Annotated in this window: 44 protein-coding genes; 37 read left to right on the top strand and 7 right to left on the bottom strand. The window is 46.3% G+C overall.

Annotated features, from left to right (window positions below; all coding sequences use genetic code 11):
- On the top strand, nucleotides 1–732 hold a 732-nt coding region (locus AB4Z17_RS09360), incomplete at its 5' end, for an ATP-binding protein (RefSeq protein WP_441959443.1).
- Between the two features lie 42 nt (nucleotides 733–774).
- On the opposite strand, the gene AB4Z17_RS09355 is transcribed toward AB4Z17_RS09360, so the two are convergent.
- Nucleotides 775–1,017 carry an NHLP leader peptide family RiPP precursor gene (locus AB4Z17_RS09355; RefSeq protein ID WP_441959442.1) on the bottom strand — a complete coding sequence of 81 codons (243 nt, stop codon included), beginning with the start codon at nucleotides 1,015–1,017 and terminating at the stop codon, nucleotides 775–777.
- 115 nt (nucleotides 1,018–1,132) lie between these two features.
- On the bottom strand, nucleotides 1,133–2,065 hold the full coding sequence (locus AB4Z17_RS09350; RefSeq protein ID WP_441959440.1) for a hypothetical protein: 933 nt from the start codon (nucleotides 2,063–2,065) through the stop codon (nucleotides 1,133–1,135).
- A gap of 374 nt (nucleotides 2,066–2,439) precedes the next feature.
- Here AB4Z17_RS09350 and AB4Z17_RS09345 point away from each other — a divergent pair, with 374 nt between their 5' ends.
- The 15 genes from AB4Z17_RS09345 to trhA all read left to right on the top strand — a co-directional run bounded on the left by AB4Z17_RS09345 (nucleotide 2,440) and on the right by trhA (nucleotide 19,527).
- Nucleotides 2,440–3,009, top strand: coding sequence for a hypothetical protein (locus tag AB4Z17_RS09345; RefSeq protein ID WP_076269627.1), 570 nt, complete (start codon nucleotides 2,440–2,442; stop codon nucleotides 3,007–3,009).
- An 85-nt stretch (nucleotides 3,010–3,094) separates the two neighbouring features.
- Nucleotides 3,095–4,177, top strand: a complete 1,083-nt coding sequence (locus AB4Z17_RS09340) for a Gfo/Idh/MocA family protein (RefSeq protein ID WP_441959439.1) — start codon at nucleotides 3,095–3,097, stop codon at nucleotides 4,175–4,177.
- 239 nt (nucleotides 4,178–4,416) lie between these two features.
- Nucleotides 4,417–5,868, top strand: coding sequence for a polysaccharide deacetylase family protein (locus AB4Z17_RS09335; RefSeq protein WP_441959437.1), 1,452 nt, complete (start codon nucleotides 4,417–4,419; stop codon nucleotides 5,866–5,868).
- Between the two features lie 27 nt (nucleotides 5,869–5,895).
- Nucleotides 5,896–7,209: a nucleotide sugar dehydrogenase gene (locus AB4Z17_RS09330; protein ID WP_441959435.1), complete on the top strand. Its 1,314-nt coding sequence runs from the start codon at nucleotides 5,896–5,898 to the stop codon at nucleotides 7,207–7,209.
- Between the two features lie 21 nt (nucleotides 7,210–7,230).
- Nucleotides 7,231–9,102: a glycosyltransferase family 2 protein gene (locus AB4Z17_RS09325; RefSeq protein ID WP_441959433.1), complete on the top strand. Its 1,872-nt coding sequence runs from the start codon at nucleotides 7,231–7,233 to the stop codon at nucleotides 9,100–9,102.
- A gap of 38 nt (nucleotides 9,103–9,140) precedes the next feature.
- A complete protein-coding gene (locus AB4Z17_RS09320; protein WP_441959431.1) occupies nucleotides 9,141–10,802 on the top strand; it encodes a polysaccharide deacetylase family protein in 1,662 nt (553 codons plus the stop codon).
- 37 nt (nucleotides 10,803–10,839) lie between these two features.
- The gene (locus AB4Z17_RS09315; protein ID WP_441959429.1) at nucleotides 10,840–11,934 is read left to right on the top strand and encodes a glycosyl hydrolase family 18 protein; all 1,095 of its coding nucleotides are present in this window, start codon (nucleotides 10,840–10,842) and stop codon (nucleotides 11,932–11,934) included.
- A gap of 153 nt (nucleotides 11,935–12,087) precedes the next feature.
- Nucleotides 12,088–12,951: an iron uptake system protein EfeO gene (gene efeO / locus AB4Z17_RS09310; RefSeq protein ID WP_441911775.1), complete on the top strand. Its 864-nt coding sequence runs from the start codon at nucleotides 12,088–12,090 to the stop codon at nucleotides 12,949–12,951.
- A gap of 4 nt (nucleotides 12,952–12,955) precedes the next feature.
- Nucleotides 12,956–14,263, top strand: a complete 1,308-nt coding sequence (gene efeB / locus AB4Z17_RS09305; RefSeq protein WP_441959427.1) for an iron uptake transporter deferrochelatase/peroxidase subunit — start codon at nucleotides 12,956–12,958, stop codon at nucleotides 14,261–14,263.
- 66 nt (nucleotides 14,264–14,329) lie between these two features.
- Complete coding sequence (locus AB4Z17_RS09300; protein WP_441959425.1) at nucleotides 14,330–16,141, top strand: FTR1 family iron permease; 1,812 nt, start codon at nucleotides 14,330–14,332, stop codon at nucleotides 16,139–16,141.
- Between the two features lie 187 nt (nucleotides 16,142–16,328).
- Complete coding sequence (locus AB4Z17_RS09295) at nucleotides 16,329–16,658, top strand: LapA family protein (RefSeq protein ID WP_441911709.1); 330 nt, start codon at nucleotides 16,329–16,331, stop codon at nucleotides 16,656–16,658.
- Nucleotides 16,659–16,685: 27 nt separating this feature from the next.
- Nucleotides 16,686–17,603, top strand: a complete 918-nt coding sequence (locus AB4Z17_RS09290) for a TRM11 family SAM-dependent methyltransferase (protein WP_441959424.1) — start codon at nucleotides 16,686–16,688, stop codon at nucleotides 17,601–17,603.
- Between the two features lie 32 nt (nucleotides 17,604–17,635).
- A complete protein-coding gene (locus AB4Z17_RS09285) occupies nucleotides 17,636–17,839 on the top strand; it encodes a hypothetical protein (RefSeq protein WP_179089865.1) in 204 nt (67 codons plus the stop codon).
- Nucleotides 17,840–18,110: 271 nt separating this feature from the next.
- Nucleotides 18,111–18,806, top strand: coding sequence for a lipase family protein (locus AB4Z17_RS09280; RefSeq protein WP_441911705.1), 696 nt, complete (start codon nucleotides 18,111–18,113; stop codon nucleotides 18,804–18,806).
- 73 nt (nucleotides 18,807–18,879) lie between these two features.
- A complete protein-coding gene (gene trhA / locus AB4Z17_RS09275) occupies nucleotides 18,880–19,527 on the top strand; it encodes a PAQR family membrane homeostasis protein TrhA (protein WP_441911703.1) in 648 nt (215 codons plus the stop codon).
- A gap of 100 nt (nucleotides 19,528–19,627) precedes the next feature.
- Here trhA and AB4Z17_RS09270 read toward each other — a convergent pair whose 3' ends face one another.
- Nucleotides 19,628–20,443 (bottom strand): lipase family protein, encoded by an 816-nt coding sequence (locus AB4Z17_RS09270; RefSeq protein ID WP_441911701.1) that lies wholly within the window; start codon nucleotides 20,441–20,443, stop codon nucleotides 19,628–19,630.
- A gap of 150 nt (nucleotides 20,444–20,593) precedes the next feature.
- Between AB4Z17_RS09270 and AB4Z17_RS09265 the strand changes: the two genes are divergently transcribed.
- Nucleotides 20,594–21,562, top strand: coding sequence for a Gfo/Idh/MocA family protein (locus AB4Z17_RS09265; RefSeq protein WP_441911699.1), 969 nt, complete (start codon nucleotides 20,594–20,596; stop codon nucleotides 21,560–21,562).
- 74 nt (nucleotides 21,563–21,636) lie between these two features.
- On the opposite strand, the gene AB4Z17_RS09260 is transcribed toward AB4Z17_RS09265, so the two are convergent.
- Nucleotides 21,637–22,824 (bottom strand): magnesium transporter CorA family protein, encoded by a 1,188-nt coding sequence (locus tag AB4Z17_RS09260; RefSeq protein WP_441959422.1) that lies wholly within the window; start codon nucleotides 22,822–22,824, stop codon nucleotides 21,637–21,639.
- A gap of 193 nt (nucleotides 22,825–23,017) precedes the next feature.
- On the opposite strand from AB4Z17_RS09260, the gene AB4Z17_RS09255 reads away from it, so the two are divergent.
- Nucleotides 23,018–23,572: a hypothetical protein gene (locus AB4Z17_RS09255; RefSeq protein WP_441959420.1), complete on the top strand. Its 555-nt coding sequence runs from the start codon at nucleotides 23,018–23,020 to the stop codon at nucleotides 23,570–23,572.
- A gap of 149 nt (nucleotides 23,573–23,721) precedes the next feature.
- Here AB4Z17_RS09255 and AB4Z17_RS09250 read toward each other — a convergent pair whose 3' ends face one another.
- Together AB4Z17_RS09250 and AB4Z17_RS09245 are read right to left on the bottom strand one after the other, a co-directional pair.
- Nucleotides 23,722–24,951: an NAD(P)/FAD-dependent oxidoreductase gene (locus tag AB4Z17_RS09250; RefSeq protein WP_441959419.1), complete on the bottom strand. Its 1,230-nt coding sequence runs from the start codon at nucleotides 24,949–24,951 to the stop codon at nucleotides 23,722–23,724.
- A 101-nt stretch (nucleotides 24,952–25,052) separates the two neighbouring features.
- The gene (locus AB4Z17_RS09245; RefSeq protein WP_441959417.1) at nucleotides 25,053–25,922 is read right to left on the bottom strand and encodes an AraC family ligand binding domain-containing protein; all 870 of its coding nucleotides are present in this window, start codon (nucleotides 25,920–25,922) and stop codon (nucleotides 25,053–25,055) included.
- Between the two features lie 205 nt (nucleotides 25,923–26,127).
- Here AB4Z17_RS09245 and AB4Z17_RS09240 point away from each other — a divergent pair, with 205 nt between their 5' ends.
- From AB4Z17_RS09240 to AB4Z17_RS09225, 4 genes are all read left to right on the top strand, one after another.
- Nucleotides 26,128–27,300 (top strand): galactokinase, encoded by a 1,173-nt coding sequence (locus AB4Z17_RS09240; protein ID WP_076269647.1) that lies wholly within the window; start codon nucleotides 26,128–26,130, stop codon nucleotides 27,298–27,300.
- 43 nt (nucleotides 27,301–27,343) lie between these two features.
- Nucleotides 27,344–28,330, top strand: coding sequence for a UDP-glucose 4-epimerase GalE (gene galE, locus AB4Z17_RS09235; protein ID WP_441959415.1), 987 nt, complete (start codon nucleotides 27,344–27,346; stop codon nucleotides 28,328–28,330).
- Between the two features lie 33 nt (nucleotides 28,331–28,363).
- Nucleotides 28,364–29,953: a UDP-glucose--hexose-1-phosphate uridylyltransferase gene (locus tag AB4Z17_RS09230; RefSeq protein ID WP_441959413.1), complete on the top strand. Its 1,590-nt coding sequence runs from the start codon at nucleotides 28,364–28,366 to the stop codon at nucleotides 29,951–29,953.
- 220 nt (nucleotides 29,954–30,173) lie between these two features.
- On the top strand, nucleotides 30,174–30,626 hold the full coding sequence (locus tag AB4Z17_RS09225; RefSeq protein ID WP_076269650.1) for a hypothetical protein: 453 nt from the start codon (nucleotides 30,174–30,176) through the stop codon (nucleotides 30,624–30,626).
- 101 nt (nucleotides 30,627–30,727) lie between these two features.
- On the opposite strand, the gene AB4Z17_RS09220 is transcribed toward AB4Z17_RS09225, so the two are convergent.
- Nucleotides 30,728–30,955 carry a DUF1128 domain-containing protein gene (locus AB4Z17_RS09220; protein ID WP_076269651.1) on the bottom strand — a complete coding sequence of 76 codons (228 nt, stop codon included), beginning with the start codon at nucleotides 30,953–30,955 and terminating at the stop codon, nucleotides 30,728–30,730.
- A 128-nt stretch (nucleotides 30,956–31,083) separates the two neighbouring features.
- On the opposite strand from AB4Z17_RS09220, the gene yyaC reads away from it, so the two are divergent.
- The 15 genes from yyaC to AB4Z17_RS09145 all read left to right on the top strand — a co-directional run.
- On the top strand, nucleotides 31,084–31,686 hold the full coding sequence (gene yyaC / locus AB4Z17_RS09215; protein WP_441959411.1) for a spore protease YyaC: 603 nt from the start codon (nucleotides 31,084–31,086) through the stop codon (nucleotides 31,684–31,686).
- A gap of 14 nt (nucleotides 31,687–31,700) precedes the next feature.
- Nucleotides 31,701–32,564 carry an alpha/beta fold hydrolase gene (locus AB4Z17_RS09210; protein ID WP_441959409.1) on the top strand — a complete coding sequence of 288 codons (864 nt, stop codon included), beginning with the start codon at nucleotides 31,701–31,703 and terminating at the stop codon, nucleotides 32,562–32,564.
- A 21-nt stretch (nucleotides 32,565–32,585) separates the two neighbouring features.
- On the top strand, nucleotides 32,586–33,248 hold the full coding sequence (locus tag AB4Z17_RS09205) for a DUF6483 family protein (protein WP_441911686.1): 663 nt from the start codon (nucleotides 32,586–32,588) through the stop codon (nucleotides 33,246–33,248).
- Between the two features lie 53 nt (nucleotides 33,249–33,301).
- The gene (locus AB4Z17_RS09200) at nucleotides 33,302–34,489 is read left to right on the top strand and encodes a class I SAM-dependent methyltransferase (RefSeq protein WP_441959407.1); all 1,188 of its coding nucleotides are present in this window, start codon (nucleotides 33,302–33,304) and stop codon (nucleotides 34,487–34,489) included.
- Nucleotides 34,490–34,613: 124 nt separating this feature from the next.
- The gene (locus AB4Z17_RS09195; RefSeq protein ID WP_256710986.1) at nucleotides 34,614–36,290 is read left to right on the top strand and encodes a histidine kinase N-terminal 7TM domain-containing diguanylate cyclase; all 1,677 of its coding nucleotides are present in this window, start codon (nucleotides 34,614–34,616) and stop codon (nucleotides 36,288–36,290) included.
- A 121-nt stretch (nucleotides 36,291–36,411) separates the two neighbouring features.
- Entirely contained in the window at nucleotides 36,412–37,494 is a 1,083-nt protein-coding gene (locus AB4Z17_RS09190; RefSeq protein ID WP_441959405.1) for an HD-GYP domain-containing protein, read from the top strand.
- Between the two features lie 201 nt (nucleotides 37,495–37,695).
- Nucleotides 37,696–38,565 carry a YitT family protein gene (locus tag AB4Z17_RS09185; RefSeq protein WP_076269656.1) on the top strand — a complete coding sequence of 290 codons (870 nt, stop codon included), beginning with the start codon at nucleotides 37,696–37,698 and terminating at the stop codon, nucleotides 38,563–38,565.
- A 231-nt stretch (nucleotides 38,566–38,796) separates the two neighbouring features.
- The gene (thiL, locus tag AB4Z17_RS09180) at nucleotides 38,797–39,900 is read left to right on the top strand and encodes a thiamine-phosphate kinase (protein ID WP_441959402.1); all 1,104 of its coding nucleotides are present in this window, start codon (nucleotides 38,797–38,799) and stop codon (nucleotides 39,898–39,900) included.
- Nucleotides 39,901–39,913: 13 nt separating this feature from the next.
- Entirely contained in the window at nucleotides 39,914–40,402 is a 489-nt protein-coding gene (gene tsaE, locus AB4Z17_RS09175) for a tRNA (adenosine(37)-N6)-threonylcarbamoyltransferase complex ATPase subunit type 1 TsaE (protein WP_441959401.1), read from the top strand.
- Complete coding sequence (tsaB, locus tag AB4Z17_RS09170; RefSeq protein WP_441959399.1) at nucleotides 40,399–41,217, top strand: tRNA (adenosine(37)-N6)-threonylcarbamoyltransferase complex dimerization subunit type 1 TsaB; 819 nt, start codon at nucleotides 40,399–40,401, stop codon at nucleotides 41,215–41,217. Before tsaE ends, tsaB begins: the two co-directional genes overlap by 4 nt.
- Entirely contained in the window at nucleotides 41,214–41,702 is a 489-nt protein-coding gene (gene rimI, locus AB4Z17_RS09165) for a ribosomal protein S18-alanine N-acetyltransferase (RefSeq protein ID WP_441959397.1), read from the top strand. Before tsaB ends, rimI begins: the two co-directional genes overlap by 4 nt.
- Before the next feature lie 2 nt (nucleotides 41,703–41,704).
- The gene (gene tsaD, locus AB4Z17_RS09160; protein WP_441959395.1) at nucleotides 41,705–42,784 is read left to right on the top strand and encodes a tRNA (adenosine(37)-N6)-threonylcarbamoyltransferase complex transferase subunit TsaD; all 1,080 of its coding nucleotides are present in this window, start codon (nucleotides 41,705–41,707) and stop codon (nucleotides 42,782–42,784) included.
- Between the two features lie 716 nt (nucleotides 42,785–43,500).
- The gene (locus AB4Z17_RS09155) at nucleotides 43,501–43,632 is read left to right on the top strand and encodes a hypothetical protein (protein ID WP_441959393.1); all 132 of its coding nucleotides are present in this window, start codon (nucleotides 43,501–43,503) and stop codon (nucleotides 43,630–43,632) included.
- Nucleotides 43,633–43,744: 112 nt separating this feature from the next.
- Entirely contained in the window at nucleotides 43,745–45,310 is a 1,566-nt protein-coding gene (locus AB4Z17_RS09150; protein WP_441959391.1) for a 2-isopropylmalate synthase, read from the top strand.
- 104 nt (nucleotides 45,311–45,414) lie between these two features.
- The coding region (locus AB4Z17_RS09145) for a class I SAM-dependent methyltransferase (RefSeq protein WP_441959390.1) at nucleotides 45,415–46,098 on the top strand (684 nt) is incomplete at its 3' end.

Below are 46,098 nucleotides of genomic sequence, written 5' to 3'. Positions count from 1 at the left end.
TTACAAAACTACGAACAGGTTGTTAGCTATTCGAAGCAGCTTGAGGTTTTTAATAATGAACTGCAACGATCAGAAAAAATGGAAATCATCAGTCAATTGGCTGCTTCAGTAGCACATGAGGTCCGTAATCCGCTGCAGGTGACAAGAGGGTTTCTTCAGTTGCTCGGAGAAAAATCGACAAACGATAAAGAAAAGGGTTATATGGTGCTAGCCATCGATGAGCTCGACCGAGCTTCAGACATTATAACGGATTTTTTAACGTTTGCTAAACCTCAGCTTGAAAATACGACACTGCTGAATATAGCCGAAGAAATCAAGAAAATAGAGGCAATACTAGTGCCACTAGCAACGATGCAGGGCGGGGTCATAAAGGTTGATTTAGGTTCTGATTTATATGTTCGTGGTAATTCATCTAAATTCAAACAAGCGCTTATCAACATTATTAAAAACAGCATTGAGGCATTACATACAGAAGGGATCATTATCATTCGAGCTTATCAGGATGAATCTCAAAACGTTGTCATCTGCATTAAAGACAATGGCGAGGGGATGAATGAAGCTGATTTGAAAAAGCTGGGGGAGCCTTATTATTCAAAGAAAACAAAAGGAACAGGCTTGGGTTTGATGGTGACCTTCCGAATTATTGAAATTATGCAAGGGAAGGTTGAGTTTATTAGTACGAAAGGAGTAGGAACTGAAGCTATTATTCATATTCCACTAGTAAAGAATTAGCGCTAGCTGCTCTCCAATGAGCAACTAGCGCTTTTTTTGAATTTATTCCCATGCTGCTGCGTTTAATTGATCCGCGTTTTTTAAAGCTTTAGGGTTTTCAGGAAGCACCAAGTAGTATTTATTAGCCGATTCTTCAACAACCTCTACATCGATTGTATCCGGAACATCGATTCCGAAAGCTTCTTTTATTGCATCTTTCGGATTGGCGATAAGTTGTTTCTTGAATTCGGCATCTTCCCAAGCTTTTTGAATGATTTGTTCTTTTAACGATTGTACATTGGACACAATAATCACCCTTCCGAATATGTATAAGTTTACCATACTCAGTCTATCATGCCCGTTCGACAAATTCTATATGAATTTTCAATTATTCGACAATTAATAGATTATATTGTACCTGTTAAACTGAAATTTTAGACAAAAAGTAGTTAAATCCGCCCTCTAGCAGCAACTTTTTGTTTGATTCTATCGTCTCATGGGTATGGTTCAAATGTTTTAGTATAAAACTATGGAATGCGACTAGCTCACTAGATCCCGCTTCCAATTCAATTAGTCGTTTTTCATTATCAATTGCAAGCTGAACATAAGGTCCGAGGCATCCTCGAATAAAGATTTCATTTTCAACCTTTTGCTCAGTTAAGGAATCTTCCGCAGTTCTATTTGCGGCGATCATCGCAAGCAGGCCATTATAGCTGCCTTCAGCCAGATCTTCTTTCCAATCCTGATAGTCGTCAGACATCTGAAGCGACATCAGCACAATATCGATGGCGAGCTCCATCTTGGCAATGAGCTCTGGCCGTCCTGCTAACAACAGTGCGCCAGTGCTGGCGATTTTGACGGGACCTGCTTTGCCAGCTGTGCGGATGGGGTCGTTTATAAAGTAATCATCGCGATCCTCGTTGGTTACACTTTCGGCCCAGTTTGTTACATAATGGTCGTAATACGCCCAAAATGGTGAAGCTGAAGGGAACAGCTCACGGAATACACGGAACATTTCGAGCATGAGCAGGTTGCCAAGAGCAAGCTGTTCCTTCCAATTGGATGCCGGCTTGCTGTCCATCACGTCATCCTGAATAAAAAAATAGAGCATTCCATATACATTAGCTAATGCGAGCGCTTCACATTGCGAATCATTAATTCCGCTCGGCTCTTTCATCCAGAAGGGGAGAAGGCTGCATATGTAATCCTTGTTACTGTCATGCTTCACCGGATTGAACTTATGCGCATAGGCTAGACCAAGGCTGCCGAGCGGTGCGGGGAAAGCTGCAATACGTTCTTCGGCTTTGGCATAAACAAGTTCCAGCTGTGTGGTATAGCGAGTAAACCATTCCATTTAAATGTCCTCCGCTGCAATAGAATGTAAGCCAAACGACCATACTAAATTAAGATTTGATGCATATAAATAGTATATGAACGGTGTCAATCTTTTCCTACTATATCATTTTTGGAAAAAGAAAATCTTAACATATTTTTAAGCATGAGGAAGAAAAAAACGAAGTCTGTATTGAGTAAAAGCAGGAAATCCAGTAAAATGGATTAAGGTTATAAAAATAGGTGAAGTTAGTAGATGATCCTCTGTCACGCTATGCTTACAGAACTGGACTTAGGTCGGGGATGAATCTATTACCTGAGCAGGTTTAGAATTTAGTTCTCCTGCATTAAAGTTAATACCTAGATGAGAGTTCTTTAATGTGGAGGTAGTATGGCATGAATAGAGATGTTGAAATTTATGTTCTCTTAACGAATACGGGAACCTTATTTTCCAAGACAATTAGATGGTACACTAAAAATATGCTGAATCACGCTTCAATYGCATTTGACAGAGACTTGAATGAGGTTTATAGCTTTGGCAGAAAAAATCCGAACAACCCATTTTTTGCGGGATTTGTGAAAGAGGATGTACGAGGCGAGTTTTTTGAGAACTCAACCTGCGCTTTGTATAGATGTACGATTAGTCATTGCGCCTATATAAACATACGAAATCAAATTCATTACATGGAGAAAAATCGCGATCAGTATAAATACAATTTGCTTGGCATGTTAGGCATCATGCTTAATATTGAGATGAAACGAGAGTACGCATACTTTTGCTCACAGTTTGTAGCCTCTGTTTTTGAGGAAAGCGGCGTGAATCTTGTTAATAAACCTTCCTTGTTCGTAACACCTGCTGATTTGGAGAATACAACGCTGCTGGAGCTCGTTTACCATGGCAAGCTGCAAGCTTATACAGGTGTTCAAGAGGAAATAAAGGCAACTGGAACCTTCCGCACTGCGTAAAGAAGATCTCACGTGTTGAGATCTTTTTCTTTTTTATAATGATCATTATGACGAAAACGGATTACATCCAGGAGGCTGGTTCACGATGTCTATTATTAGCTTTGGAATAGTTGGCGGAGGCTGGCGCGCAGAGTTTTACATACGTATCGCCAAAGCATTGCCGGAGAAATTCAACATTCATACGATACTTGTTCGTGACGAGGAGAAGGGGCGGCTGCTGGAGGCAAAATGGGGCATTCGTACGGTTCGCAATATGGATCAGTTTACGGCTGAGTCCAAGCAGTTCAGCTTTGCTGTCGTATCTGTCCCGCGAACAGCGGCTCCGGCTATTATCCAAGAGCTAGCTGAACGGCAAATTCCAGTGTTGGCAGAGACGCCTCCGGCTGCTGATTTGGAAGCACTAACAGACCTGTATCAATCGCTGCCTAAGGATGCAATGGTGCAAGTAGCCGAACAGTATTTATTTCAGCCGATGCATGCGGCTCGGATTCAGATTGCCCGCTCCGGGAAGCTGGGTGAAGTATCGCAAGCACAGGTATCTGCTGCCCATGACTATCACGGGATTAGCTTAATTAGACAGCTTCTTGGCGTCGGGTTCGAGCATGCCAGCATCATCGGACAGACCTTTGAATCTCAGATCATGCAAGGGCCGAGCAGACAAGGTGATCCGCTTGAAGAACGAATGGTACAATCTGTGCAGCGAATTGCAACGCTCCGATTTGGCGACAAGCTGGCTGTATATGATTTTACGGGAGATCAATACTTCTCTTGGATACGGCGCAGCCGCATGCTCGTAAGAGGCAGTAAAGGTGAGCTAGTAGACTCAGAAGTCAGTTATTTAAAAGATTACGCCACACCCATTCATACGGAGCTTCGCAGAGTCGATACCGGTCAGCACGGGAATTTGGAAGGTTATTATCATCGCGGGGTTATTGCGGATGGCGAATGGCTTTACCAGAATCCAGTTGCTCCCGCAAGGCTTAGTGATGACGAGATCGCAATTGCGACTTGTTTGCTCCGAATGGGGCTGCTCGCTTCCGGTAAAGGAGCTTCCTTCTATAGCCTGGCAGAAGCAGCACAAGATCACTATTTGGCGCTCCTTATGGGGGAAGCAATGGCTTCGGGACAGACGGTGCATACGGAGAAACAAGTTTGGATGCCAGAATAGTCATAATCACCAATTAGGACAATTAGCACTAAACAAAATTGGTACCAATTACATGCAGGTGTAAGTCTTCGGCTGTGCTAAAATTGTATGATAAGTTGAAGACTCGTAGTCACTATTTTTGTGATAGAGTCTTTTTTTGTATTGAATATTCGGAATTTTTTGGAAATTACTATTTTTATTTTGGAAAAACATATTCGAAATCTTAATTAATGGGTAATCAAGCTATAAAGGAGAAACAGATGCCATTTTTAACGAATAAAAAAAAGAATCCTGTCATTATATTCCTGATGTTCGTGTTGTTGGCTCTTTCGGTTACAGGGTGCGCTTTGTTTCAAAGCAGCGGCAATTCGGGCGAAGAGAATAAACCAATAGAGACGGAAAAGCCTGTCGCGCCTGCAAACGGTGAAAAGAGTAAAGTGATTCCATTTGTCTATACGACAAAAAAGGAATTGTCCCTTACTTTCAATGGTATGGGTGATGAGAGTCTGATGACCAAGCTGCTTGATGAACTTGATCGCTACGAGATTAAGGCGACCTTCTTTTTGCCGGGCATGAGGGTGGCTGAAGAGCCGGAAATCGCCAAGGAGATTTTGGCCAGAGGTCATGGCATTGAGAACAACACGCTTAGTCGGCTCGATCTAACTCATTTAAGCTATGAGCAAGTGTTTAAAGAGATCAATGTCAGCAACGAAGTGATCGAGAGGGAGCTGGGAGTAAAGCCTCAATATATGCGGACGAGATCCGGCGATTACAATGATACCGTTCAGCTGGCGGCAGCGCAGAGCGGGCTTTCGGCTGTTGTATCTTACAGTCTTAATTTGCATGAATGGCAGCAGGAATCGGAGCAAGAGAAAGCGGACTATATTCGAAAATATGTGACCCGGGGCGGCATTATTGCCTTGGATACGGAGCTGGATGGACAGGTTCTAGAATCGATACCGCTTATTGCGAAGGCAGCGGCCGAGGTCGGCTACAAGCTCGTTCCGCTTAAAGAGCTGGTAAGCAGTGGACAAGAGAGAAAACCGCTTGAGCAAATACCAGGATTTGACGCTGCTCGAAAAAATTTAAACGACAAACAATCGAGCTACAAGCTTATTTATAACTGGGAAAATAAAAAGAAGGTTGTGTCACTTACCTTTGATGATTGGGGTACCGACTACACGATTACAAAGCTGCTTGATATTTTGGAAAAGCATGACGTGAAGGCTACATTCTTCTTGCGTGCCAACGGGGTAGAGAAAAATCCGAATTTAGCTAAGGCGATAGCGGAAGCTGGACATGATGTTGCTAATCACACGTACAGTCATCCTGTCATTACTAAGTTAACGCCTGAGCAATTGCAAGAGGAAGTCGTCAAAGCTCATCAAGTGATAACCGAAGCCATTCAGCAGCAGCCTACCATGTTATTTAGACCCCCGACGGGTGAGATTGATGATGAGCGGGCGAGAATTGTAGCTGCAACAGGCTACACATCCATTGCGATGTATGACGTAACGGTGTTCGACTGGGACTCTGCCAATGACGCCGACCATATCGTGAAGGGTGTTTTGGATCAAACCGTTGATGGGAGTGTTATTCTTCTGCACATGCTGGATAACATTCATACGATTGAGGCGCTGCCAGATGTTATTGAGAAGCTGAAAAGCAAGGGCTATGCATTCGTTCCCATGTCGCAAATGTCTCTAAAATAACTTTTTCTTACTAGATGGAGATGACATATGACGTTATACGAGGAAATCGTTACAAGGCAGAAGAAAATAGCGGTCATTGGATTAGGTTATGTCGGATTGCCGATTGCAGTAGCTTTTGCGAAAAAAGTGGACGTGATCGGTTTTGATGTTAATAAAGATAAGATTGCACAATATTGCAGCGGGATCGATACAACCGGCGATATAGGCAGTGATGTGCTCAAAAATACTGAAGCGCATTTTACTTCAGATCTGAATGAGCTTAAAGATGTTTATTTCTTCATTGTGGCCGTGCCTACACCGATTCAAAGCGGTAATATACCGGATTTGAATTATGTGAAGAGTGCGTGTCAAATGGTGGGCAAGAAGCTCAAGCTTGGTGCAATGGTTGTGTTTGAATCGACCGTCTATCCGGGGGTGACGGAGGAAATATGTATTCCGATTTTGGAGGCAGAGTCGGGTCTTGTTTGCGGCGTCGATTTTAAGGTAGGATATTCGCCTGAACGGATCAATCCCGGTGACAAGGTTCATCGACTAGAGAACATTACGAAGATCGTGTCCGGTATGGACGAGGAGACGCTGGAAACTGTCGCGAGCATGTATGAGCTGATTATTGATGCAGGCGTATTTCGGGCGGAGAGCATCAAAGTAGCTGAGGCTGCAAAAGTCATTGAAAACGCACAGCGAGATGTAAATATTGCTTTTATGAATGAGTTGTCCATGCTGTTTAATGGCATGGGCATTGATACAAAAGCTGTGCTGCAAGCAGCAGGCACCAAATGGAATTTTCTTAACTTTAGCCCTGGGCTGGTTGGTGGTCATTGCATCGGAATTGATCCTTATTATTTGACCTATAAGGCTGAGGATACCGGCTATCATTCCAAAATTATTTTAGCGGGACGCCAAATTAACGATGGGATGGGCAAGTATGTCGCTCAGCAAATCATTAAGAGGCTTGTTAAGCAGAAGGTAAATATAAATACAGCCAAAATAGGCTTTCTTGGCTTTTCTTATAAAGAGGACAGCTCCGATATTCGCAATACGAAGGTGACAGACATTATCGAAGAGCTTCAAGAGTACGGGATAACAACACTTGTGGCAGATCCAAATGTGGACAAGCAGCAGGTTTATGGTGAGTATGGCATCGAGCTATGCGACATTGAGGAATTATGCGGGTTGAATGTTGTTATTGTAGCGGTTCCCCACAGTCAAATTACGAAGATGAATGTTGAGGATTTTGACAAGCTGTATGACGACAACAAAACGAAGTTTTTGGTTGATATAAAAGGCGTATTTGATAAGCGGTTATTCGAGCAAAACGGATACGACTATTGGAGCCTATAGTGCCGGATTGGAGACAGCAGCGTGTTTAGACGACAGAAAAAAAAGCCGATAGAAGTGCTGACTGTTCCAAGAGCGGACAGACGCACCCTTTGGAGCGTTCCCGATCCGGAGCATTTGCGGCAAAAGGTTGATCGAAGAGGTTATGCCGAAGGTCAAAGCAAGGACGGCCGTGATGATGCGGCAGCGATGCATAAGCTGCGTGAGCTTAGCCTGAGATATGAGGCAAGCTTTGACGTGCAGCTGCTTCGCAATGGCCGGAGGAAGCAGCAGGCAATAAAGGGAAAAGCGGTAGACATTTCTTCTACAGGCATTTTGATTGAACTGGATGCATCCGTTATTGGCGATACGTTCATGGAGGGGGCAAAGTACAAGCTGAGCTTCGAGATCCCGCCTGGTACGATGCCTGAAGGTTATGAGTCTGCCGTGAAAATAGAAGCTGTTATCAAAAGAACATTTACGCGAGATAGCGAAGAGGGAGCGAAGCAGCTTATCGCTTTCCAATTTGAGAGGCCATTATCCACGTATCTTCAGAAGAAGCGTTGGGGTTATTCTGTCTATGCGGCGAGCACCTTGCTGTTTGTAGCAGTTGCTATTATTATGCTTATGCGTGTGGAGAGCATCATTTATTTTAAATATAATTTCATCTTGTATTTATACAGTATTACGGCAGCGGCTTTCTTGYTCACTCGTTACTTCTTCGGCGCGCTGCACCGCGATGTGCCGGTTAATCCGCATTATACGCCAGGCGTATCGATTATTATTCCTTGCTTTAATGAAGAGGAATGGATTCATCGAACGATTTTGAGCTGCATGAATCAAGACTATCCGATCGACAAGCTGGAAGTGATTGTCGTAGATGATCGCTCTAAGGATCGTTCTGTTGAGCAAATTCAGAAGGTTATCGACCTTGTTCACAAAGAGGCGCAGAGGTACGAAACGAAGGATCGTCTGAAATTGCATGTATTGTCCGAAAATGGGGGCAAACGCGTAGCGCTTGTAAAGGGCGTGGAGATGGCAAAGCATCGTTTGGTTGTATTTGTGGACTCTGACAGCTTTCTAGAGCCAACGGCGATTAGAAATCTCGTACAGCCCTTTCAGGACCCGCGAATGGGCGGCGTCGCTGGACGCACGGATGTGGAAAATAAATATACGAACACAGTTACTAAGCTGCAGACGGTTCGTTACTATATTGCATTCCGAATTATGAAGGCTGCGGAATCTTGGTTTGACAGCGTAACCTGCCTGTCTGGGCCACTCTCTTGCTACCGCAAGGATTTAATTTTGAAGCATAAGGATGCTTGGCTGACTCAGAAGTTTTTGGGGCAGCCAGCGACCTTTGGCGATGACCGCAGCATGACTAATTTTATTTTGAAAACACATCGTACCGGCTATCAGGATACAGCGATTTGCTCCACAATCGTACCCTCAGAGATGAACGTGTTCTTAAAGCAGCAAATGCGCTGGAAGCGTTCATGGCTGCGTGAGTCGCTGCGAGCAGGGGGCTTTATTTGGCGGAAGGAGCCGTTTATGGCTTTGTTCTTCTACATCGGGCTTATTGTTCCAATAGCAGCACCGGTTGTGGTTTTGTACAACTTGGTTTATGTACCGATCATGTATCGTATATTCCCGAGCACCTTCCTGATGGGACTGCTGCTGATGGCGCTGTTGATGAGCTTTGCCCACCTGTTGTTTCGAAAGAGCAAGCTGTGGGTATTTGGATTCGTATTTTGTATCTTCTACGAGTTTGTGCTGCTCTGGCAAATGCCTGTTGCTTGGGTTACCTTCTGGAAATCAACGTGGGGAACGAGAGAAACGCCGCAGGACATTGAAGCTCGAAATAAGAAAGCAGCGAGAAAGAACAAAAACAACAAGAATATGGACATGCCGCTTTAAAGCGGCTATGGTCTATTTCATAGATAAGGATGACCGCTATGAATAAGTGGTATACGAATGGAGTTTTCGATTATAAGCGGAAAAACAAAAGAAAGGTGATCAGAACGACAGTACAGATGATCATCTTGCTTGTTTTGGGCTTCATTCTTTTCCATGCTGTATTTGATATCAAGCAATATGCGGAGCCGGATAAGGCGCAGTGGACCAATCAAGACGGGTTTATTGCGCTGTCTTATTTTGGCGTAGCAAGAAACGGCACATCGGAGCTGATTTCCAAAAAACGGCTGGATCAGCAGTTGAAAGCACTGCACGATCAAGGTTATGTAACCATTTCGCAGCAGGATGTTATGGACTATTACAAGCTTGGAAAACCTTTGCCGCCTAAAGCGCTGTTTCTATCCTTCGAGGATGGACGAAACGATTCCAGTTTATTTGCTCAGCCTCTGCTGGAGAAATACAATTATAAAGCGACCGTTTTGTCCTATGCGAATAAGGTTGGGAGCAATGAATCCAAATTCCTTCAGCCTAAGGACATGCTCAGTATGATGAAAAACGGCTTTTGGGAGCTGGGAAGCAACGGCTACCGCTTGTCTTATATTAATATTTTCGACAAGGAAGGCAAGCTCATTGGTGTGAAAGAAGAGAATGAGTTCAAAAATCGGGCTAACACGAGCTACTACACTCACTATCTGATGGACTTTATCCGGGATGAGAACCTAGTGCCTGCGGAGCATCGAGATGAAATGGAAGCGCGCATCAATGCAGACTACAAGTCGATGAAAGAAATTTACAACAAGACGCTTGGCTTTGTTCCGAACGTGTATATGATTATGCACGCGAACATTATGTACAACGGCATGAACCGGCTTGTTGAGAGTGTGAACGACCAAAATATTAAAGCGATGTTCGGCATGCATTTTAACCGTGAAGGACTTTCCTTGAATAAAAGCAGTGACAGCCTTTATAATTTAACGAGGGTGCAGCCTGCTTCCTATTGGTATACGAATCATTTGCTTATGAAAATTAGCAAGGATACCGGTCAGAAAGTCAGCTTTATTGCAGGGGATGAGCGGAGATCGGCAAAGTGGCAGCTTATCAGCGGTGCGGCTGAGTTTACGGATAACCGGATTGCTTTAACCTCTGTTCCAGCAGGAAGCGGCATGCTTTTGTTGAAAGATATTCATGCTGCCGACGTAAAACTTACTGCGGAGCTTGGCGGTCATGCTGTCGGCAGCCAATCGGTTTATGTTCGCTACGATCAGCATACGGATTCATTTGTTCGAGTGTCGATCGAGGATAATTCGGTTATTGTAGAGCAAAAGGCACCCGGAGGCAAGGTTGAACGGCTGCTAGCAAGCAAGCTTGGGGACAAGGCTGCTGAACGTGCGAAGCAGCTTGAAGTTAGCGTATCGGGCGATCAATTAACGGTGATTGTAGATGATGTACAGCTCTCTTTGCAGCAAATTAGCAGCTCGATCGTCGGCGGAAATATTGCGCTTGCTTCCAAAGCAAGCCTTAACTACGAAAAAGATGATATTTACGACGCTGTTTTTGATAATATAAAAGTAACGACCGTCAAAGAGGACGGTACAGAGCATGAGTCATTATACAAGAACGGTTATGTTGGGATTGAGGGGTTGATCAGTAGAGTGAAGAACGCGATAAATGCATCATTCGACTGGGCGATCGATACGTTTTAGCTTAATCAGAACCTAATAATTCGAGGAGTTTGAATCAATGCGGAAACGAAAAGGTCTTATTGCAGCATGTTTGCTTGTGGTGCTTGTAGGCGCAGCAATGTATTTTTCCAATCTTACAAATCGCGCAAAGAAAGCGGAGAAGTCGTCTATTGAAGACGTACAGCAGGCTGCAGCCAACGTACTGCCTGAATTGTCAGCTTGGATTGTGGACTGGCAGTGGAAGCAAGGAATTGAGGACCTGAGTATTATTAAAGGTGAATTAACGAGCTTGCAGTTGTTTGCAGCCTATTTTGATTATAAGGATAGTCTTTATTTTACGGATAAGTTCCAGCAGGCATTGCCTGAAATCATGAAGATTTATAAGAAGAACGAACAGATGCAGCTCTATCTGACGGTAGTAAATGACCAGTTTAAAGAAAATGGCGAGTCTGTTCAAAAGGATTCGAGTTTAATTAAGCGGCTAGTAGAGACGGAGAAAAGTCGCAAAAAACATGTTGATGAATTGATTGCAGCCGTTGATCAATTTGGCTTGAACGGAATTGAGATCGATTATGAGCGAGTCGAGGAAGAGGACTGGGAACGGATGCTGCTTTTCTACTCGGAGCTTCATACTCGTTTGCAGAAAAGCGGGAAGTCGCTTCGAATCATTTTGGAACCAAGAGCTCCTATTGAACAATTAAAGCTTCCGGAAGGCCCGGAATATGTCATGATGGCATATAACCTATATGGCTCCCACAGCGAACCAGGACCAAAAGCGGATGAAGCTTTTATTGAACAATTGGCAGCCAGAATGGAAGTACTGCCTGGCAGTCCGTATATGGCTTTCTCGGTTGGCGGGTTCGATTGGCATGAGGATGGCAAGGTTGAAGCTTTGACTGAGGAGCGAGCGGGGCTGCTGTTAAAGCAAACAGGCAGTAAAGCGCAGCGCGATCAAGCGAGCGGCAGCATGTTTTTTGAATATACAGATGCTGAGGCCAACAATATGAAGCACACCGTGTGGTATGCAGATGAAGTGACATTAACTCGTTGGATAAATACTGCAAAAGCGAACGAAATTAGCAAGGCGGCGATTTGGAGATTAGGCGAAATAGAGATGGAATCTCTGACAAATTTGAAGCTGTATATGCAATAAAATAGGGAATAACGAAGGGCTTCCGAAGCTTATGAGAATAGCTGAGGAAGCACTTTTCTTTAGTACTGAAATATTCCATTGACAATGATTATCAATAGCGAATATACTTCATTTTAGGACAAAAACAGATCCAGTTTATTGGAGTGGGGAGCAATTTTAATGAAGTATAAATTAATGACTTTTTTACTGGCTTGTACGGTAGTATTTACAGGCTGCGGCTCAAATGATGCAGATAAGAATGAGCCTAAACAAGCAGAAGGCAATTCCGCAAGCGGTGCTGTCGTCTCGGACGAGGTTTGGGCACCTATTCTGGAGAGCTATCGTCAGTTTACTATTGAGCAAGCCGATACTTTCATATTGGAAACAGAGAAGTTTGTAACAGCTGTGAAGAGCGGGGATGTTGAGGCGGCGAAAAAGCTGTATGCGCCGACACGCATGTACTTTGAACGTATTGAGCCGATAGCTGAAGCGATTGGCGACCTCGATCCAAATATTGATGCGCGTGAGAATGACGTAGAAGACAAGGACTGGCGCGGATTCCACCGCATTGAGCAGTCGCTGTGGGAGAAGAACTCAACCGAAGGTATGGGTGAATATGCAGACCGCTTGCTGGAGGATGTAAAGCTGCTTCGCGCTTTGATGGAAACCGTTGAAGTTGAGCCAAGTTTGCTTGTAACGGGAGCAGTAGAGCTGCTTAATGAGGTATCCGCTTCGAAGGTGACGGGCGAGGAAGAACGTTATTCACACACGGATCTGTACGACTTTGCAGCTAACGTGGAAGGTGCAGACAAAATCTATCAGCTGGTTAAAGCTGAATTGAACAAAAAGGATGCTGCGCTGGATGAGCAAATCGGCAAAGGCTTTGCTGATCTTGAGCAAGCCTTGTCAGCTTACAAATCAGGTGATGGCTATGTGTCCTATCTAGATTTGAAAGAGGAAGATACAAAGAAGCTAAGCCAGCTTATTGATGCGCTTGCCGAGCCGCTTTCTCAAATGGGTACAATATTGGAGGCTTAACAACATGACGGAACCTATTAATTCCAATCAAAATGAGGGCAAGCCCAACATAGATGCTAAAAAAATCAGCCGTAGAGATCTACTAAGGCTGGCAGGTGTTGGCGGAGCTGGACTGCTGCTCGGAGCAGCTGGTGTTGGAGGCTTGTTCCAAACGCAGGAACGCAGCACGGCTAAGCCTGCTTCCAAGTCAGTAAAAGCAGATAAAGACCAAATTGTCAGCTTTTATGGCAAGCATCAGGCCGGAATCACGACGCCGGCACAAGACTTTATTTTATTTGCTGCCTTTGATTTAACGGCGAGTACACTGGATGAGGTGCGCAAGTTATTTCAAGCATGGACGAGTGCGGCAGCATCCATGACAAATGGTGAAATGCTCGGCAAGACTAACGATAATTTAAATCTTCCTCCGTCAGATACGGGTGAAGCAGAAGGTTTGCTGCCATCTCGTACTACGATTACTTTCGGTGTGGGTTCGTCATTCTTTGATGCAAGATACGGATTAGCGGGCAAAAGGCCAGCTGCGCTTGCTGATATGCCTGCTTTTGGCGGTGACGAGCTGCGAGATGAATGGTCAGGCGGTGATATTGGCGTTCAAGTGAATGCTAATGATATGCAAATTGCATTCCATGCGATCCGCAATCTAGCTCGTATAGCTAGAGGGAAAGCGGTGCTCCGCTGGACGCAGGAAGGTTTCCAGCGTACGAGCGGTGCTGATCCAGCGAATGCAACGCCTCGCAACCTGATGGGCTTTAGGGATGGAACAGGCAATCCAGACGTTAACGATGATGGGGAAATGAACAAGGTCGTGTGGGCAGCCGCAGCGGATGRTACGCCGTGGATGGATAAGGGCAGTTATATGGTCGTAAGGCGTATTCGCATGCGCATTGAGGTGTGGGATCGTTCGACGCTCGGGGATCAGGAGTCAACCTTTGGGCGCCACCGAGACAGCGGTGCCCCGCTTGGCGGAGCGCATGAGTTCGACAAGCTTGATTTGGAGAAGAAGGACGAGAAGGGCAAACCGGTGATTCCGATGAATTCGCATGTGCGTCTAGCTCATGGCGATGGCACGGTAAAAATATTGCGCCGCTCCTACTCGTATTCAAGTGGAATGGATCACAAAACCGGGCAGCTGGATGCAGGCTTGTTGTTTATTTGTTTTAACCGCGACTCACGGAAACAATTTATTCCGATGCAGACTAAGCTTGGGCAAAGCGACCTAATGAATGAGTATGTCGTTCATACGGGGAGTGCGATGTTTGCTTGTTTTCCAGGTGTTCGTGAAGGCGGATATATCGGAGAAACGTTATTTTAAATCATGATGTTGCTCGATTAGTGCTTTGTAGAAAATAGCTCTTGATGATGAAAGGGGCGGACGTCTATGTTCGCACAAAATGGCGGAATGAAACAGTGGAGTATGCGTTTCATTTCTTTTTTTGTACTGATGATATTGATGTTAGGGAGCAGCGGATTATATACGTTTGCTGAAGGTGCGCAATCTGCCGAGATTGATCGTTTGCTTCCGCTCGTTGGCGGTGCTCTTGTTGAAGCAGGTCAAGGAAAGTGGAAGGAAGCGGCAGCTCATATAGAAGATGCTTCGGCTAAGTGGAAGCAGCTTGAGCCTGCGGCAACGAAGGAATCGGCAGCGGTGGATTCTGCGCTTGCGGGAGCTATAAAAGCTTTAGCAGCGCCGGAAAGCGATGCTGACGCTGCCAAAGCTACGTTATCCTTACTCGCGAAGGCACTTAATAAATACGTGAAGAGCGTTCAAGACGCACCGGCGACTCAGCTAACTGGTCAAGATGCGGCTGTCAGCATACTTCCTTTGGCAGAGAAGCTGCTTGCAAGCATTCAAGCAGGCGACTTGGACAAGGCAAATGCTGAATATAGGGAAATGAACAACAGCTGGCTGAAAGTGGAGCCTGCCATTCGAGCGGATCACTTCAACGTTTACAGCGGCTTGGAAACGAAGATGAGCATGCTTCGCATTGCTGTTCAAGCTGATCCTCCGCGAGTCGAGCAAGCAGAAACCGAAGCGCTAGCACTCATTCAGCTTATTCAAGATTATCGCGATGGGAAAATAGCGACTGTGGCTAAGGAGTCGGGCATAACGGTAGCCGATGCTGTGGACATCCTAAATCAGGCGTTAAATGATGTCCAGCAAGGGCATTATCCAGAAGCGGCTGGACAGATGGAAGCTTTTATCGTGCAGTGGCCTGCGATTGAGGGTGTGGTTGCCCTGCGATCGGCTGCTATCTATAGCAGTATGGAGATTGGAATGGCTGAGGCGGGCGGGTATTTGCTCTCCGATCCTCCAGCGGCAGATAAGGCAGAGCAGCTTATAGCCCAGATGCTGGAGCAGCTAGAGCCAATGATGCAGGATACCCGTTACACCGCTTGGGATGCGGGGATGATTTTGCTGCGCGAAGGTCTTGAAGCCATTCTTGTATTATCTGCTTTACTTGCGTACTTGCAGCGTACCGGCAATCACGATAAACGCAAGTGGGTATGGTCTGGCGTATGGGTAGGACTTCTGCTTAGCGGTATTATGGCTGTTGTGCTAACGTATGCCATTGCTCAGGTCGCAGCTGGAAGTGCGCGTGAGTCGATTGAAGGCATTGCTGGCTTACTATCCGTTATTCTAATGATTACAGTTGGCAATTGGCTGCACAATAAGTCTAATATGAACAATTGGAATCAATACATCGACAAACAAATGGGCAGTGCGCTCGCAAGAGGAAGCCTATGGTCACTATTTGCTGTTTCGGGTCTAGCGATCTTCCGCGAAGGTGCGGAGACGACGATATTTTATGTCGGGATGGCGCCGTCTATCGATCCGCTGCAGCTGGCTCTCGGATTTGGCGTTACGTTCATCCTGCTGATTGCACTTGGCTTTGCGATTATTAAATTTAGCGCGAAGCTTCCCATACGGCCATTTTTCCTTGTTGCATCCGCATTAATCTATTATCTCGTTGTTCGCTTCCTTGGCGAGAGCATACATTCCTTGCAGGTATCAGGGTGGGTTCCGTCACATACTGCTTCAGGCGTACCGACTATAGGGGCGTTAGGCGTATATCCGACTTGGGAAACTACACTGCCTCAGCTTGCAGTGCTAGTGTATATTATCGTAAAGATAAGTATAACGCAGCTGCGCAAAGCGGCATCACCCGGTAAAGCAGCAGAAGCCAAATAACGATGCAATGGAGCTGTTCCAAGAGCAGATAGAATCTGTTTTTGGGGCAGCTTATTTTTTTATTGATGCTTCATTATTATTAAATTGTGGTTAAGTTTAGTATGTAAGGCAAAATAATTACTCATAGCTTGCCAATAGGCGAATGGATTAGATTTGTGGTATGATTTTTGAAAAGGGAGGAATCGGTATGAAAGGTCCGGGAATTCTTATTTCCGCATTAGTATTCGCGCTTCTTATCGCAATATTTGCGGTTATCAATATCGATTCGGTACATGTAAACTTTTTGTTTACGAAGGCAACCCTTCCGCTCATTCTCGTCATATTGGGATCGACGCTGCTTGGCGGCTTAACCGTAGGCCTGCTGGGGATGATTCGTCAGATTCGCTTGCAGCGAACGGTCAAATCATTAGAGAAGCAGCTTGCTGAATTTCAAACCGAGGCAGAGCTGCTTGGTTTATCCAAGGCAACGACTCGCACGGAGCCGAGCGAAGAGGCGGCTGTTCCACAAAAGGAATAATATAGTTATCAGATCGTGAGGCCATTCATGTTTATTTATACGTATGCATGCCATGAGGATGAAGCAGCTTTGTGTGAGCTGGAGCTGCAAGCCTTATTCGGCGAGAAGCCCAAACAAGGCGTTGTCATAAGTCAGCATAAGCTATCGGTTGATCGCAGCCCTTTCGTAAAACGGCGTATAGCCGTCATGCTGGAAGCTAACAGTATGGAAGAACTGATCGTTATGCTTCCGTCAATTGAGCTGGGTGGAAAAACGTTCAAGGTTGTTTATACGCAAGGCGATGAAGCCTTCACCTTCGATGAGCAAAGACAGCTCGAGAGAGCTGCCGGTGCGGTTATTCATGGCAAAGCAGATATGCGCAAAGCGGAGCAGCTGTTTGGTTTAATGAAGCTTTATGGTCGCTGGTACTTTGGACCGCTGGAAGAAAGCGGAGCTGTATGGCTGAGGCATCAGAATAAGCCGCAAAATTATTCAACTGCACTGCCAACAAGAGCAGCTCGTGCGATCGTGAATCTTGCGGCTGGGCAAGCAGCTGAACAGCTTAAGCTTATTGATCCGTGCTGTGGAATGGGAACCGTTCTGATTGAAGGCATGTCAATGGGAATCGACATTGAGGGGTTGGATCTCAATCCGCTTGCCGTGCGAGGCGCGCGCGCAAATCTTGCTCATTTTGGTTATCCAGACCGAGTAAGACTTGGCGATATGCGGCTTCTCGAAGGTCATTACGATGCTGCCATTGTAGATATGCCATACAATTTGTGCTCTGTCTTGCCAGAAAGCGAGCAGCTTGTTATGCTTGAAAGTGTAAGAAGGTGGGCGAAGCGAGCGGTTATTGTCACAACTGATCCAATGATGAGACAGCTAGAGCTGGCATCTTGGAGGATCATAAAAACCACAACCCTGAGTAAAGCCTCTTTTACCAGATATATAAGTGTAGTAGAATAAGAATTATGTAGCGCATGAAACGAGGTGAACCTATGTCTACAATCGAACAAAACGAATCCCAAGAGGAGCCTAAGAAGCTGACTCAAGCGGAGAAAGCGAAGCAATTGCTCGCTCAGAAGAAACAAGCGAAAGCTGGAGGAGCTCCAGGCCAATCGCATCTTTCTACGGGGACGCAGGCACTGAAGAGCCAGAACACGAAGAAAGTTAACAATCAGCGTAAAAAAATGGGTGTATAGCTGTTGATTCCAACTTTTTTTGAAATGCAGCAATAGCAACAATGAAGGACGCCAGCTGGTAACAGCTAGGCGTTTTTCTTATATAATAATATAAGAAGCAGGTTAAACAGCTTGAAATTCGCGGGTTCTTGCCTGAATTTACGGAAATTACAACAAAAGGCAAGAATGAATCAATCGACTATCCCGCATAATGAATATACACGGATGAATTAGAAAAAATAATAAAACATGAAAATGAATAACGTTTAAGTTAATTACGGAGGGATTCGTTATGACGGCGACCAAACCATCACGAATGAGTATTTATTTGCTTGCCGGTGTCGCAACATCCAATAGCATTTTTACGGAATGCAAGGTTAAGCTGGAACAAATGTTTCAATCCGATGGTGTCGAACCAGCTATCCACGTCATATTTCCTTATGGCGATGCCAGTCGCAGCTTGGTTAGACAAGTGCTAGAGGTGAAGAGCGACTTGTCCAACCGTTTAACGGCTGGCCGGATCGGCGGACAACATGCGCTGGAGAAAATCAAACAAACGATGAGCAGCGAGCGTTTATTGCTGATTGGACACAGCGGCGGCGGTGCCGCTGCTTATCAAGCGGCAAAAATGCTTTATGAGCAGGATCAAATCGAGGATTTTCGAATTGTGCAAGTTGGATCACCAAGAACGCCGATCGAGCCAAAGCTTCAGGAGCGCGTTAGTTATTTTCATTCCATCGACAGCTTGGGCAAGCTTAATGACCCGATTAGCCGAATAGGTACTTGGGGCGGATGGAGCATAAGCAAATATGCGATGCCAAGGTGGAATCGCATGAAGTACGCGCCAGGCTATGTTGAAGGAATTCCTACTGTGGGCGGGCATGCGGATTATTTTCGCCATACGGAGGATTTTAGCGACCAAGAGGCCGTTTGCAATCTAGATAAAACAGTGGACCGCGTGCGGGGTTGGTTGAAAGGGTGGGTCTGATCCTATACACTAAGGTGAGGGTAAGCAGCAGCTTCTAAAGTGAGATGCTTACGACCTAGGAGGTGAAGGACCCATGGCCAATACACATACGTACACAAAGAAAGAAGAAATTGCGAATGCCGTCACACATGGGATTGGGGCTGCACTCAGCATTGCGGCACTCGTCGTGTTGATCGTATTCGCGGCAACGAGGGGAACGGCCTTTCATGTTGTCAGCTTTACTATATATGGATCAGCCATGCTGCTGCTGTATGCAGCCTCAACGCTCGTGCACAGCTTCCCCGAGGGAAAAGCGAAGCGGGTATTTGAATCACTTGATCATTCGTTTATTTATGTCTTTATAGCAGGTACTTATACTCCGATTCTGTTCCATATCGTGCAAGGTACGCTTGGCTGGGTACTGTTTGGTATCGTTTGGGGAGCGGCATTAGTCGGTGTGGCGTTTAAAGCTTTTTTTGCCTCACGATTTTTATTCACATCAACGATTATTTACATCGCAATGGGATGGATTATCGTATTTGCTTGGAAGCCGCTCACAACGCATCTAGCTCCAGGCGGGGTGCAGTTGCTCGTAACAGGGGGATTGCTGTACACATTCGGAACGATATTTTATATGTGGCGTGCCTTTCCTTACCATCACGCCGTATGGCATTTGTTTGTACTTGGCGGTTCAATTGTCCATTTCTTCGCTATACTGCTATATGTTCTCCCAGCGAAATGACAAAGATTATTTGGACATAGAGAAGCAAATCTTACTCGCATGAAGCAAGCTGTGCGGGAGATGAGATTTGCTTTTTTTGTTTTTTTGCAGCAGCTTAGAATTAAACTTCAATTGCTGGGCACCAGCCTGGCGGCTCCGCGCAAATAGCCAAAGCAAAGGCGGGATCTTCTTGGGCAAGATCAGCGAAGTAGCTTGATAATATATGGTTTCCTGAGACTGAGCCCATACGGAATGAACGTTTCACCTCACCCTTTGCGTGCATATAGTAGTAAGTTTGTTTGGTTTTTGGCGATTGGTAAACGAGCGTAGGCAGATGGGGGACGATATCAAATTCATTTTGAAAACGCCAATGCGTACCAATGGATGCGTTGTAACTGCTTGCAAACTTCGGATCTCCGACTCGAGGTGCTCCATACGTATATATAATGGGATCAGTAAAAGCAGTGTTGTTCGCCAGATCGAGAGCAGCAAGGGTTGCAAGTGCTCCCCCAAGGCTGTGTCCTGTTATAAACAGCGGTCTGCCCTGTGGAAGCTGATTTATGATTTCAATGATTTGAGTCCGTGCTGACATATAGATGTCGGTAAACCCCTTGTGCGTTAGACCGGCATTTTTGACGGGGCGGTAAGTCGTTTGCTGGGCAATGAAATCAGATACCCAATCCACTGCAGAGTTGCTGCCGCGAAAAGCGAGCACAGACGCACGTTCAGATGTTAATACAAAACCGAATCGTTCATCGCTGTCGTCATATGCTTTAGCCGTAAATTCACTTACTAAGCTGTAGGTTCTAGGTACAAGAAATAATCCGTCCTTGTTATTGTATTGCATGTACGTTTGTCCGCAAACCGCAGCCAAAAACAGAGCTGTTCGAAAATCGAGATCCTGCGTGGTTAACGTACCTCTCGTATTTGCTGTCATACCATCCCTCCGCTCATACAACTCCGGTTCTCCCGATGTTTGTAATATATGATCAGCCCTGGAGATGGGTACCAGCGGAAAAAAATGGACTTCTTAAGGCAGCTCCAAGTATAATCGGGGAATAACGCGATTATGAAAGGGGATTCATAAATGACTCTTCAGATAGGTATTGCAGGTACAGGATGGTTTGGCATGATGCACGCGGAGAAGCTCGCTAAGCTTGCCGGCATCAAGGTAACTGCTTTCTTAGCAACTAGCCAGCAAAAAGCAGATGCAGCAGCACAGCGCTTTGAGGGTGCACGCGGTTATGATTCGATACATCGCATGCTTGATGATCGTAAGCTTGATGCGGTATATATTTGTGTACCGCCATTTGCGCATGGAGAGATTGAATCTGCATTGCTTGAAAGAAGCATTCCCTTTCTTGTAGAGAAGCCGCTTGGAGTGGACGAGCAGCTGCCGTCTGAGATTTTGAAAGGAATCGAAGAGAAAAAGCTGATTACATCGGCTGGCTATCATTTCCGTTATATGGATGGAACCGACCGTGCAAGAGAGCTGCTGCGCGAGCGCACAACATTAATGGCGCTTGGCTATTGGATGGGCTCCATGCCGGGGGTAAGCTGGTGGCGCAAGATGGAAGGATCAGGCGGTCAATTTGTAGAGCAGACAACACATATTGTGGATCTGCTAAGGTATACGGTTGGTGAGATAAGTGAGGTTTACGCAGCTTACGGCAATCGATATATGAGCGGTGTAGAAGAAGGTGTAACGGTTCCTGATGTAGGCACAGTTACGCTGAAGCTAGTGGGTGGTACAGTTGCTACAATTAGCAATACTTGCGCTATTCCAGCTGGAGATCGTTCCGGCCTGCATATTTATACGAACAAAGGCGTGCTGGAGCTTGGCCATAGCGGATTGATTGACACAGAGGCTGGCCGCAGAACAGAGTACGCTAACCAAACGGATCCGTATGAGCTGGAAAATGAGGCTTTTCTTCATGCGATCCGAACCGGGGATGTTTCCCGCATTCGCTCCAGTTATGCGGATGCAGTAAGAACACATCAAGTGACAATTGCTGCTAATCAATCTGCTCGTACTGGATTGCCAGTTAAGCTTTAGAATATGATGTAAAAAACCGTCCATGAAGGTCATTGACCCTAGTGGACGGTTTTATTATGGGCTGACTATCATTATTAGCTTCGTTTTCTTTGGGAACGCGTTTGAGCTTGAGGGGGTTCACTTGATGCATTCGCAGAGGCTTTCTGCGAACGGCTGCTCTTCGAACGCTTGGAACGTTTTGTCTGAGAGGAAGAATCAGTAGTAACAATCTCCTTCGGATTGCGTCCATTTAACAAGTCGCCAGTCCAGCCTTTCTTCCAAAGCCATAAATACATGAAAATCGTAACGAATAAAATAAATACGTTCATCGCTGTAAAGCTCCACTTATTATCTTTAAATGGCAGGATCTCGAAGTTAACGCCCCATATACCGCCTATAATCGTAGCAGGCAGGAACAAGACAGTAAATATCGTGAGCGTCTTCATAATATCGTTGCCGCGAAAATTGGAGATGGCATCGTCCATTGAGATCAAGGTATCTATCTCCAGTGCGTAATGCTTCAGAAGCGCTTCGATTCTCTCCAGCTTATGCGTAATGCGTTTAAAGCTGTCCGTCTCGGTGAGTTCATCCATGAAAGCTTCCTGTGCAGCACTATGTACTTCTCTAATCGGAATGAAGAGATGACTCCAATGAAGCAAATCGTAACGCCTCTCAAAAATAGTATCGATAAGGCCGGTACGATTCTCATTGCGCATCGTCGTTTCAAGCTCTCCGAGTCTTTTTTCAAAACCATCAAGACCAGCATGGAACGTTTCCAGAATAATGCTCAGCATAATAAATAACGCTTCAGGAGCTGATTCGCAGCTCTCGAACTTTAGGTTATGGTCAATGGACTGAAGCCGGAGCGGAATGCGCATGTCATCATGCATCGTCAGCAGCCGGTCTTCTGTCAGCCAGAAGTGAAAAGGTTGAATATCCGATTGGTCGTCCGACACTTGGAACATAACAGTGCCGTATAGCAGCTTCTGCGAATGCGTCGCACCGCCAACGGATATATTGTTTGTTCTTCTGTCTGCGCATTCATCAATCCATGACGCACATTCCGGAAATAGCTGCTTTAGCTCGTCTCTCTGCTGCTGAGCCGCTTCCTGTTCCTGTTTGGTAATGGCTTTAATGGTCTTTTGTCCTTCGCTTGAAGAAACGGTTTGCCTTTGTGCACCTTTCCTGCTGGGCAAGGGCTCATTCCTTACGGTTTGCTGCCTCGCTTGCTGCAGTACATGCCATTCCCATCCTGCGGGATAGCGAAGCATCCGATGAATCATCGCTCTGCCTCCTGCTTGTCCGATTTTCCAATATCTATTCCTCCATCATACCGCGAACTTCAATGATGCACAACCTGATCATTTGATAACACAAAACCATCGTTATTCCATGTCAAATTTCAACACAATACGACTTAATCCGCCATAAGAAGGGCATACCAAGATTAGTATGCAACACAAGGAGGATAAGGCAATGGCAAAAAAAATAGGCATATTTGAAACGGAGCAGCAAGTCATAACGGCTATTGAACAGCTGGAGCAAGCGGGCTTCGTTCAAGGCGAGCTAAAAGTCATAGCGAAAGATTTTGAGCATTCTAGGCGAGTAGAAGCAGAGAGCGATGTCCATGTGGACGAGCTTAGAGAGCTCGAAGATATGCCTGACCGTCAAGGTTTGGGTAGTCTTGGCATGGCTGCAGCTGCTGGGTTTGCAGGAGCTGGCATGAATGCTGTTTATGGCATGACAGGTTACGGGACAGCGCCTTATGCTGCCGGAGGTTTTCCTTTTGCAGCGGCAATTCTGCTTGGCGATGACGATCACAGTGGAACGCTGCAGTCGCTTGGTCTTGAAAATGAAGAGGTTCGATTGTGCAGCGATGCTCTGCAAAGCGGTTCATTAATCGTTATTGTTGAAACTCTGGAAAGCAAATCGTTGTTTGACAAGGATGGCGGTCCGGATTTGTCACGGCTGGGGGCGGCAGAAGCTGTTTTTCGCGCCTGCAATGCCTCCAGCGTTATTGCTGGCGAATAGCTGCTGGTAACATTAGAAAGATAATATAGAGAAGTCTCACTTATCGCGCAGAAGCCATTTTTGCCGATAGGTGAGGCTTTTTAATTATGTATATAAGCCGTCCGACGGACGGCAGCCGCAATGAAAAGTTGTATCATTTATGTTGTTGATTATACATTTGCTAAGGATTTGCGATCCAGCTTTACGATTTCAGTTAAGGGATGCTCTTCGCCGATAATAAGATCACGCAGCAAATGGGATGCAAGCATGCTGTATACAGTACCGTTGCCGCCATAACCTAAGCAATAATAAACATTTTTCCAAGCGGGATCCGCACCTATAAAGGGCAAGCCGTCACGCGATTCGCCGAAGGTGGCGCACCATTCATAGGCAATGGGAGCCTGCAGCTCGGGAAATAAAGCCTTTAGCTGGCTGTGCRGCTTATCGCTGTGTTTCCTAAGTTCTTTATCGCTGTGAGTGGGCTTTTCAGTATGCTCATCCAAGCCGCCGACAACGACGCGGCCGTCAATAGTCGTTCGCATATACAAATAGGGACGGGCAGTTTCCCATACGAGAAAGCGTTCGTGCCAGCTTTGAAGACTTGGCTGAACTTCAGTGACAAGCGCAAAGGAGCGATTCAGCTCTGCTTTGATCAGCTTGCCGCGAAGCTCTTCAGGCTCATACCCTACAGCATAAACAACATGCTCTGCTTCAATCTCATAACCGTCAGCTGTTTTTAGAAGATGGAGACCGCTTGGCAGCGTTTCATGTGCTACCACATCGGTTTGCTCATAAATCTCAAGCCCAGCTTCAGCAGCATCGTTTGCTACACCGTTTACGAACTGATAAGGATTTACCTCTGCGTCGCCGTGTGCAACGATCGCACCTGGCTTCTGAAACGGAAAATGTTTGGCGATGTCGCTCGGGGACCAGAATTCGACTTCAAGTCCACAAGCCTTTAAAGCCTCATATTCCCTTTTGAGTTTAGGAAGCTCCTGCTCCGRAGAGGCATAATATAGGCTGTTTCTTCTAATTAATCCTACATCGACAGAAAGGGAGTCAGCTGTTTTTTCAAGCATTTGGACTGCATCTCTGCACGCTTTATAGAAGATTTGGGCATCCCGCTCCCCGATTTGATCGATGAGGTCACAAAGCATAATATCGTTGCAAAATTGCAGGAGGCCTGTATTTGCTGAGGTGCTTCCGCCGGCTACCTGTCCCCGTTCAAGCATAATGGTGGAAAGGCCGCTTTTATTGAATACAGAAGAACAGATCGTACCTGACATCCCGCCGCCTATAACAGCCACTTGTGTTTTTTTGTTTTGCCGCAAGGGCGCATACACCTTGGGATTGTTTAATGTAACCGGCCAATATAAGTTACCGGTGTGCAGCTCTTTCATAGATCATCACTCCCTACGATAGTATTACCCGAATTTACGAATATGAAGCGATCGGGAGCTGATACTAACAAGAGGATGGATATTCAGCTAAACGGCGCTGCTTAGTCGCCTAAATTCCGCATCGCCATGCGGTATGCTGTAGGAGATTGGCCATGAAGCCGGCGGAATTGTTTGGAGAAGTACAGAGCATCCTGTAGACCGACTGATGCGGAAATTTGTTCAATGGTCAGCTCTGGCCGTTCCCTCAGCATGCGGCGTGCTTTATCGATTCGGAGCTTGAGCAGGAAAGTAACGGGAGATACGCCAATGCGCTGCTTGAACAAACGGGACAAGTACGCTCTATTGTAGCCAAGCGATTCCGCCATTTGTTCAATGGAGACCGGATGGGCATACTGCGTTGATAAGTAATGGATGACTCGTTGAAGCAAGTGATCGCCTTCTGCTTGGGAGGTACGGATTTCATTGCCGTTCTGGGTATTAAGCACGCTTTTGTACTCGGCAAGGAGCAAATGCAAATAACCTACGGCTCTCATATCAGACGCAGCGCCTCCCCGCCGAAAGGTATCATAGATTTGACGAAACAAAGCAGCGGCTCGCCGCTTATCTGGCGTAAACACTACCTGCTGCTCGGCTGTAAAGCCAGCGGTTGCAACGAGATCGGCGGACAATGTTCCATGAAATGCGACCCAGCGATATTTCCATGGCGTGTCACCGTCAGATTCATAACTGATTAATTGTTCCGGCTCAATTAAGAACGTATGCCCTGCACGAAGCTCATGCTTAACCTCATCACAAATAAAGATGCCCTTTCCTTCCAGTACGATGTGCATCAAATAGAAGTCATAAACCTTGGGACCAAGCCGGTGGTACGGCTTCGTTTGGCTCTCGCCAGCAAACAATACATGGAGTGGGGAGTTTTTGCCATCACTGATAACGGGATTGGAGGCTACGGTATACATATCCTGCTGCATTTTACTTTACACCTGCTTTACAGTGGAATGCGAAGATGAACAATTGTAGAGTTTACACTATCATAGCATGTCCGATGTTAATGCGAGAAGTCACATTAATCCATATAAAAAGCACTTGCCGCCATTTAGTTTTACTGCTGCTTCCCGTATACTAAAGTTGTTATCCAAACATACAAAATCGATATAAAAAGGAACGTGATAGCAAATGGCAAACATTGAAGCGCTAACACAGCAGTTCATACAACAATACGGCGGAGAAGCAAGCGACATCGCTGTATTTCATGCTCCAGGCCGCGTAAACTTGATCGGTGAGCATACAGATTACAACGGCGGCTACGTATTCCCAGCTGCACTTACTTTCGGAACGACACTTCTTATCCGCAAACGCCCTGATCATCAGCTTGGTCTAGCGACAACAAACTTCCCAGCGTCAAAAAGTTTCTCGCTAGGCACAATTGTGTATGACGAGGCTGACGACTGGATGAACTATCCTAAAGGAATTGTTCATGAGCTTTTGCAAGCAGGCGTGAAATTTTCCAGCGGCTACGACTTGCTGTATCATGGCGAAATTCCAAATGGCGCTGGACTTTCCTCCTCTGCATCCATTGAGGTCGTAACAGCTTTTGCACTGCAAACACTTGAGGGACTTCCAACTGATAAAGTGAAAATCGCATTGCTGTCACAAAAATCCGAAAACGAGTTTAATGGCGTGCAATGCGGCATCATGGACCAATTCGCGGTAGCAAACGGCAAAAAGGACCATGCCATCCTGCTCATGTGCGATACGCTTGAATATGATCTCATTCCATTTGATTCCGGCAGCTATAAGCTGGTTATAGGCAATACGAACAAACGCCGCGGCTTGGTTGACTCCGCTTATAATGAGCGCCGCGCACAATGCGAGCAGGCGGTACAGGATCTAAAAGCAGCATTCCCTGAGCTTACACTTCTTGGACAGATTAATCTGGAGCAATTTAACTCTGCAAAACATCTGATCAAGGATGAAACAGTTCGCAAACGCGCACAGCATGTTGTAGAGGAAATCGACCGTGTACTGCAATCAATCAAAGCATTGAAAGCAAACGACCTTGCGCAGTTTGGACAATTAATGAACGGCTCACACGATTCGCTGCGCGATCTTTACGAAGTAACGGGTGCTGAGCTGGATGCGATGGTTGCGGCTGCTCGCCTCGTGCCAGGCGTACTAGGTTCGCGTATGACGGGCGCAGGCTTCGGCGGATGTACGGTTTCGCTCGTTCACGAAGACAGCGTTGAAGCGTTCCAAGCAGAAGTAGGCCGCAAGTATAATGAAGCTACAGGCTTAACTGCTGACTTCTATGTATGCACAATCGGAAATGGCGTAGAGCGCCTAGTATAAATAGCATGATCATGCGACACCAAATGGAGAGGGGAAATGAATCATGGCAGTATTAGTAACTGGAGGGGCTGGCTACATCGGCTCGCATGCAGTAGCGGCATTGCAGGAACGCGGCGAGGAAATCGTTATCGTCGACAACTTGCAGCAGGGTCACCGTAAGGCTTTGCTTGGAGGCAAGCTGTATGAGGGTGATCTTCGCGATGCAGCTTTCATGGATACCGTCTTTAAGGAAAATGAAATCGATGCAGTGATCCACTTTGCAGCGAATTCGCTTGTTGGCGAAAGCATGAAGGACCCGGGCAAATATTATCACAATAACGTATTTGGTACGCTTTGCCTGCTTGAGAAAATGAATGAATACAATGTTCGTAAAATCGTATTCTCTTCAACAGCTGCTACTTACGGCGAACCGGAGAACGTGCCGATCGACGAGTACGATCGCACGCTTCCGACGAATGCTTATGGCGAAACGAAGCTTGCGATGGAAAAAATRATGAAATGGTTCGATGTTGCTCATAACATCAAGTTTGTTTCGCTTCGTTACTTCAATGCGGCGGGCGCTCATGAGAGCGGAAAAATCGGCGAGGACCATAGCCCGGAAACCCATTTGATACCTATCGTGCTCCAAGCAGCGCTTGGTCAACGTCCTCATATTTCGGTATTTGGAGAAGACTATGAGACGCCAGACGGTACGTGTGTCCGTGATTACATTCATGTAAGCGACCTTGCCGATGCCCATGTGCTTGCAGTGGATCGTCTTCGCAGCGGAGCTGAAAGCTCTGTATACAATTTAGGCAACGGAACAGGCTTTTCAGTCAAGCAAGTTATTGAAATTGCGCGCACAGTGACTGGCAAAGAAATCCCTGCTGTGTTCGAAGCTCGCCGTGCGGGCGACCCTGCTATTCTCGTAGCTTCATCAGATCGTGCTCGCAAGGAGCTGGGCTGGAATCCGAAGCGGGATAAGCTTGAGGACATTATCAAAAGCGCTTGGAGCTGGCATGAAGCGAATCCAAATGGATACAACGACTAGGGTTGACGCTTAAAGGAAAGGAGCTGCATCACCTTGGAAACTAAACAACAAGCAACATCAGCAAACGATGCGCTGATTCTTATAGAACGCTTGCTGCAATTTGGATTGCAGCGCAATCTGCTGAACGATCAGYTTGATACGTATGCAGCGAGAAACGAACTGCTTGATCTCTTTCACTTTACTGAGCCTTTTGAAGGCCAAGTGCCGGAGGAGCGACTCGAAAGCGCAGTACCGCTTCTGGAGCCGCTGCTTGACTATGGTTACGCAATTGGACTCATTCCGGATAATACGACGACATATCGCGATTTGCTTGATGCTCGCATTATGGGCTTCTTGCTGCCGCGTCCTTCTGAAGCCAGCGCTGCATTTCAGCGTTTGGCGAAGGAGCAGGGGCTAAAAGCAGCTACGGACGCTTTCTACAACTTGAGCATCGATTCGAACTACATTCGGATGGATCGCATTCGCAAAAACCTTTATTGGCTGCACGAGACAGAGTTCGGAAATCTTGAGATTACGATTAATCTCTCGAAGCCCGAGAAAGATCCGAAGGAGATTGCGCTGCTCAAAACGATGCCGCAGGCGAAATATCCGAAGTGCTTGCTCTGCGTAGAAAATGTCGGCTATGCTGGCCGTCCTGATCATCCGGCTCGTCAAAACCTGCGTGTCCTGCCGCTCACGCTGCAAGAAGAGCAGTGGTATCTGCAATATTCACCGTATGTTTATTACAATGAGCACAGCATCATTTTCAAAGGCGCACATGAGCCGATGGTTATTTCACATTCTTCATTCGCGAGACTGCTTGATTTCGTGGAATTGTTTCCGCATTATTTCATCGGCTCGAACGCTGATTTGCCGATAGTCGGCGGATCGATTCTAAGCCATGATCATTTCCAAGGCGGCCGCCATGTGTTTCCGATGGAAGCTGCATCAACAGATACGCTGTTTACTGACCCTAAGCTGCCGGGCTTGCGCTTTGGCATCGTGAACTGGCCAATGTCAGTCGTTCGGGTTAACGGGACGTCCAAAGCGGATGTTCATCGTGCAGCTTGCCATATTCTCGACGAATGGCGTAATTATAGCGATGAGGCTGTAGATGTGCTGGCATTTACGAAGCAGGCCGATGGCACAAATACTCCGCATAACACGATTACGCCTATTGCACGTCTACGGGACAATGGCGAGTATGAGATTGATCTAGTGCTTCGCAACAACCGCACGAGCGAAGAGCATCCGGACGGTATTTTCCATCCGCATCAGCATTTGCATCATGTGAAGAAAGAAAATATCGGCTTGATCGAAGTCATGGGACTTGCAGTACTGCCAGGACGCTTGAAGGATGAACTGGAGCAAATTGCAGCTTATTTGTCAGGGGCATCAGTTGCTGTTCCAGAAGAGCTTCATGCGGACTCTCATCCGCTCCATAAGCATGCGGAGTGGCTGCTAGCTCTAATCGATCGTTTTGGATCTTCAAATACTGCTGAACAAGCGAAAAAAATCGTTGAAGCTGAAACGGGCAGCAAGTTTCTAGAGGTGTTGAAGGACGCAGGCGTATACAAGCGCACAGCTGATGGCGCCGCAGCCTTTGAACGTTTCTTAACGTCTATAGGTCTCCAAAGAGCATAAAATAATAAAACCTCTATCCACGCGGGCCACTAGCGATTGGATGGAGGTTTTTGCTATCAAGCTTAAAAATGAAGCAATTTATATAATGTTTTATAATCATGCATTGTGAAATTATATTAATTTGTAAAGTGACAAAATTTATGGTATTTTTTATAGAATAAACAAACCTTTTTGAATTATATTTTTATTTCTCTATAAACTATTTATCGGAGGGGTCAAGATGTCCGAAAAAATGCTGCCGTTGGACGACTTTTTGCAGCTTAGCACTGATGAGCAAGTGGAAAAATTAAAGCGTTGGAAGATGGATTACACGCTTAAAGACATTCGGGAAGCTTGGAACTTCAAGCATTCCGCGCAATATTATATGCTGCTGAAGAAGCTTCGGATTTACGAAAGAGTTGTTAATAAATCAGATAAGTTTTATCCCGTCCAAGAGCAGCTCATAACGAGAACGAATGCTGGCGGAGAGCGCGGCTGGTCCGGCCAGTCTGCTTTCGCGGAGCGCAAGCTTCCGTCGGATAGCTTCGATTACCATTTAAATACGACGCTAAGCGGACCTGCACTTGCAGACAAGCTGGAGCGTATCGCACATTTTCTAAAAGGCGAGCACAAGGAAGTATCGATAAAGCTGTCTATAGAAGCTGCGGAAATAGAAGTGGAAGAGCTGGAGTAAATAAAAAGAACCGAGTTTGGCGAAGTTGCCTGGCTCGGTTCTTCTTTTGTAGAAAAATGAAAATAAATGTCTGATACTGGAATATTATGTTTGTAAATAGTTTATTGCAAACGCAGCTTTCCAAGCTCGGAAACGAGCGCTTCTACCTCGCTGATGCTGAATTTCTCTTTTGAAGCGACTACTTCGTACAGATCTTTTATATCCTCATATTTATTGAGATCAAAGTTAGATGCCTGCATTGCTGCAGCGGAAGCCATTTTCAGCTTTGTTTTGATAACTTCAATCATAAACGCTACATTCTCTTGCGTTTGTAAGTTTAAATTCGTCATGGAGTGCCTCCTAAAGTTTTTGCGAGCCGAAGTCGGCTTCGGAAATGGGCTTGTTCGAACGTATTGCAATGCTGCAATTGTAACATGTTTCAAACGAGTATGACCACAAATTGAACAGTATCTTAAAATTGGATACAATTGAACTAGATACGATTGGCAATCGAAGACAGGGCAGGTGCAATACGACGGAACAGCTAACGAGCAGTGAATTGGAGTCCTTTTTTAGTGCCATTGCAAATAAGTATATGAATCGCAGCGGCATTGTATTTGTATGTATAGGCAGTGATCGTTCCACAGGGGACTCTCTTGGTCCATTAGTGGGAACGATGCTTAAGGAGAGAGGTTGGCCGAATGTCATTGGAACATTAGACAAGCCATGTGATGCGCATGCGGTTCAGCAAGCCGCTCAGTCGCTGCATAAAGATGACGTTGTCATTGCCATTGATGCATGCCTTGGCAAACCAACCTCCATCGGCCGTTTTATTTTGCACGAAGGACCGCTTGAGCCAGGAAAGGCAATCGGCCGCAGACTTCCAGCAATTGGGCACTATAGTATTGCAGGCGTAGTAAATGCTAACGGACCCAAGGCTTACTGGATGCTGCAAACGACTTCACTTTACCAAGTGATGCGTATGGCAAGCGAGATCGCGTGCGCGGTAGATTCAGCTTGGGGCCAGCATTCGGACAGCTTTTCTTATGTTAATCAAGCATTACAAATTCCATCCGTGTAGAGGAGCATGAACAAATGACAAATGAAAATAGCAAAAAAGTATACTCAATCGCACAGCGCAAGCTTTTTTTGAATAACGGATTGGAGCTTGCCTATTATGATTCCCATCCGGATGACGGAGGCGCAGCGGATGGCATTAGCGAGGTTGTCGTTTTGCTGCATGGCTACTGCGGAAGCTCTTCCTATTGGGAGCATATCTTGGATGGGCTAGAGCAATCTGTACGTATCATTGCGCCAGACGCACGCGGACATGGAAGAAGCTCTGCGCCAAGTGATGAGGTTTATACGATGGAATTGTATGCGGAGGATATTGCTGAGCTGCTTATCAAGCTGCAAATTCATAATGCAGTATTGCTTGGGCATTCCTTAGGGGGCTACATTACTCTTGCATTCGCTGAAAAATATGCGAAGAAGCTTTCCGGCTTTGGCCTGATCCATTCAACAGCGCTAGCAGATAGTGACGCTGCCAAAGAAAACCGTGATAAAGCAGCAGCGGCTCTCGAGCAAGATGGCGTGAAAACATTCGTTGATGGTCTTATTCCTAAGCTGTTTGCTCCCGCTAATGTGGAGGCTTTATCCGCTGAAGTTGAGCAAGGAAAGAAAATAGGCTATGGCACATCCCTGCAAGGCGCGATCGGCACAGCAAAAGGAATGAAGGCACGTCCAAACCGGACGCAGGTAATCGAGCAATCTGAGCTGCCAGTACTACTTGTTGCAGGGGTGTCAGATAAGGTTATTCCGGTGGAGAGTGTTTTTGCAGCATCAAACGGATCTACCGTGAAAGTGGAGCTTGGCAGCGCAGGTCATATGGGAATGATCGAAGAGCCGAAGCAATTGATCAATGCTATTCTTAGCTTTGTAAAGAATAAGCAGCAGTAGATTGGCGAGAGGGGGAACCAGATGTTTCAGCGCGATTATTTCATGCGAATGATTGAGCAAATGACAGAAGCAGTCGGTCAAATTATGAATTTGAGGCGAGAGCGCAAGCACGAGGAGGCTTTGCTCTACATCGATGAGCTTCTTGATACAAAGTTTAGGCTAAGCAGCAAGCTTATTCGTTCCCTTTCGGATGAAGACTTACTAAAAATGATGACTACGAACGGGATATTGGAAACGGATCATTTGCAAGCCATCGCTCTTCTGATGAAGCAGGAAGCTGAATTGACTGCCGACTTGGGACGCGAGGATGAGAGCTACATCGCGTATGTGAAGTCGCTGCATTTGTTTCTAAGATTATCGCTAGTAGATGCGGCGCCAACGATTACCGAGCCCCGCGAACAAATAAAGGAGCTGCTTGAGCGGCTGAAGCCATATGAATTGCCCCTTGCTACGAAACGTTTGTTAATGGAATGGCATGAAGCAGAAGGGCGTTATGACGCTGTTGAAAATATGATGCATGAGCTGCTTGAAGATAACGCGCTGACGAACGAGGAAGCAGAAGCAGCCTATAGACGAATGTTGCTGCAACCAGACGAGCGGCTAGAAGCGGGAGGGCTGCCGCGCGAGGAGATTGAGCAGGGAATTGAAGACCTTGCCAAGCAGCAAACAGACGATATAGCATAAGCGTACGTATAGTGAGCTTAGCTTCAAAACTGATTTAGGAGTGATTGGACAGCATGACGGAACAATGGCAGCAAGAAATTACGAAATGGATCACTGGCAAAGAGCTGCTGCAGGCTACGCTTAGCCAGCCGAAGCGGAAGGACGGAACCGCAGCGCCTAAAACAATCATTCGTCCCATTGAGATGAAGAACGGCTTGTTTTATCAATTTGAATATCATTTTGCAAACAAGGTTACGCATGACAATGTTGCAGAGCCGCAAGCGGCTGAGCGAGTCATCGATTTGCTGCAGGAGAACTATCGTCAGGCGCTTGTAAAAACGAACGAGGCTGACGTTCAATTGCTCTTTAGCAAAAAAGGGAAAGCAGCTATTTTAAAGAAACCGCCAACTGGTGATTCGAGCAAAGCGAATTTGCAGCATAACCGGCAGAAACAGCGTATTTTGTCTGAGAATCAAGCGGCCCCTTTTCTTGTTGAGCTTGGCATTATGACGCAGGAAGGGCTTGTCCACGCCAAAAAACAGGATAAATACAGACAAATCAATCGTTTTCTAGAGATGGTAACGGATGTGCTTGCTTATTTGCCAACGGACAGGGAAATTACGATCGTTGATTTTGGCTGCGGCAAATCTTATTTGACGTTTGCGCTTTACCATTTGCTTGCAGTGGAGCAGAAGCGGAATATTAACATTATTGGACTTGACTTGAAAGCCGATGTCATTGCTTTCTGTTCAGAGCTTGCGGAGAAGCTGGGTTATGACAAGCTTAAGTTTCTTGTAGGTGACATTGCTGAATATGAAGAGCTGCAAGCTGCTGATATGGTTGTCACTCTGCATGCATGCGATACGGCTACGGATGCTGCGCTTGCCAAAGCTGTTAATTGGGGAGCCTCCGTTATTATGTCGGTACCTTGCTGCCAGCATGAGCTGTTCAAGCAGGTAAAGAATGATGTACTATCACCGCTACTCTCTCAAGGCCTGCTGAAGGAGCGTTTTTCCGCACTCGCCACGGATGCCGCAAGAGGAACTTTGCTGGAGGTTTTGGGGTATAAGGTTTCGATGCTGGAATTTGTAGATCCAGAGCATACGCCAAAAAATCTGCTCATTCGCGCGGTTCGTTCAGAGCAGCATGGGCTTTCTATTAAAAAATGGGAAGAGTATGAGCAGTTCCGTCAGTTTCTGAACATTTCCCCGTCGCTGGAGCATATGCTTTCCGAACGATGGCCTAATCACATTTCCAAATAATATTGCTTATTGGCGAATGTTACACTTTGAATTTTTTGAGGGTAAGCAATTGTCGATAGTATTAACATTTGCTACAATGGAAGAAGATGGCTATCAAATGAATGGGTGAACCGTATTGGAATGGATGATCTGGCTAGACTTTAGTATGTTTCTAGTGCTGCTCGGCTTGTTTTTCTACGTGTTTGCCTCCAGCAACGTTACGATTTTGCATCGTATGTATTTGACTTTGCATGTCGTTTTTATGTGTTGGACGCTTTTTCAATTTGCGTCCCAGACGACAACTTCTGCACTCTTTAGACTATTTTACGTTTCCATATCGTATGTAGGGCTTTCTCTGCTTGGAATTGGATGGTTCGTATTCATCGTATATCTCACCGGCCAGTCGTATGTTATACGAAAGAGCCGGTTGTTCATTTTAGCGATGCCCGCGCTTATTTCTGTAGCTGTGGTTATCATTAACCCAAATGGCATGTTTCTACGAATTAACGATCAGCTAAGTCCCCTCAAGCAGCTAGAGCAAGGGCCGTTGTACTGGATTATGATTACGCAATTAATTGTTTATGTAACCGTTTCTTTTGTTATTATGTTCTACAAGCTGCGCGGCGAAAATTCGGTACGGCAGCGCACATTAATCAAAACCGCAATAAACGGCATGTTTGTACTCGTTTCGTTTGCTATAACAGATTTATTTATCAATGTTCTATTAATTGAAAAAATGAATCAATATATTCCGCTTATTTCAGTAGGAATGGCTGTTGCCGCTGTTTATTTGGTACATGCCATTAGACGGAACAAAGTACTAGATATTATTCAAACCGTACAAAGAGATGTAATGAATACGATGTCGATGGGTATTATCGTGCTTGATGAGAACGATATCATCATCGATGTAAATAAAGTAATAAAGCCGATTCTGAGGCTGCGCATTGGCGACAAGTTTAATTCCGCTCATCTAGGACCGCAATTCAAAGGCGAGGTTACTAGAGATATAGCTGCTTTTTTTGAAGAGCAGAATAAGCGTCCGATGGATAGGCTTGAGATGGAAATTGCAATTCAGCATGACAAGCATAGACATATTATCGTACAGTCTGCGCCTATATTGAACAATAAGAAGACATTGGTAGGCAGAGTACTGACCTTCCAGGATGTGACGGAGCTTCGCCTGCTAGTCGAAGAAACGAATGTTCAGAACGAGCTGCTTCAGGATCGGAATCGCGATCTGCTTATTATGCAGGACGAGCTGTTTCAAGCGAATAAGAAGCTTGAGCATATGGCGATTACTGACGGTTTGACCGGCTGCTATAATCGGCGTTACTTGCTTCATCAATTGGAGCAAGAAGTGATTGCAAACATTCGTTATGGCATACCCTTCTCTATATTTTTATTTGACCTCGATCATTTTAAATTGATTAATGATAAATATGGCCACTTAATTGGTGATGAGGTGCTTTGCGGCACGGTTGATGCCGTTAGAGGAGTTCTGCGATTTACGGATATATTAGCTCGTTATGGCGGAGAAGAATTTACGGTGTATTTGCCGCATACAAACCGAGACCAAGCTGATCAGATAGCGGAAATTCTTATGGAATCGGTTGAGCAAAATAAAATAAACACGGGAACCTCGGAGGAGCCGGTATCGGTCACGATAAGCATGGGCGTAATCTCTATTGAACATGTTGACCCAACCGATTTAGTTGATCCAAAAGCTTTTTTAAGAGAGTTGCTTGCACAGGCAGATGCCGCGTTATATGAAGCTAAGTATAATGGACGTAATCGGATTGTTAAACGAAAATTAGCCTAGCAGCCTGAACAGCATGTTTAGGCTTTTTCGTGTTTGCTGCATAGTCAGTTGGACATAGTTCTGATAAAATGGATTTGATCCGGTTACAATCGCTAAACTATCAAAGGCGGGAACTAATCTAATGAGAAAAACGCAGATTGGAATGGTCAAGCCGGGAGACAAGGTGGCTAAACCCATTTTTCAAGAAAACGGCAACGTGCTTCTAGGAGAAGGGGTTGAATTGAATGATCGTTACATCGATCGATTGCGGAACTTAGGCATCGATTTTCTATTCATAGAGGATGGGTTGACGGAGGATCTGATTCCTGAAGATACGATCCGTGATGAAACGCGTAAGCAAGCGGTCGATACTATTTACAAAACGATGAACTCCTTCAAAGACCAGACCGTATCAAAAGGGCGAACGATCGCACCAGATATGGGCCGCAACTTTCGGGCGGTATTCGGCCAAATTATGCAGGATTTATCCTCAAGACCAAATATGCTGGTTAATTTAACGAGCATTCATGCAATGGAAGGTTATTTATTTCAGCATTCCTTTAACGTGGCTGTGCTTTCAGGCATTATGGGCATGGCAAAGGGCTTTAATCGCAATCAGCTTGAAGAGCTTGGCATTGGCGCGCTGCTCTTCGATATCGGTATGACAAAGGTGCCGCCAAAGCTGCTGGCTCATACTGGCGGTTTATCGCTGGCGGAACGTGAAGTCATCAAAAGCCATGCGAAGGACGGGTTCGATATATTACGCAAGTATCACGATATATCTATCGTTTCTGCACACTGCGCGCTTCAGCATCATGAACGATTTAACGGATCAGGTTACCCGCGCGGGCTCAAGGAAAGCGAGATTCATATGTATGCTCAAATCGTAGGATTAGCGGACACTTTTGATGCATTAACTTCACCAAGGCCTTATCGCAAACGGTACACGGCAAGCGAAGCGATTGAGTTTTTATTTGCTGCCGGCGGCACTTTTTTTGATCTGGACTTGATTAAGCTGTTCTGTCGGCATATATCAATATATCCAGTTTCGACTTCGCTTTTGCTTAGCACTGGTCAAGTTGGTGTCGTTTCAGAAAATACGGAGCTCGCTGTCCATCGTCCCCGTGTACGAATTATTATGGAGCCAGACGGCACAATGCCGGCATCGCCTTATGAGATTGAGCTCAAGAACGAGCTTCATATTACAATCGTAAAGGAGTTGTAATTATTTTTTGTAGGAAATAGGCGTTATGTCTTTCGTGCTTACTTGAATATTAAACACAGATAGAAACCTTCCCTTAGAGGCAAATTGCTGCTAAAGTGGAAGGTTTCTTTTTTTGCAATAATGACAGAGTTGCTTTATATCTGGTACTTTTTAAGGTAAAATAATGAGAAATAGAGCTAATAGGGGGATGTGCGTACATTTATGGGATCATTACAGCACCACAAACTGTCCAAGCTCGAAGTGTTGCGAAGAGTGCTGTTTATTACACTAGGCGCTGCGCTCGTCTCAGTTGGGCTGGAAATCTTTCTAGTACCAAATCATATTATTGATGGCGGTATTGTCGGCATATCGATCATGGCCTCCTATTTAACGAAAGTGCCGCTTGGTCTTTTTCTCTTTCTTCTTAATCTTCCATTTTTGTTCCTTGGTTACAAGCAAATCGGCAAAACCTTTGCAATATCGACGCTGTACGGCGTTTCGGTCATGTCGCTAGGAACGTTTTTGCTTCATCCCGTACCGCCTCTTACGGTAGAGCCTTTTCTAGCTGCTATATTCGGCGGTGTCATTTTGGGCATTGGCGTTGGCATGGTTATTCGCTTTGGCGGATCGCTCGATGGTACCGAAATTGTTGCGATCGTGTTTAATAAGCGTATTCCTCTTTCGGTTGGCGAGACCGTTATGTTCTTCAACTTATTCATTCTCGGCAGTGCAGGCTTCGTGTTTGGCTGGGATCGGGCGATGTATTCGCTTATCGCGTATTACATTGCTTATAAATTGATTGATATCACGATCGAGGGCTTCGATGAATCAAAAGCGGTGTGGATCATTAGCGATGAAGCGAAGGAAATCGGCGCAGCGATTATGTCCCGCCTTGGACGCGGAGTTACTTACCTGCATGGCGAAGGCGGCTTTACTGGCGGCAGCAAACGCGTTATTTTTTGTGTCATTACGCGGCTTGAAGAAGCGAAGATGAAGTCGATTGTTCATGAGCTTGACCCTGTGGCGTTTCTTGCCGTCGGCAATATTCACGATGTGAAGGGCGGACGGTTTAAGAAACGGGATATTCACTAATGATGGTAGTAGAGCGTGTCTGAGAACTCTGAGGACAGCAAATTTTGCCGAATTTTCGTTCCATGCAAGGCGTGTTTGTGAAGGCGTACCAGGGGTACGTCAAGCAAACGGGACGAAGCAGGGGGCGAAAAGGCGGTGAAAGGTGCCACTGAACGGGTTTTCAGACATGCCCTAGTCAGTTTCTAAGAAATGCGAGGCCGATTTGGCTTGCACAACCACTTTTGCTTTGAGATGAAGGAGACCAGCAATTTGGATGAGTTTGCGAGTATTCATCATTGGACGGCAGGCAGGCAGGGAACTGCTTGGCAGCGCGAGCGCGGCGTGGTTATAGGGATAGGCGATGATACCGCCGTAGTTGATCACGCTTCTGCTGCGGATGGCATTGCTGCGCCAAAGCGGATGCTGCTGGCCGTTGACACGATGGTGGAGACGGTACACTTCAAGCCGTCAACGATGCGGGACGAGGATGTCGGCTATAAGGCGCTTGCCGCCAACATTAGCGATATTGCCGCGATGGGAGGCGTGCCTTTGCATGCGCTCGTCTCGGTCAGCGTGCCGCCATCGTATACGCCGGAGCGAATGCGGAGGCTGTATGATGGGCTGTACGAGTGCGCCGAGCGCTACGGGGTTGCCATTGTAGGCGGCGATACGACGTCGGCGCCGGAGCATTTGGTTGTCGCTGTAACGGTGGTTGGCACCGTGGAAGCAGGGCGTGAGCTGTGTCGCTCGGGCGCTAAGCCGGGCGATGCGGTGTTTGTGACCGGCGCCGTAGGCATGTCGGCGGCGGGATTGCATGCGCTCCTTGCAGAGGAGGAGCGCGCGGTGCTGCAGCCCGCGGATTTCAGCGCGGGTAGGGAAGGTTTGCTTGTGCAGGCGCATCAGCGGCCAAATCCTTCAGTGCGTGCGGGAAGGCTGCTGCTTGAGCATGGGAGCTGTCGTTCACTTAATGATGTAAGCGACGGCCTGGCGAGCGAAGCATGGGAAATTGCTGAAGCGTCGGGGCTTCGCCTCGTGCTGCATGAGAAGCTTCTGCCAAAGAGCGGCAGCTTGGCAGCTTACGCTTCAAGTCTAGGAATAGATCCGCTGGAATGGATGCTGTATGGCGGAGAAGATTACGTCTTGCTTGGCACGATAGCGCCTGAGTATGCGGAAGCGATGCGAGCAGCTTTTCACCTTGAAGGTATTCCTTTTTTTATTATTGGGGAAACCGAGATGGGTGAGCCCTCTGTTGAGCTCATTCGACATGATCAAGCTTATATGGAAAAAGAGTCGCTGCCTCATTTGGAGAAGAGAGTTTTGCTTAAGAAACGCGGATATAATCATTTTTCGACATGAACGGGTGAATAGCATGCAACAACAGATAAGCCATGCCACTTGGCTGGCACAAACGGAACAAGACACTGTAACGCTAGCCGAACAGCTTGCAGCTTGGGTAAAACCAGGTACATTGCTTGCATTGGATGGTGATCTGGGCGCGGGAAAAACTAGATTTTCACAAGCTTTTGCAGGTGCAATCGGTGTGAAAGGCATTGTGAATAGTCCGACTTTTACAATTATAAAAGAATACGAAGGGAATCAGCTTCCCTTTTATCATATGGATGTCTACAGGCTGTCGCTGGAGGAAGCGGATGAGCTTGGTTTGGATGATTATTTTTATGGCGATGGCGTAACGATTGTGGAATGGGCTAGCTTGATTAAGGAGCTGCTGCCAGCTGAGCGGTTGGAGCTGTATATTGAGCATCTTGGCGATGAAGCACGGCGTATACAATTGACCGGCTACGGTGATATTTACGCAGGCTGGTGTGAAGTTTTAAGCAAGTTAGGAGCAGACAGATGAGTAATGAGCAGAGAATTCAAGCGGGACCGATACTCGCTTTAGATACGTCCACGGCGTCGATGGCAGCTGCTATCGTTAGCGGTCATGAGGTGCTTGCGGAAATTCAAACGTTAGCGGAAAGAAACCATTCTGTACACGTTGTGACGCATATTCAAGAAATGCTGCGAAAAAGCGGCCTTGCTACTACGGACATCGAGGCGATTGCGGTTGGGAATGGACCAGGATCATATACAGGAATGCGTATCGCGATCTCTGTAGCAAAAACGTTGGCATGGGTATGGAACAAGCCGCTGGTGAGCGTGTCCAGCTTGGAGGCCATAGCATATGGTGCTTGGCATCAGCAGGTGAGCGGAAGTGCGGAGCTGGAGAAAGCGCGTAATGGCGAGCATTGGGTATTTCCGATTATGGATGCAAGGCGCGGTCAGGTGTATACATCGGCTTTCTCGATGACGGATGCGTCTGAATGGGCTCGCTGGCTGGATGATGGCGTTCGTATTATGAAGGATTTTGTAGATCAGCTTGAGCAGCGATTAGCGAATTTGCCGGCTGGAAGCATAYGGAGCATCTCACTCGTCGGCGACCTGTCGCTTCACGAAGAAAGCGCGATGCGCTTGAAGCAGATTGGCGAGGCAGCAGGCGTTATCGTTCAGCTTCAACCCTTTATCCAAGAGGGCAAATGGATAGCAGAGCTTGGCCTCAAAAGACTGCAGTCAGGTCTATTAGAAGATCCGCATACTCTTATTCCTAACTACACTCAGCTAACTGAGGCTGAGGTCGTATGGAAGGCAAAGCAGGCAGGTGAAGCTAAGGCATGAAATTAGAAGTGAACAAACTCATTTTTCGAGCGATGACCATGGCAGACATACCCGCTATCGTTGCGATTGAACAGGAAGCCTTTACGAGTCCATGGACTGTGGAAGCATTCACGAATGAGCTCATGAACAACTTATTTGCTCGCTATATGATTATGGAATATGAGGATCAAATAATAGGCTACGGCGGCATGTGGGTTATTATGGACGAAGCACATGTAACGAATATTGCGGTACGCTCAGATTATCGCGGGCAAGGTTTAGGAAACTGCTTGCTTAATGAGCTTCAGCGGACGGCAGTTTTCTTTGGCGCGGTAAAGATGACGCTAGAGGTTCGTCCCTCCAATGAAATTGCGCAAAGCCTTTATCGGAAATACGGTTTTGAGCCTGCCGGCGTACGCCCGCGGTACTACTCGGACAACAATGAAGACGCGCTTATAATGTGGGCTGAGCTAGACAAAGAGCGGTTGAAGGTAAGGGAGCAATGAATGTGAATCAATCGAAACAGGCAGTGAATGAACGGCCAGTAAATGATCTTGTTTTGGCGATCGAAACGAGCTGCGACGAAACGTCAGCGGCGGTTATTCGCGGTGGAAAACATATTTTATCGAACGTCGTATCCAGCCAAATTGAAATCCATGAACGATACGGCGGTGTAGTTCCCGAGATTGCATCACGCAAACATGTAGAGTCGATTACATTGATAATAGAACAGGCTGTCAAGGAATCAGGGCTGACGCTAAAGGATATGTCTGCTATCGCAGTCACACAAGGTCCCGGTCTTGTAGGGGCTTTGCTCGTAGGTATTGTAGCGGCCAAAAGCCTGTCTATGGCATTAGATATTCCATTGATCGGTACGCATCATATTGCAGGTCATATTTATGCAAATGAGCTCGTTCATGACATTATATATCCATGTATGGCGCTAGTTGTTTCGGGGGGCCATACAGAGTTAGTGCTGTTGAAAAGTGAAGGTGATTTCAAAGTCGTTGGCCGTACTAGGGATGACGCAGTCGGTGAAGCGTATGACAAGGTAGCGCGGGCACTGCATTTGCCTTACCCAGGCGGACCGCATATCGACAAGCTTGCAGTCGAAGCAGAGGAATCGATTACTTTGCCTCGTGCATGGCTGGAACCGGATAGCTATGATTTTAGCTTTAGCGGCTTGAAATCAGCAGTACTAGCGGTTATTAATCAGACGAGAATGAAAGGTTTAGTCCTGAATGAGGCGGCACTTGCTCGCGGATTCCAAGAGTCAGTCACTGAGGTGCTCGTCACAAAAGCTCTGCGCGCAGTCAAACAATATGGCGCGAAGCAGCTGCTGCTTTGCGGCGGTGTGGCAGCGAATAAGGGCTTGAGGGCAGCTTTAAGTGCAAAGTGCGTGTCAGAACGTGTGCCTCTGCTCATACCGCCAAATTCGTTGTGTACAGATAATGCTGCAATGATTGGAGCAGCGGCTTATTTGAAGCTAAAACGGTCGCAATTCACAGATCTTGACATGAAAGCTGATCCTGGTTTATCCCTTGAGAGCTGGTCAGTGAGCAATATGCCGCATTCATTGGCCGAATAGGGGTTAATAAAAAATATTTTCAATTGGAATTGACAGACAATTTATTAGAGCATATAATAAGCAACAATACTTCAAACTTCAACTTCATACGTTACAAACGCAAAGAACAGGAATAGTAAAGCTTGTCCGGGAATGTCTGAAACGTCACTATGAATGTGCATCATTCATACGTCGTTATGACACAAGAGAGCTGCGGGATGGTGCAACGCAGTCGAAGGATGCTTGAAACTCGCCTGGGAGCGGAACAGTGGAAACGATGGCAGCATGAGTACATGCTGATAGCCATGCAGGTACATTGTTACGGTTAACCACCGTAATCGGGTGCATGTGAGTCAACATCCGGAGTTGGCCATATGCTTAAGTTGGGCGTCCCTGCTCGTTTGCGAACGTATGGGTGTCAACAAGGGTGGTACCGCGCGGGTCATAATAACCTGTCGTCTCTTGATTCAAGAGATGACAGGTTTTTCTTGTTGTCTTGAAGTGAAGGATTTAACGATTTAATGAGCAGCAACAATCCATATAGAGTAAAAACGCAATGAACAGGAGCAGTAGAACAGTAGGCTGGCAAAACGAATTTCAAGATATGTTCATCAAAAGCGGATGAACGAATTGAAATCGTACAGAGAGCTGCGGGGTGGTGTGACGCAGTCGAAGCTGAGGTTTGAATCTCGCCTGGGAGCGGAACGTGGGAAGCAAGCTGTCATAAAAGACAGTTTTTGTCTACAACGTTACGGTTAGCCGCCGTCATCGGGCATTTAAGCGGGCTCGGTTCCCGCAGCAAGCTATTCAATATTGCCTTTTGCAAGACAGCATTGTTTAAGCTTCTGCAGCAAGAACCGGTCAATTAGAGTGGTACCACGGCAGCGTAAGCGCGTCGTCTCTTACAAGGAGACGTCGCGCTTTTTTTTGTACCCAAAAATGAAAAAATACATCCAAACGAATCCCTAGGAGGAATTAACAATGACAAACGAAATGAAAAAAATCCAAATTTTTGATACAACTCTTCGTGATGGGGAGCAGTCACCAGGTGCTTCAATTGATCCTGAACGTAAAATTATTATTGCACGCCAGCTTGGCAAGCTTGGCATTGATGTTATTGAGCCAGGTTTCCCGGTTTCCAGCCCAGGCGAATTCGCGGCTGTACAGCAAATTTCACGTGAGCTTCAGCATGTAGAGATCGCAGGTTTTGCGAGAGCGGTAAAGGTTGATATTGACGCTGCAGTGAAAGCGACACAGGATGCAGCACGCAGACGCCTTCACTTGTTTATATCCTCCTCCGATATTCATCTTAATCATCAGCTTCGCAAATCTCGGGAAGAGGTCATTAAGATTGCGAGAGATATGGTTGCTTACGGCAAGCAATTCGTAGATGAAATCGAGTTTTCTGCAATGGATTCCACACGATCTGGCAGAGACTTTGTCATTCAGCTCGTTGAGGCGGTTATTGCGGAAGGTGCGACTATCATTAACCTGCCCGATACGCTTGGTTATGCTATGCCAGAGGAAATGAGCGAGCTGTTCCGCGCGGTGCGCAAGCAAGCCAGAGGCGGAGAAACGGTGAGATACAGTGCCCATTGTCATAATGACCTAGGCCTTGCTGTAGCTAACAGTATTTCGGCTATTAATGCAGGTGCTACACAAATTGAAGTAACTGTAAACGGGATTGGCGAACGAGCGGGCAACTGCTCTCTTGAAGAGCTGGTTATGGCAATAGAAACGCGCAAGGATGCTATTCAAGCAGAAACAAACATTAAAATTAGCGAAATTTATGAAACCTCTCGTTTGGTTAGCCGCGCTATGCATTTCCCGATTGCCTACAATAAGCCAATCGTTGGCCGCAATGCATTCCAGCATGAATCGGGCATCCATCAAGACGGCTTGCTGAAAAACCGCAACACGTATGAAATTATGGATCCGGAAGCGATGGGCATTTCGCGGAACATGATTATATTAGGCAAACATTCCGGCCGCCATGCGATTAAACATCGCCTTGCTGAGTATGGCATCGATATGACAGAAGTGCAGCTGCAGGATGTGTACGATAAATTCAAGGAAGTCGCTGATGCTCAAAAAATGGTGACAGATGATGAATTGATTCGTATCGCAGGTGAGCTGACACAGACGCAGCCTGATCCATATGTACTGGTTGATCTGCATGTTCACGCGGGTACGCAGCCTTCACGTACAGCGACGGTTACCATTCGTGAGAATGAGTTTGGTGTAGAACAATCTTATATCGCAATGGGAGGCGGCCCCATTGAGGCAGTGATCCATGCCATTCAACAAGCGATTCCAGTAGCAGCGGAGTTCGAGGATTTGGAGCTTCATTCGCTATCAACCGGCGAGGATGCGCACGGTGAAGCGGTCGTCAGCATTATTCATCAACAGAAACGATTCCGCGGTACATCCATTCATAGTGATATTGTGCTTGCAGCTGCTCAAGCCTATGTTTCAGCGTGCAATCAAGCAGTTATGACGACAGGAAGCAGAGTGGTAGAAGAAATCCAAGCTAAAGCTGCCAACTAATTTCAGATAAGGCCAACGGATTGCTTTTCCCATAGTAGAGTGAGTTCTCTCTATTATGGGAATAAGCGCTGCTGTCGGCATAAAACCTCAAGGAGGTATATGCGATGAGTAAAATTATTCAATATTATAATCAGTTTGATGAATGGGGGCGTCTCGATAGAGCGCCCCTTGAGTTTATCGTCAACTGGCATTTTATTCGAAATTACTTGCCTGAGCGTGGACATATTTTGGATAATGGCGCCGGGCCCGGAAAATATGCGATGGAACTAGCTGATAGCGGCTATGATGTCACGTTAACAGATTTGACCCCAAGGCTGGTACAATTAGCCGCTGAGAAGGCAGAGGAGCTTGGGCTTACAGATCGTTTTAAAGGTTTCCACGTTGCAGATGCTAGAAGCTTGAGCTCGTTTGCCGACGAGACATTTGATGCTTCATTGATGATGGGGCCGCTCTATCATTTACAGAAGGAAGAGGATCGTGAACAGGCGGTTAAGGAGCTATATCGTGTAACACGGAGCGGAGGTTATGTGTTTATCGCCTTTATGACACGTATTAGGCATTTGCTTACTGCTCTTGCTTATCCGCAAAGCTGGAAGCCTCTCGATTCAATGGATGAGATTCAGCAGTTTATGGATTCGGGCGTTTTTAATCATTCAGATGAAGGCAGATTCACGGGAGCCTATTACTATGATATCGATACGATTACGCCGTTTATGGAAGCGCAAGGATTTGAAACGGTCAAGTTGATTGGTTCCTCCAGCGTTGCAGGAGCCCTTACAACGGAGCAG

Origin of the sequence: Paenibacillus sp. TAF43_2 (assembly GCF_052113545.1) — a bacterium.
Classification (GTDB): Bacteria; Bacillota; Bacilli; order Paenibacillales; family Paenibacillaceae; genus Pristimantibacillus.
The sequence above is the reverse complement of the archived record's forward strand: the minus strand, read 5'-3'. Positions and strand labels throughout refer to the sequence as shown.

Excerpts from the sequence above, each read along its gene's own strand:
- AB4Z17_RS09265 (WP_441911699.1), top strand. The coding sequence starts at position 20,594 with ATGACTCTTCAGATAGGTATTGCAGGTACAGGATGGTTTGGCATGATG.
- AB4Z17_RS09300 (WP_441959425.1), top strand. The coding sequence starts at position 14,330 with ATGTTCGCACAAAATGGCGGAATGAAACAGTGGAGTATGCGTTTCATT.
- AB4Z17_RS09220 (WP_076269651.1), bottom strand. The coding sequence starts at position 30,955 with ATGACGAATTTAAACTTACAAACGCAAGAGAATGTAGCGTTTATGATT.
- AB4Z17_RS09245 (WP_441959417.1), bottom strand. The coding sequence starts at position 25,922 with ATGCAGCAGGATATGTATACCGTAGCCTCCAATCCCGTTATCAGTGAT.
- AB4Z17_RS09205 (WP_441911686.1), top strand. The coding sequence starts at position 32,586 with ATGTTTCAGCGCGATTATTTCATGCGAATGATTGAGCAAATGACAGAA.
- tsaE (WP_441959401.1), top strand. The coding sequence starts at position 39,914 with ATGCAACAACAGATAAGCCATGCCACTTGGCTGGCACAAACGGAACAA.
- AB4Z17_RS09320 (WP_441959431.1), top strand. The coding sequence starts at position 9,141 with ATGAATAAGTGGTATACGAATGGAGTTTTCGATTATAAGCGGAAAAAC.
- AB4Z17_RS09315 (WP_441959429.1), top strand. The coding sequence starts at position 10,840 with ATGCGGAAACGAAAAGGTCTTATTGCAGCATGTTTGCTTGTGGTGCTT.
- AB4Z17_RS09190 (WP_441959405.1), top strand. The coding sequence starts at position 36,412 with ATGAGAAAAACGCAGATTGGAATGGTCAAGCCGGGAGACAAGGTGGCT.
- AB4Z17_RS09255 (WP_441959420.1), top strand. The coding sequence starts at position 23,018 with ATGGCAAAAAAAATAGGCATATTTGAAACGGAGCAGCAAGTCATAACG.
- AB4Z17_RS09350 (WP_441959440.1), bottom strand. The coding sequence starts at position 2,065 with ATGGAATGGTTTACTCGCTATACCACACAGCTGGAACTTGTTTATGCC.
- AB4Z17_RS09295 (WP_441911709.1), top strand. The coding sequence starts at position 16,329 with ATGAAAGGTCCGGGAATTCTTATTTCCGCATTAGTATTCGCGCTTCTT.
- AB4Z17_RS09330 (WP_441959435.1), top strand. The coding sequence starts at position 5,896 with ATGACGTTATACGAGGAAATCGTTACAAGGCAGAAGAAAATAGCGGTC.
- thiL (WP_441959402.1), top strand. The coding sequence starts at position 38,797 with ATGAAGGAGACCAGCAATTTGGATGAGTTTGCGAGTATTCATCATTGG.
- AB4Z17_RS09270 (WP_441911701.1), bottom strand. The coding sequence starts at position 20,443 with ATGACAGCAAATACGAGAGGTACGTTAACCACGCAGGATCTCGATTTT.
- AB4Z17_RS09225 (WP_076269650.1), top strand. The coding sequence starts at position 30,174 with ATGTCCGAAAAAATGCTGCCGTTGGACGACTTTTTGCAGCTTAGCACT.
- AB4Z17_RS09200 (WP_441959407.1), top strand. The coding sequence starts at position 33,302 with ATGACGGAACAATGGCAGCAAGAAATTACGAAATGGATCACTGGCAAA.
- AB4Z17_RS09340 (WP_441959439.1), top strand. The coding sequence starts at position 3,095 with ATGTCTATTATTAGCTTTGGAATAGTTGGCGGAGGCTGGCGCGCAGAG.
- AB4Z17_RS09335 (WP_441959437.1), top strand. The coding sequence starts at position 4,417 with ATGCCATTTTTAACGAATAAAAAAAAGAATCCTGTCATTATATTCCTG.
- AB4Z17_RS09195 (WP_256710986.1), top strand. The coding sequence starts at position 34,614 with ATGATCTGGCTAGACTTTAGTATGTTTCTAGTGCTGCTCGGCTTGTTT.
- AB4Z17_RS09290 (WP_441959424.1), top strand. The coding sequence starts at position 16,686 with ATGTTTATTTATACGTATGCATGCCATGAGGATGAAGCAGCTTTGTGT.
- AB4Z17_RS09240 (WP_076269647.1), top strand. The coding sequence starts at position 26,128 with ATGGCAAACATTGAAGCGCTAACACAGCAGTTCATACAACAATACGGC.
- AB4Z17_RS09280 (WP_441911705.1), top strand. The coding sequence starts at position 18,111 with ATGACGGCGACCAAACCATCACGAATGAGTATTTATTTGCTTGCCGGT.
- AB4Z17_RS09285 (WP_179089865.1), top strand. The coding sequence starts at position 17,636 with ATGTCTACAATCGAACAAAACGAATCCCAAGAGGAGCCTAAGAAGCTG.
- AB4Z17_RS09185 (WP_076269656.1), top strand. The coding sequence starts at position 37,696 with ATGGGATCATTACAGCACCACAAACTGTCCAAGCTCGAAGTGTTGCGA.
- trhA (WP_441911703.1), top strand. The coding sequence starts at position 18,880 with ATGGCCAATACACATACGTACACAAAGAAAGAAGAAATTGCGAATGCC.
- AB4Z17_RS09210 (WP_441959409.1), top strand. The coding sequence starts at position 31,701 with ATGACAAATGAAAATAGCAAAAAAGTATACTCAATCGCACAGCGCAAG.
- rimI (WP_441959397.1), top strand. The coding sequence starts at position 41,214 with ATGAAATTAGAAGTGAACAAACTCATTTTTCGAGCGATGACCATGGCA.
- AB4Z17_RS09150 (WP_441959391.1), top strand. The coding sequence starts at position 43,745 with ATGACAAACGAAATGAAAAAAATCCAAATTTTTGATACAACTCTTCGT.
- AB4Z17_RS09260 (WP_441959422.1), bottom strand. The coding sequence starts at position 22,824 with ATGATTCATCGGATGCTTCGCTATCCCGCAGGATGGGAATGGCATGTA.